At 53.9% G+C, this 56573-nt stretch carries 64 protein-coding genes and 3 pseudogenes; 55 read left to right on the top strand and 12 right to left on the bottom strand.

Annotation, left to right across the window (positions count from 1 at the left end; all coding sequences use genetic code 11):
• Positions 1–54: 54 nt before the first annotated feature.
• The gene (locus DI14_RS10515; protein ID WP_051622684.1) at positions 55–1167 is read left to right on the top strand and encodes a DUF3800 domain-containing protein; all 1113 of its coding nucleotides are present in this window, start codon (positions 55–57) and stop codon (positions 1165–1167) included.
• Positions 1168–1380: 213 nt separating this feature from the next.
• On the opposite strand, the gene DI14_RS10510 is transcribed toward DI14_RS10515, so the two are convergent.
• On the bottom strand, positions 1381–1878 hold the full coding sequence (locus DI14_RS10510; RefSeq protein WP_051622683.1) for a tunicamycin resistance protein: 498 nt from the start codon (positions 1876–1878) through the stop codon (positions 1381–1383).
• 136 nt (positions 1879–2014) lie between these two features.
• On the opposite strand from DI14_RS10510, the gene DI14_RS10505 reads away from it, so the two are divergent.
• The 22 genes from DI14_RS10505 (at position 2015) to DI14_RS10405 (ending at position 19056) form a co-directional block, all read left to right on the top strand.
• Positions 2015–3022, top strand: a complete 1008-nt coding sequence (locus DI14_RS10505; protein WP_034808311.1) for a tRNA-dihydrouridine synthase — start codon at positions 2015–2017, stop codon at positions 3020–3022.
• A 122-nt stretch (positions 3023–3144) separates the two neighbouring features.
• A complete protein-coding gene (locus DI14_RS10500) occupies positions 3145–3471 on the top strand; it encodes a PadR family transcriptional regulator (RefSeq protein WP_034808310.1) in 327 nt (108 codons plus the stop codon).
• On the top strand, positions 3468–3998 hold the full coding sequence (locus DI14_RS10495) for a DUF2812 domain-containing protein (RefSeq protein ID WP_051622682.1): 531 nt from the start codon (positions 3468–3470) through the stop codon (positions 3996–3998). Before DI14_RS10500 ends, DI14_RS10495 begins: the two co-directional genes overlap by 4 nt.
• Positions 3999–4022: 24 nt before the next feature.
• Complete coding sequence (locus tag DI14_RS10490) at positions 4023–4514, top strand: hypothetical protein (protein WP_034808307.1); 492 nt, start codon at positions 4023–4025, stop codon at positions 4512–4514.
• Between the two features lie 96 nt (positions 4515–4610).
• Positions 4611–5291: a response regulator transcription factor gene (locus DI14_RS10485; protein ID WP_034808304.1), complete on the top strand. Its 681-nt coding sequence runs from the start codon at positions 4611–4613 to the stop codon at positions 5289–5291.
• A 1-nt stretch (position 5292) separates the two neighbouring features.
• The gene (locus DI14_RS10480) at positions 5293–6297 is read left to right on the top strand and encodes a sensor histidine kinase KdpD (protein ID WP_034808302.1); all 1005 of its coding nucleotides are present in this window, start codon (positions 5293–5295) and stop codon (positions 6295–6297) included.
• A gap of 91 nt (positions 6298–6388) precedes the next feature.
• Complete coding sequence (locus DI14_RS10475; RefSeq protein WP_034778726.1) at positions 6389–7072, top strand: ABC transporter ATP-binding protein; 684 nt, start codon at positions 6389–6391, stop codon at positions 7070–7072.
• Positions 7069–9639: an ABC transporter permease gene (locus DI14_RS10470; protein ID WP_034808300.1), complete on the top strand. Its 2571-nt coding sequence runs from the start codon at positions 7069–7071 to the stop codon at positions 9637–9639. The genes DI14_RS10475 and DI14_RS10470 overlap by 4 nt, the downstream gene beginning before the upstream one ends.
• A gap of 74 nt (positions 9640–9713) precedes the next feature.
• Positions 9714–10223: a hypothetical protein gene (locus DI14_RS10465; protein WP_034808297.1), complete on the top strand. Its 510-nt coding sequence runs from the start codon at positions 9714–9716 to the stop codon at positions 10221–10223.
• 57 nt (positions 10224–10280) lie between these two features.
• Positions 10281–10826: an RNA polymerase sigma factor gene (locus DI14_RS10460; protein WP_034808295.1), complete on the top strand. Its 546-nt coding sequence runs from the start codon at positions 10281–10283 to the stop codon at positions 10824–10826.
• Positions 10823–10969, top strand: a complete 147-nt coding sequence (locus tag DI14_RS15475; protein ID WP_160165650.1) for a hypothetical protein — start codon at positions 10823–10825, stop codon at positions 10967–10969. Before DI14_RS10460 ends, DI14_RS15475 begins: the two co-directional genes overlap by 4 nt.
• A 20-nt stretch (positions 10970–10989) precedes the next feature.
• Positions 10990–11562 carry a hypothetical protein gene (locus DI14_RS10455; protein ID WP_152545901.1) on the top strand — a complete coding sequence of 191 codons (573 nt, stop codon included), beginning with the start codon at positions 10990–10992 and terminating at the stop codon, positions 11560–11562.
• A gap of 92 nt (positions 11563–11654) precedes the next feature.
• Positions 11655–12785: a Fic family protein gene (locus DI14_RS10450; RefSeq protein WP_034808290.1), complete on the top strand. Its 1131-nt coding sequence runs from the start codon at positions 11655–11657 to the stop codon at positions 12783–12785.
• A 46-nt stretch (positions 12786–12831) separates the two neighbouring features.
• Entirely contained in the window at positions 12832–13482 is a 651-nt protein-coding gene (locus DI14_RS10445) for an SIMPL domain-containing protein (protein WP_034808288.1), read from the top strand.
• Positions 13479–13901 (top strand): hypothetical protein, encoded by a 423-nt coding sequence (locus DI14_RS10440; protein WP_034808286.1) that lies wholly within the window; start codon positions 13479–13481, stop codon positions 13899–13901. Before DI14_RS10445 ends, DI14_RS10440 begins: the two co-directional genes overlap by 4 nt.
• Positions 13898–14797 (top strand): SWIM zinc finger domain-containing protein, encoded by a 900-nt coding sequence (locus DI14_RS10435; RefSeq protein WP_034808284.1) that lies wholly within the window; start codon positions 13898–13900, stop codon positions 14795–14797. Before DI14_RS10440 ends, DI14_RS10435 begins: the two co-directional genes overlap by 4 nt.
• 72 nt (positions 14798–14869) lie before the next feature.
• On the top strand, positions 14870–15340 hold the full coding sequence (locus tag DI14_RS10430; RefSeq protein WP_034808283.1) for a flavodoxin family protein: 471 nt from the start codon (positions 14870–14872) through the stop codon (positions 15338–15340).
• 108 nt (positions 15341–15448) lie between these two features.
• Complete coding sequence (locus DI14_RS10425) at positions 15449–15850, top strand: hypothetical protein (RefSeq protein ID WP_034808282.1); 402 nt, start codon at positions 15449–15451, stop codon at positions 15848–15850.
• 77 nt (positions 15851–15927) lie between these two features.
• Positions 15928–17040, top strand: a complete 1113-nt coding sequence (locus DI14_RS10420; protein WP_034808281.1) for a M14 family metallopeptidase — start codon at positions 15928–15930, stop codon at positions 17038–17040.
• A 78-nt stretch (positions 17041–17118) separates the two neighbouring features.
• On the top strand, positions 17119–17919 hold the full coding sequence (locus DI14_RS10415) for an alpha/beta fold hydrolase (protein ID WP_034808278.1): 801 nt from the start codon (positions 17119–17121) through the stop codon (positions 17917–17919).
• 249 nt (positions 17920–18168) lie between these two features.
• Positions 18169–18597 (top strand): CBS domain-containing protein, encoded by a 429-nt coding sequence (locus tag DI14_RS10410; protein WP_021066516.1) that lies wholly within the window; start codon positions 18169–18171, stop codon positions 18595–18597.
• A 63-nt stretch (positions 18598–18660) separates the two neighbouring features.
• Positions 18661–19056: a DUF2251 domain-containing protein gene (locus DI14_RS10405; RefSeq protein ID WP_034808276.1), complete on the top strand. Its 396-nt coding sequence runs from the start codon at positions 18661–18663 to the stop codon at positions 19054–19056.
• 435 nt (positions 19057–19491) lie between these two features.
• On the opposite strand, the pseudogene DI14_RS10400 reads toward DI14_RS10405, so the two are convergent.
• Positions 19492–20639, bottom strand: a pseudogene (locus DI14_RS10400) (MFS transporter).
• A gap of 12 nt (positions 20640–20651) precedes the next feature.
• Here DI14_RS10400 and DI14_RS10395 point away from each other — a divergent pair.
• From DI14_RS10395 to DI14_RS10385, 3 genes are all read left to right on the top strand, one after another.
• Entirely contained in the window at positions 20652–20978 is a 327-nt protein-coding gene (locus DI14_RS10395; RefSeq protein ID WP_021066521.1) for a helix-turn-helix domain-containing protein, read from the top strand.
• Positions 20979–21058: 80 nt separating this feature from the next.
• Entirely contained in the window at positions 21059–21562 is a 504-nt protein-coding gene (locus DI14_RS10390; protein WP_034808274.1) for a cupin domain-containing protein, read from the top strand.
• On the top strand, positions 21559–22449 hold the full coding sequence (locus DI14_RS10385; RefSeq protein WP_034808272.1) for an aldo/keto reductase: 891 nt from the start codon (positions 21559–21561) through the stop codon (positions 22447–22449). The genes DI14_RS10390 and DI14_RS10385 overlap by 4 nt, the downstream gene beginning before the upstream one ends.
• A gap of 50 nt (positions 22450–22499) precedes the next feature.
• Here the strand turns inward: DI14_RS10385 and DI14_RS10380 are convergent, their stop codons facing one another.
• Complete coding sequence (locus DI14_RS10380; RefSeq protein WP_034808270.1) at positions 22500–24194, bottom strand: M3 family oligoendopeptidase; 1695 nt, start codon at positions 24192–24194, stop codon at positions 22500–22502.
• A 206-nt stretch (positions 24195–24400) separates the two neighbouring features.
• On the opposite strand from DI14_RS10380, the gene DI14_RS10375 reads away from it, so the two are divergent.
• Together DI14_RS10375 and DI14_RS10370 are read left to right on the top strand one after the other, a co-directional pair.
• Positions 24401–24901, top strand: coding sequence for a PTS glucose transporter subunit IIA (locus DI14_RS10375; protein WP_024370518.1), 501 nt, complete (start codon positions 24401–24403; stop codon positions 24899–24901).
• An 85-nt stretch (positions 24902–24986) separates the two neighbouring features.
• Positions 24987–25586 (top strand): helix-turn-helix domain-containing protein, encoded by a 600-nt coding sequence (locus tag DI14_RS10370; RefSeq protein ID WP_034808267.1) that lies wholly within the window; start codon positions 24987–24989, stop codon positions 25584–25586.
• 36 nt (positions 25587–25622) lie between these two features.
• Here DI14_RS10370 and DI14_RS10365 read toward each other — a convergent pair whose 3' ends face one another.
• From DI14_RS10365 to DI14_RS10355, 3 genes are all read right to left on the bottom strand, one after another.
• Positions 25623–26048, bottom strand: coding sequence for a hypothetical protein (locus tag DI14_RS10365; RefSeq protein WP_034808265.1), 426 nt, complete (start codon positions 26046–26048; stop codon positions 25623–25625).
• A gap of 63 nt (positions 26049–26111) precedes the next feature.
• Entirely contained in the window at positions 26112–27305 is a 1194-nt protein-coding gene (locus tag DI14_RS10360) for an ABC transporter permease (protein ID WP_034808264.1), read from the bottom strand.
• Positions 27295–28185 (bottom strand): ABC transporter ATP-binding protein, encoded by an 891-nt coding sequence (locus tag DI14_RS10355; protein ID WP_034808260.1) that lies wholly within the window; start codon positions 28183–28185, stop codon positions 27295–27297. The genes DI14_RS10360 and DI14_RS10355 overlap by 11 nt, the downstream gene beginning before the upstream one ends.
• A gap of 117 nt (positions 28186–28302) precedes the next feature.
• Between DI14_RS10355 and DI14_RS10350 the strand changes: the two genes are divergently transcribed.
• Both DI14_RS10350 and DI14_RS10345 read left to right on the top strand, forming a co-directional pair.
• Positions 28303–29247 (top strand): VOC family protein, encoded by a 945-nt coding sequence (locus DI14_RS10350; protein WP_034808258.1) that lies wholly within the window; start codon positions 28303–28305, stop codon positions 29245–29247.
• Positions 29244–29843 carry an alpha/beta hydrolase gene (locus DI14_RS10345; protein WP_034808256.1) on the top strand — a complete coding sequence of 200 codons (600 nt, stop codon included), beginning with the start codon at positions 29244–29246 and terminating at the stop codon, positions 29841–29843. The genes DI14_RS10350 and DI14_RS10345 overlap by 4 nt, the downstream gene beginning before the upstream one ends.
• A gap of 2 nt (positions 29844–29845) precedes the next feature.
• Here the strand turns inward: DI14_RS10345 and DI14_RS10340 are convergent, their stop codons facing one another.
• A complete protein-coding gene (locus DI14_RS10340; protein ID WP_034808254.1) occupies positions 29846–30340 on the bottom strand; it encodes a hypothetical protein in 495 nt (164 codons plus the stop codon).
• Positions 30341–30595: 255 nt separating this feature from the next.
• On the opposite strand from DI14_RS10340, the gene DI14_RS10335 reads away from it, so the two are divergent.
• The 5 genes from DI14_RS10335 (at position 30596) to DI14_RS10315 (ending at position 34740) form a co-directional block, all read left to right on the top strand.
• The gene (locus DI14_RS10335; protein ID WP_034808252.1) at positions 30596–31651 is read left to right on the top strand and encodes an acyltransferase family protein; all 1056 of its coding nucleotides are present in this window, start codon (positions 30596–30598) and stop codon (positions 31649–31651) included.
• A gap of 74 nt (positions 31652–31725) precedes the next feature.
• The gene (locus DI14_RS10330; RefSeq protein WP_034808251.1) at positions 31726–32061 is read left to right on the top strand and encodes an Asp23/Gls24 family envelope stress response protein; all 336 of its coding nucleotides are present in this window, start codon (positions 31726–31728) and stop codon (positions 32059–32061) included.
• Positions 32062–32260: 199 nt separating this feature from the next.
• Entirely contained in the window at positions 32261–32926 is a 666-nt protein-coding gene (pgmB, locus tag DI14_RS10325) for a beta-phosphoglucomutase (protein ID WP_034808249.1), read from the top strand.
• A 216-nt stretch (positions 32927–33142) separates the two neighbouring features.
• The gene (locus tag DI14_RS10320) at positions 33143–33556 is read left to right on the top strand and encodes a hypothetical protein (protein WP_034808248.1); all 414 of its coding nucleotides are present in this window, start codon (positions 33143–33145) and stop codon (positions 33554–33556) included.
• Between the two features lie 125 nt (positions 33557–33681).
• Positions 33682–34740, top strand: a complete 1059-nt coding sequence (locus DI14_RS10315) for a glycosyltransferase family 4 protein (RefSeq protein ID WP_034808247.1) — start codon at positions 33682–33684, stop codon at positions 34738–34740.
• 373 nt (positions 34741–35113) lie between these two features.
• On the opposite strand, the gene DI14_RS10310 is transcribed toward DI14_RS10315, so the two are convergent.
• Both DI14_RS10310 and DI14_RS10305 read right to left on the bottom strand, forming a co-directional pair.
• Positions 35114–36118, bottom strand: coding sequence for an LCP family protein (locus DI14_RS10310; protein ID WP_034808246.1), 1005 nt, complete (start codon positions 36116–36118; stop codon positions 35114–35116).
• Between the two features lie 41 nt (positions 36119–36159).
• Positions 36160–36801 (bottom strand): YigZ family protein, encoded by a 642-nt coding sequence (locus DI14_RS10305; RefSeq protein ID WP_034808245.1) that lies wholly within the window; start codon positions 36799–36801, stop codon positions 36160–36162.
• Between the two features lie 173 nt (positions 36802–36974).
• Between DI14_RS10305 and DI14_RS10300 the strand changes: the two genes are divergently transcribed.
• From DI14_RS10300 to DI14_RS10265, 8 genes are all read left to right on the top strand, one after another.
• Entirely contained in the window at positions 36975–38099 is a 1125-nt protein-coding gene (locus tag DI14_RS10300; protein ID WP_200871117.1) for a sensor histidine kinase, read from the top strand.
• Positions 38100–38126: 27 nt separating this feature from the next.
• Positions 38127–38819: a response regulator transcription factor gene (locus tag DI14_RS10295; RefSeq protein WP_034808242.1), complete on the top strand. Its 693-nt coding sequence runs from the start codon at positions 38127–38129 to the stop codon at positions 38817–38819.
• A gap of 95 nt (positions 38820–38914) precedes the next feature.
• Complete coding sequence (locus DI14_RS10290) at positions 38915–39763, top strand: DegV family protein (protein WP_034808240.1); 849 nt, start codon at positions 38915–38917, stop codon at positions 39761–39763.
• A gap of 52 nt (positions 39764–39815) precedes the next feature.
• The gene (gene treR, locus DI14_RS10285) at positions 39816–40523 is read left to right on the top strand and encodes a trehalose operon repressor (RefSeq protein ID WP_034808238.1); all 708 of its coding nucleotides are present in this window, start codon (positions 39816–39818) and stop codon (positions 40521–40523) included.
• 201 nt (positions 40524–40724) lie between these two features.
• Positions 40725–42173, top strand: a complete 1449-nt coding sequence (gene treP, locus DI14_RS10280) for a PTS system trehalose-specific EIIBC component (RefSeq protein ID WP_034808236.1) — start codon at positions 40725–40727, stop codon at positions 42171–42173.
• 83 nt (positions 42174–42256) lie between these two features.
• A complete protein-coding gene (gene treC / locus DI14_RS10275) occupies positions 42257–43888 on the top strand; it encodes an alpha,alpha-phosphotrehalase (protein WP_034808234.1) in 1632 nt (543 codons plus the stop codon).
• A 173-nt stretch (positions 43889–44061) separates the two neighbouring features.
• On the top strand, positions 44062–44472 hold the full coding sequence (locus DI14_RS10270) for a GNAT family N-acetyltransferase (RefSeq protein ID WP_369792711.1): 411 nt from the start codon (positions 44062–44064) through the stop codon (positions 44470–44472).
• A 162-nt stretch (positions 44473–44634) separates the two neighbouring features.
• Positions 44635–45975, top strand: coding sequence for a hemolysin family protein (locus DI14_RS10265; RefSeq protein ID WP_369792710.1), 1341 nt, complete (start codon positions 44635–44637; stop codon positions 45973–45975).
• A 102-nt stretch (positions 45976–46077) separates the two neighbouring features.
• Here the strand turns inward: DI14_RS10265 and DI14_RS10260 are convergent, their stop codons facing one another.
• Positions 46078–46257: a hypothetical protein gene (locus DI14_RS10260; RefSeq protein WP_034808227.1), complete on the bottom strand. Its 180-nt coding sequence runs from the start codon at positions 46255–46257 to the stop codon at positions 46078–46080.
• Between the two features lie 376 nt (positions 46258–46633).
• On the opposite strand from DI14_RS10260, the gene DI14_RS10255 reads away from it, so the two are divergent.
• From DI14_RS10255 to csrA, 10 genes are all read left to right on the top strand, one after another.
• Entirely contained in the window at positions 46634–47785 is a 1152-nt protein-coding gene (locus DI14_RS10255) for a DEAD/DEAH box helicase family protein (protein WP_034808224.1), read from the top strand.
• Positions 47782–48450 (top strand): ComF family protein, encoded by a 669-nt coding sequence (locus tag DI14_RS15080; protein WP_051622681.1) that lies wholly within the window; start codon positions 47782–47784, stop codon positions 48448–48450. Before DI14_RS10255 ends, DI14_RS15080 begins: the two co-directional genes overlap by 4 nt.
• A 19-nt stretch (positions 48451–48469) precedes the next feature.
• A complete protein-coding gene (locus tag DI14_RS10245; protein ID WP_034808221.1) occupies positions 48470–48853 on the top strand; it encodes a flagellar protein in 384 nt (127 codons plus the stop codon).
• Positions 48854–48873: 20 nt separating this feature from the next.
• Entirely contained in the window at positions 48874–49125 is a 252-nt protein-coding gene (locus DI14_RS10240; RefSeq protein ID WP_034808218.1) for a flagellar biosynthesis anti-sigma factor FlgM, read from the top strand.
• Positions 49126–49232: 107 nt separating this feature from the next.
• Complete coding sequence (gene flgN / locus DI14_RS10235) at positions 49233–49589, top strand: flagellar export chaperone FlgN (RefSeq protein ID WP_034808215.1); 357 nt, start codon at positions 49233–49235, stop codon at positions 49587–49589.
• 12 nt (positions 49590–49601) lie between these two features.
• On the top strand, positions 49602–51092 hold the full coding sequence (flgK, locus tag DI14_RS10230; RefSeq protein WP_034808213.1) for a flagellar hook-associated protein FlgK: 1491 nt from the start codon (positions 49602–49604) through the stop codon (positions 51090–51092).
• A 6-nt stretch (positions 51093–51098) separates the two neighbouring features.
• Positions 51099–52028 (top strand): flagellar hook-associated protein FlgL, encoded by a 930-nt coding sequence (gene flgL, locus DI14_RS10225; protein ID WP_034808211.1) that lies wholly within the window; start codon positions 51099–51101, stop codon positions 52026–52028.
• Positions 52029–52055: 27 nt separating this feature from the next.
• On the top strand, positions 52056–52610 hold the full coding sequence (locus tag DI14_RS10220; protein ID WP_235193447.1) for a DUF6470 family protein: 555 nt from the start codon (positions 52056–52058) through the stop codon (positions 52608–52610).
• Positions 52611–52625: 15 nt separating this feature from the next.
• Entirely contained in the window at positions 52626–53063 is a 438-nt protein-coding gene (fliW, locus tag DI14_RS10215; RefSeq protein WP_024370484.1) for a flagellar assembly protein FliW, read from the top strand.
• Positions 53063–53290, top strand: a complete 228-nt coding sequence (gene csrA / locus DI14_RS10210) for a carbon storage regulator CsrA (protein WP_024370483.1) — start codon at positions 53063–53065, stop codon at positions 53288–53290. Before fliW ends, csrA begins: the two co-directional genes overlap by 1 nt.
• Positions 53291–53458: 168 nt before the next feature.
• Here the strand turns inward: csrA and DI14_RS15705 are convergent, their stop codons facing one another.
• Complete coding sequence (locus DI14_RS15705) at positions 53459–53698, bottom strand: hypothetical protein (RefSeq protein WP_369792709.1); 240 nt, start codon at positions 53696–53698, stop codon at positions 53459–53461.
• A 173-nt stretch (positions 53699–53871) separates the two neighbouring features.
• On the opposite strand from DI14_RS15705, the gene DI14_RS15555 reads away from it, so the two are divergent.
• Entirely contained in the window at positions 53872–54447 is a 576-nt protein-coding gene (locus tag DI14_RS15555) for a GGDEF domain-containing protein (protein ID WP_200871116.1), read from the top strand.
• Positions 54448–54468: 21 nt separating this feature from the next.
• Here DI14_RS15555 and DI14_RS10200 read toward each other — a convergent pair.
• Positions 54469–55383, bottom strand: a pseudogene (locus DI14_RS10200) (YitT family protein).
• 121 nt (positions 55384–55504) lie between these two features.
• Here DI14_RS10200 and DI14_RS10195 point away from each other — a divergent pair.
• Positions 55505–56455, top strand: a pseudogene (locus tag DI14_RS10195) (multidrug resistance efflux transporter family protein).
• Positions 56456–56573 lie beyond the last annotated feature (118 nt).

Raw genomic sequence — 56573 nt, 5'->3', positions numbered from 1 at the left:
ACAAACTGTTGGCGGACTCTTTTTTGAATCAAATAATTGAGGTGGGGTATAGATATGTTTGAAACGAAAGAATTACGTGATATTACAATACACTTGCATGGTTTGACGGGAATGAATGAGAAACATTATTTTTATTATGATGAATCGAATAATATCAGGCGGTTTAGAATACGTGAGGGAAGACTTAATGCACCAATCGAATCAAACTTTGTTCTCGGGGGAGTTGTACACGAAGAGAATTCTATCAATTTTGACTATTGTAAGCTGAAAAATAATTTAATGCTTCAAGAAAATGTTGTAGATATTAAGCTAAAAAATATTTCAAAAGGTAACTTTATTCAATGTCTTGAGAGTAAACGATTGACTACATTTTTTGAATGGTTGTTGGAATCAGATTTATATATTCATTATTTTGCTCTGAATCCATTCTATTTCTCGATTGTTGATATTGTTGATTCTGCGGTTGCAAACTCAGAAATCGCAATGAAGTTAGATAGGGGATTTGTAGATGTTATGAAGAGTAACCTGTATACAGCTACAAAGAATGACCCTGAAAAGTTCATAAATTTGATTAGTACATTCGGATATCCCAATTTAATGAAAGACAGGATTGTTCCCTTTATAGAAGAGCTAATTGAATTAATCAGAGTGTATGAGAAAAAAAGTAATCTTGAAGTTGGACTAGTCTCGCTTAGGCATATACTAAAGGAATCGATATCGAAAGGAGAAATGGTTTTTCTAGAAGGTAATAAAGATCATATACTTATTGAAGACTTCATGCATTTCTACTTACAACCAATATATATGTTCATCAACTCCAAACATGATTTTGATGAGGAAAGTACAGTTTTTTCTTTGGTTGAGAAACTGCAACCAAGTTATGGTGGTGAATTAATTACAAATTTTAGTCAATCTGATTCAAAAGATAATAAAATGATTCAAATCTCAGATATTATAACCGGTTTAATGGCAAAATTTCTTGATTATATTACAGGTAGTAATATAAGTGAGATCCAAACAGCTTTTCAAAATTTATCAGAAAAACAACAAGATAACTTCGATAAACTGCGACAGCTAATCAATAAGTCAAATAATTACAACAAAGCATTCTTAAATTATTCGTTAAGTATTGAAGACAGATATAAGTTGTTTTTTCTTGGATTATAAATAATAGAAAAATTACTAGTGGAGAATTGAAAGAAAGATGCCTATATAGAAACTAAGAAGAAAGTAAAAATTCAATCCATTTCATGTGCCTTCGATTGAATAATCGGAGGCTTTTTTACTAGTGACCGAAAGGGGAGGCGGAGATGAAGGGAATCATTGTCCTAAAACATTTATCACTCGATGGGAAGATGCCCTTTAATTCATCCAGGTACTTTATAAAATAGCGTCGACGACCGCATCGTAGGACAACTTATCCATGTGAATCGTTTTGCCATTGATATCGTCGACGAACGCATCGAGAGAACGGTCGATTTGTTGTTTTCTCCACGAATTGAACCACATAGATTGTTTGTTCGGACGGTGTTCGAGCGTACGTTTCGAGGCACTTAAGATAAAGTGATGAACCGGAAAGCCATCTCGTTCTAAGCTCCCGGTGATGTCATCGGCGTATGTAGGCTCAACGAGTGTCATCGGAACAAGAATGACGACGTCGTAAGAAGTGGCAATCTTCACCACCATCTCAACATTGAACGCCCGCCATTCCGGATATTGCTGGAAGTCGGGCAGTCGCATGACTTTAGGCAGATTGTCACGAATGAAGAAGCCGGCTTGTTCTGGGTCGTACAGAAAAGCATTCGCTAGGCGTTGTTGCAATTGTTTGGCGGCTATCGTCTTGCTTGAACCGAATGCGCCGTTGATCCAAATAATCATATGAATTCTCCTCAAACATAATAGCGTTTTATCTATTGTACCCTATCATTTAGGTGAAACAGTTGATACATTCCCTGGTCCATAATAGAATGGATAAAGTGATTTTGTTGGATTGATTACGAAAGGGAATGATTTTATGAAAGAAAACTTCTGGCGCGACCTTCCGCGTCCATTCTTTATACTTGCCCCGATGGAAGACGTCACGGACGTCGTCTTCCGCCACGTCGTCGCCCATGCGGGACGCCCTGATGTGTTTTTCACCGAGTTCGCCAACTCGGACAGCTATTGCCATCCGGAAGGGAAAGGCAGCTTGCGTGGACGCTTGACGTTCACCGAGGACGAACAGCCGATGGTCGCCCACATTTGGGGTGACAACCCGGATTACTTCCGTGAGATGAGCATCGGCATGGCCGAGATGGGCTATAAAGGCCTCGACATCAATATGGGTTGCCCGGTCCCGAACGTGGCCAAGCGTGGGAAAGGGAGCGGCCTCATCCTCCGTCCTGACGTCGCAGCCGAACTCATTCAAGCGGCGAAAGCCGGCGGCATCCCGGTCAGCGTCAAGACGCGTCTCGGTTTCGCGAAGCTCGACGAGTGGCGTGACTGGTTGACGCATCTTTTGAAGCAAGACATCGCCAACTTGTCGATTCACTTGCGCACACGCAACGAGATGAGTAAAGTCGACGCGCACTGGGAGATGATCCCGGATATCGTCAAACTGCGTGACGAGATTGCACCGGACACGCTCATCACGATTAACGGTGACATCCTTGACCGTCAAATGGGATTAGAACTCGTCGAGAAATATGGCGTCGACGGCGTCATGATCGGCCGCGGGATTTTCAAGAACCCGTTCGCGTTCGAGAAAGAGCCGCGTGAGCACTCGATGGAAGAGTACCTCGACTTGCTTCGTCTCCAACTCGATTTGCAAGACAAGTTCCAAGAAGAGGTGCCGCGTTCAATCTCGAACTTGCACCGCTTCTTCAAGATCTACGTGAAAGGGTTCCGCGGGGCGAGCGACCTCCGTGTGAAGCTCATGGACACGAAATCGACAGACGAAGTGCGGGCGCAACTTGATGCGTTCGTCGAGAACTATCATAAAGAAGAAGCTGCGCTTGCCGAGGCGGCGTCGACAGTTGAATAAGTTTTTGAAGGGATTCAGTGTATACTGGGTCCCTTTTTTTCTTGTAGTCATCCACCAATTTTTAGGATATACTAATTATATCGGAAGCCGATATATCGTTAGACGAAGTAAAGGGGACAACTATGGCACAATCAGCTGGAAGCATCGCCTTGACGGAAGCGGTTTATTACATTTTACTGTCGCTACAAATTCCTAGACACGGATACGGCATCATGCAGTTTGTACAAGAATTGAGCCACGATCGCGTTCAATTGGCGGCGGGGACCTTGTATGGGGCACTCAGCAGCCTGGTAGAAAAGGGATGGATTGAGGCGGTCGAAGGAGCAAGCGGACGAAAGAAGGAGTATGTCATCACCATAGATGGACAATCAGTGCTCGAAGCCGAACTTGTTCGCCTTGAAGAGCTCGTCGCAAACGGGAAACAGTGGATTGGAGCAAACCGATCATGAAAACAAAAACAGTTTATCGTGTATATGTCGATTATGAAAAAGAAGAGAAATGGTTGAATAAAATGGCGGCACAAGGATGGTTTCTCGAACAATTTAAGTTAGGTCGTTATGAGTTTAGGCGGGGGAATCCGAATGAGTACACGTATCGGATTGAGTTACTTGAAGAATTGCCTAACAGCCCGAAGTCAGATGCTTACTTTGAGTTATTAGAGGAGATGGGAATTACGATTGTGGCGACCTCGTATCGTTGGATTTACTTAAAAAAACGAACCGAGGAAGGTCCGTTCCAGCTCTATTCGGATATTGATTCGAAAATTCGTCATGAAAAACGTATCTATCAACTATATAGTTTTGTGCTGTATCTCAACTTATTTGTGACATTTCTTAATATAGCGAACGATGCCGTCCCGTTCATATGGATTTTGAATTTCACTGTAAGTGTACTGTTTATTGTATTCGTGGTGAAACAATATCGAAAACTAGTAAAGTTGAAAGAAAAACGACAGCTGGTCGAGCGTGATGTATAAATTAAAACATGAGGAGGTTTTTTCATGAGTGAATTCCAATTTATAACGAGCGACCGGCTGCTGAAAGAAGTCGAAAATCCGTACATCAAGTTCTTATCCATCAACGAGGCCATCAAAAAAGGTGTCATCTTGCCTGACATGCTCACAGACGATGAGGACCTCGACCGTGACGAAAAGATTTTGATGAATGTCGAGTCGGAAGAGCAGCTCGACGAGATTGAGATCAAGCGCGACTTGTACTATAACGTGGAGAATGTTGAGGCGTACTCGGAAAAACCACACGTCGTGGAATTGCGTTGGCGTTATACGGATGCGAGAGCCGAACAGCTCGTTGAGTATATCGTCGACCATCTCGAGACCGCGGATGAGGTTGAAATCTGGAAAGTGTGGGTCGATGAACAGACCGAACCAAGCGTCAAGTCAATCACGCGCGATGAGTTGACGATGGATGCGCTACGTTTTTTAGGTGCAGATGGGTTCGAACGACCGGAATGCCTTCGCGTGACAAAAGCATAACCTGACCGAACGAGATGTCTCGTTCGGTTTTTAGTTTTGTCTCCTCATTTGAAAAAGACTGCTATATTATGAGGAGAAGAGTCAGGAGGGAATACCATGCATATTCTAATCGTCGAAGACGACCGGACGATCGCTTCCGGTCTCCAATATTCACTCGAGCAAGAACAATTCACGACGACGCTATGCCAGAACGTGGCTGATGCGACCAAGTTGATTGAACAACAGTTACATACGATTGACCTGTGTCTGTTCGACTTGTCGTTGCCGGACGGGAGCGGCTATGACTTGTGTCGGCTCGTAAAACAAAAACAGGATACACCTGTCATCTTTTTGACAGCGTTCGATGATGAAGTGAACGTCGTCATGGGACTCGATATGGGGGCGGACGACTACATCACCAAACCGTTCCGGGTCCGTGAACTCATCTCACGGATTCACTCGGTGTTGCGCCGCTACCATAAACAAGCCAGCTCACCCGTTTTGACAATCGGGGCGGTTGAAATCAATACCCAAGACGCCAAAGTCAAAAAAGATGGAAGCGAGATCCTGTTGACGGCGCTTGAATATCGCCTATTGCTCATCTTCGGCAGACATACAGGACAAGTGTTGTCCCGAGCGCAACTACTCGACCAAATTTGGGACATGGGCGGGGACTTTGTGAACGACAATACGTTAACCGTCTACATCAAACGATTACGCGAGAAACTCGAAGATGACCCGCAGCGGCCGACGTTGATTAAGACGGTTCGCGGGATTGGCTATAAGGTGGAGGGATAATATGCTACGAAATCGAGAAATCCGTCTCTATTTGCTCAGTCTGCTTCTTATAATCGGGTTGGCCTCCATCGTCGCAGCGTTGTTCCTATCGATGGAGGCCGTCGTTCTCGTCCTCCTTTTGTCGATCGCGTTCTTGATCGTGACATATCGGTTCACGACGTGGCGCTATCGGGAAATCAATCAGCTGTCGAGTTACCTGCAAGAGATCAGCAACGGCAATTATAAACTCGATGTCCGCGACAACCGTGAAGGCGAGCTCAGTCTATTGAAGAGCCAAATCTATAAAGTGACGAAGATGCTGTCCGAGCAAGGGACGCATCTCGAAGAGGATAAGCAGAAGTTGACGGATGCCATCTCCGACATCTCCCATCAGCTGAAGACGCCGCTCACATCGATGACCGTCATGGCGGACTTGCTCAGTGACCCAAGGCTGTCAGATGACAAGCGTCAAGAGTTCACGCATAACGTGCAGGTGCAGCTCGAGCGGATGGAGTGGCTCGTCTCGTCACTGCTCAAGCTGTCTAAAATCGATGCCGGGACGATTCAGTTCAAACGGGAACCGGTGTCCGTCCCCGTGCTCGTTCAAGCCGTGACGGAACCGATGCTTGTGCCAATCGATATTAAAATGCAAAGGCTCCAAATCGCGGGTGAGGGCGACGTCACGTTCGAAGGCGATTTAAAGTGGACGACCGAGGCGCTCATCAACATCTTGAAGAATTGCGTCGAGCATACACCGGAACAAGGCGAGCTGTTCATCGAGTTCAGCGAGAACACACTGTACACAGAAATCATCATCCGCGACACGGGGAGCGGCATCGCCAAACAAGACATCCCGTACATTTTCCAACGTTTTTATAAGGGTATGAATGCGAGTGACGACAGCGTCGGCATCGGGCTCGCCATGGCCCACAGCATCATCACAAGCCAACAAGGTGAATTGACCGTACGTAGTGAACGCGGAGCTGGGACTGCGTTTCAAATTCGATTCTACAAAGCAATCGTCTAATCGCTTAAGTGACGAAACAGTCACTTTCGAGTCACGGACGTGTCACACTCACTCGGTACACTCGAAGTAGATCAAGTACTGGAGGGTGCATATGAATATTTTAGAAGTGAAACATTTATCAAAAGTTTACGGGAAAGACGAAATGGAAGTCCGAGCGCTCGATGACGTCTCATTCACCGTGAAAAAAGGTGAGTTCGTCTGTATCGTCGGTCCGTCTGGCTCAGGAAAGTCGACATTGTTGCATTTGCTTGGCGGCGTCGACGTGCCGACGAGTGGACAGGTGTTGATCGACAATACGGATATTTACAAGTTAGACGAGACACAGCTCGCCATCTTCCGTCGTCGTCAAATCGGTTTGATTTATCAGTTTTACAACTTAATCCCGATTTTGACGGTCGAGGAGAACATCACACTGCCGATGTTGTTGGACGAGCAAAAAGTCGACGCCGCCCATTTGGAGCGCATCATCGGCATCCTTGGTCTGTCGAACCGATTGACTCATCTGCCAAACCAATTGTCTGGTGGGCAGCAACAACGCGTTTCCATCGGTCGGGCGCTCATCAGCAACCCGGCCATCATCTTGGCCGATGAGCCGACAGGGAACTTGGACAGTCAAAACAGTGAAGAAATCATGAGCCTCCTCAAACTGTTCAACAAGAAGTTCAATCAGACGCTGATCATCATCACGCATGACGAACGAATCGCCTTGCAGGCCGACCGGATCATCTCGATCGAGGATGGGAAGATTGCGAAGAACGAGGTCGTCCGCTCATGAACATCATCAATAAAATGACGATTCGACACTTGCGTGAAAACAAGCGGCGTTCGCTCGTCACCATCATCGGGGTTATCATCTCGGTGGCGATGATCACGGCTGTGACGACACTCGGTTCATCGTTCTTAGACTTGATGATCCGTCAAGACATCGCGGACAATGGAGAATGGCACGTCCAATACATCAACACGAATGAGGAGCAGGTCGAGGCAATTCGAAATGATGCATCGACGAAGGATGTCATCCTTTCAAGTGACGGCTATGCAGAATTAAAGAATTCACAGAATGCCTATAAACCGTACTTATACGTCCGGAACTATAACACGTCAGGGCTCAAGAACTTTCCCGTCGACTTGACGGAGGGACGCTTGCCAAACAAAGAAGGCGAAGTCGTTATTTCTGAGGCCATCCGTCAAAATGCGCAAGTCACGTACAATATCGGGGATGAATTGACGATTGAGATCGGTGAGCGCATGGACGAATCATCAGGTCGCGTATTAACCCAAAACGATGGCTTGATCCGTGACGGGGAGACGATGCTTGAACAGTTGAAAATCGAGGATACGGTGACGTTGACCGTCGTCGGCACGATGACGCGCCCAGCCTGGGAGCCGACTTGGTCGCCGGGCTATACGGTCGTCGGATACATTGACGACAAAGCGTTGAACGGTGCGATCGTCGATACGTTCGTCGCCTTGAACGACGTGAACGGCTCGATCTATGAGGATACGAAACAAGTGATGAACGAACAGAAGATTGAAGGGGTCGCTTATAACTCATCGTTGCTCCGCTATTATGGGGTGACGGATGATGACGGCTTGCGCAAGACACTGTATGGGTTCGGTGGCATCATCATGGCGGTTATCGTCATCGGCTCGATTTCGCTCATTTATAACGCTTTTGCCATCAGCGTATCTGAGCGCTCGCGTTATCTCGGGATGCTCGCGAGTGTCGGGGCGACGAAACGGCAAAAACGAAACTCGGTCTTTTTTGAAGGACTGATCATCGGAGGGATTAGCATCCCGATCGGTATCATCGCCGGGGTGACCGGAATCGGGGTCACGTTCTTGTTCATCAACGCTTTTGCGGAGAAGGCGCTCAACGTGACGGAGAAGTTTGAAGTCGTCGTCACACCGCTCACACTCTTGTTGACGGTCCTCATTTCGAGCGTAACAATCTTCATTTCCTGCTACCTGCCGGCGCGCCGCGCTTCGAAGATTTCTGCGATTGACGCGATTCGTCAGACCCAGGACGTGCGACTGACGTCGAAGAACGTGAAGACGTCGAAACTCGTGCGACGGATCTTCGGATTGGAAGCGGAGATTGGGCTGAAAAACACAAAACGCAACCGGAAACGGTATTTGGCGACGGTGTTCTCGCTCGTCATCAGTATCGTGCTGTTTTTAGTCGTCAGTTACTTCACGGATCGACTCGAACAGTCACTCGAGATGTCACAAGGCACGTATGAGTTCGATATTCTCGTGAACGGGTCGAATCTCAGTAAAGATGACTTACGTCGCTATGAGACGTTGGACCATGTGACGAGCGGGACGTACTTCGAGAACACGACCGTCCAGACGATGGTCGACGAAGCACGGTTACCGAGCGCGGTCACCGAGAATGAAGACTTGGTGTCCACGTTCGTCGATGGGAAATTTGTGTACTACGTTTCTCTTTATCAATTAGATGATGAGAGTTTCGATGCGTACTTGAAGCAGATCGGGGCATCCGCCAGCAATTTTGAAGACGGAGAGATACCGGGTGCCGTCTTGATTGATGAAGTATCGTATCAAGACGTCGACAAGAAGAAATTTGTGAACTCGAAGACGATTGAGACCGAAATCGGCGATACGCTTGAACTCCGGGACGAGAACGCAACGGACGAGACGGCACCGCTCAAAACAATCAAAATCGGCGCCATGACCGACGTCCCCCCGACCGGTGTGATGACGAGCTCACTTGGATGGCTTGATGTGATCGTTCGGGAAGGGACGTTTGAAGAAGATGCGATCGGTCAGTTGATGCAGCAATCGAGCCCATCCATCGCCTTGAACACGAGTAATCCGGAAGCGACGCAACAAGTGATTGAGGCGGAACAAAATATGGACCAATACATCTTCAACGTGTCGGAGCAGCGTGAACAACAAGAGCAGGTGTTGTTGCTGTTATCGATTTTCGTCTATGGGTTTATCGTCTTGATCTCGCTCATCTCGGTGGCGAACATCTTCAACACGATCTCGACGAGTGTCTCGCTCCGTCGTCGCGAATTCGCGATGCTGCGGTCGGTCGGGATGACACCGAAAGGGTTCAACAAGATGGCGTATTATGAGAGCATCTTCTACGGCATGAAGGCGCTGGCGTATGGCGTGCCGGTCAGTGTGCTCATCATGTACCTCATTTATCGTGCGCAAATCAACACGTTCGAAGCCCCGTTCACGTTGCCGTGGAGCGATATTGTGTTCGTCACGGTCGTGATTTTCCTGATCGTCGGTTCTTCGATGCTGTATGCCATCTCGAAAGTGAAGTCGGATAATATCATCGACCGTTTGAAGCAAGAGAATAACTAATCGGAATACATCGGGATTCAGTGTCTACTGAGTCCCTTTTTTTGTAAAATGAGAGAGAAGAAAGAGGTGGGAGCATGGATATCCGAGAAGTATTGAGTGGTGGGGATTTGCGCTCAGTTGGTCACGTTGATGCGGTCGTCGCTTACGTCGGGAACGACCCGGACCGATTCAGCGAATTGATGACCGGCTTGACCGATGACCGTCCCGTCGTCCGGATGCGGAGCGCAGACGCGATGGAAAAAGTGACACGCCATCACCCGGAGCTGCTGCGAGCGCATCAGTCGTCCTTATTCCAGCAACTACAGATTGCCATCCAACAAGAAGTGAGGTGGCACTTGGCCCAACTCATGCCACGGATGACGTGGACGGAGGAAGAGGCGGCTGACATCGCTCATGTGCTCACCGATTGGATTGCCACGGAGACGAGCGCCATCGTCATCGTTAACGCTCTGCAGGCGATATTCGACTTGAGCGCCGTGCATCCGCGATTCCGTGACGAACTGAGAGCCTTGCTCGAGACCCAACTCGAGGAGGGAAGTCCGGCCTTGAAGAGCCGCGCCAAAAAACTTTTACAGAAGTTGTGACCGATGGACTTCATTTCCGGTCTATAAAGATGTAAGTACATCGAGAGGGGGATTCAATTGGACGATCAAGCGATTATCGATTTGTATTGGAGTCGTTCCGAGAGGGCGATTGAGGCGACGGCACAAAAGTACGGCGGCTACTGTCATACGATTGCCTATAACATTTTGCATAGTCGAGAGGACGCGGACGAGTGCGTCAATGACACGTACATGAAGGCGTGGCAAGCGATTCCGCCGACGCGTCCAATGCGCCTCGCCGCCTATTTGGCAAAGCTGGTCCGGAACGTTTCGCTCCATAATTATGAGAAAGCGAACGCCAAGAAACGAGGAGCCGGGCAAGTCCCGCTCATCGTCAGTGAGCTCGAGCACTGTCTTGCCTCCTCAGTCGCGACTGATTCAGAGGTTGTCGAGTTGTTGAACGAGTTTTTGGCCCAGTTGCCGCAAGAGACCCGACAAATCTTCATGGGACGTTATTTTCACTTTCAGTCGATTAAAGATATCGCGAAGATGCGCCAAGTGAGCGAGAGCAAGGTGAAAATGGTGCTGCTTCGGACCCGTAATGACTTGAAGCAAGTGCTCGAAGCGGAAGGGGTGGCGCTATGAACGGAGATCGGCTCACACGTTTGATGGGGGACGTCGATGACCGTTTCGTCGAGGAATCGATGGAAGTCGAGGATAAGAAAAAAGACATTGGCGTTGGATTGGCGGTCTCATCACAGCCGCCGCGGTCACACTCTTCGCCGTGACATGGGACGGCTTCAAAAAATTGATTCCGCTGTCGGACAGCTCGAGCAACATGTCGGTCGCATATATCGATGAAGAGGATATCGATGTCGGGATGTCGTCGGCCAACCTTGCCGAGATGAGTGAAGACGAGCTGTTCTCGAAATGGGAACCTGCGGTGGTACGGGGCGTCGTGCAACAGATTGACCACATCGAGCTCGACTTCAACGGACAAGCGGAATATCAGTCGATTGTGACGATTGGCGTGACCGATACTTACCAAGGTGTAGTTGAGCCGGGAAGCGACATCAACGTGCTCACCGTCAGAGGTGCCGGTTCCGAAGTGCTCCAGTCGGAAGCGTCCGTCGTCTCCGAGCTTCGTCTTGGTATGGAAGGGATTTTCATCGCGGTTCCATATGACGACACGTTTGTTTGGAAGCAGAATGGGGCGACGCTCCAACTGAGCGACATCAGCGACTATGGTTTTCCGGACGGTGAGCGTTACATGTTCTTGAACACGGACGAAGGGCTCGTCTTCAGTCGAGACGCCTATCCGTCGCTACGTGGCGCTGAAACACTTGATGACATAGAGGTGTTCATGATGACTAAGTTTTAGTAGATCATGTTTTATGACTATTTGATTTTTAAAAGATGATGGATTATTATTAAGTCAATATTATAATAAATATGACTTAAAGGATGAGTGTCATGGTGATACAAGGATTAACCAAATTACCTGTCAAAATAGAAATCACACAAGCCATCAAACTACTGGAACGGTTGGCGCATGTGAATACGCTACTTGGAAAACTCGATGTTGAATTGACGCATTCGAAAGCAAGCAAACAATTGATGCAACTCTTATCGCTTCAAGAGTCTGTGGAATCAACGAAAATCGAAGGGTCACAAGTGACATTCACTGACATGATGGAGTCTTCGCTAAAGAAAAGTGACGATTCCGATATCATTGAAATTCAGAACTATATGAGAGCCTTGCAATTTGGTTATGAATCTGTCGAAAATGGTTATCCGGTGACGACGCGATTGATCAAGCAGTTACATGAGATTTTGATGAAAGGAAGTCGAGGCGAAGTCAGTTCAGCCGGTGAGTTCCGTAAAATTCAAAATTTCATCGGGCCGACGAATCGATTAGAAGATGCTTCTTACATTCCGGTAGAGGCTCATTTGATTAACGAATACATGGAGAACTTAGAAAAATTTATCAATACGGATTCTTACGGACGATTGCTACCGCAGAACCATTTAAAGTCAGACGGCTATGTCATTAACGAACAAGCGGCTCCACTTCTTAAAACAGGAATTATGCATGCTCAGTTTGAATCCATTCATCCGTTTTTGGACGGGAATGGACGTTTAGGACGGATTCTAATTGTGCTTTATCTCCTGCAGCAAAAAGCGATCACGCATCCCATCTTCTTTGTGAGTGAAGAACTTGAGAAAGAAAAGGCCCGCTACTACGATTTGCTCAACGGTGTCCGTGGAGACCGGTCGGATTGGGGAAAATGGTTACTGTTTTTCGTTGATGCTTCAGAACGAATGGCGACAAAGTTATTGGATCAATTGAATAAAGCCAATCGCTTGCTGACAGAAGGTGAGCAACTAATTGAAAACGAAGCGGAACGGAAACTATGGATTACGAGCTTTGAACAACCGATTTTGACGGTGGCGAAAGGTGTCGAAATGACGGGCTATTCACCTAACACGGTTCGGAAAGCACTCCATCAACTTGTTGACAAAGAACTCTTGTACGCCTCGAACACAGAGCGGAGAAATCGTAAATATCGAAATTATGCGTTATTACGCATTTTCGTGAACTAAAAGCAGTATGCCGTTTTGAATCGCGAGCAATGAAGGGGGAAATCATATGGACCGCACAATCACTGTCAAAGGTACGGGAAAAGTATCGGCCATGCCCGATTTGATTGTCGTGAAAATGGAGTTGACGTCAAAAGCTGTCCGTTATGAGGAGACGATGAACGGGGCGGCGCTCGCCGTCACACGGCTCCATAAAGCGATTGAGCAGGCCGGTTTCGCAAAGACGGATTTAAAGACGACCGACTTCTCGATTGACACGGACTACGAGAGCTACCGGGACAAGCAAGGCAACTATAAATCGCGGTTCCGGGGTTATGTCTGTCAGCAGAAGACGAAACTCGAGTTTCCGCTCGATACGAAACAGTTGTCCGCGGTCATCGAACACGTCAGCAACTCGCTAGCCGAACCGAAGCTGTCCATCTCGTTCACAATCAAGGATGCGGATACGATTCAAGATGAACTGCTCGCGAGTGCGGCGGCGAACGCGCGCCATCGGGCCGAACTGTTGGCGAAAGGAGCCGGGGCGTCGCTCGGCGAATTGCTTCAAATCGATTACACGTGGGGCGAGCTCCATCTTTATTCACCGACGCGTCTCACGCTCCATGACGAGGTGCTCTTCTCAGAGGCGGCGATGCCGGAACTCGAACCGGACGAGATCGACTTGAACGACTCAGCGACGTTCGTCTGGGCGATTCGATGAGGCGCGTCATCGGATTGGTGCTATTGTTGCTGTCCATCTCCTTGTCGGCCCAAGCGTTGTCGTGGGCGTATGCGTTCGTCGTGTTGGACGGACGAGTGTATGAAGTGATGGATGTTGCCGTATTGGAGGGCGATTTGGGTGAAGTCGTCGGTGAGGTGAAGACGTTGGCGGACGATATGGACGGCAGCTATTACGGGGACGCCTCGAACATGTATCCGATTGGGACGACCTATCGAAAAGTGAACGGGGAAGCGATTGAGAACGTGCTCGCGGTCGAGGACGAGTCGGGGTGGAAACGGGCCGAGTATAGGCATGACGCCCCGTTCAGCATGCGTGACCATTTGGATAAGGTGGCGTATGCCGCCCTAGGAATTGGGGCCGCATTGTTCATTTTCAGTAGAGTGAGGAAACGACAATGAATTTATATGATTTTGTAGACCATATACCAAATCGCGTATTGGATCGTGGCTATGAATATTGGCTCGATGGTCGGGTCGTCGTGGAGTCAGAACGAGAATCGACATATTATCTTACAGCGGAAGGGTCGGAAACATACGAACTCCTCATCACGTTATCAGGTATTGATATTGTCGATTCGTCTTGCGATTGTCCATATACGAAAGGGCACTGTAAACACGAGGTCGCCGCATACTTTTTGTTGCGGGAAAAGGTGGCAGCGCCTTCAAACCGTAATGTGAGACAACAACTCCAAAAGTTAACGAAACAACAACTTGTCGATCTCATCGTGGGGCTGGCGAATGATCCAGAACTGTATCCGCGAATCGCGCGTTCGTTTGATACAAGTCATAAGTCGTTCACTCAAGTTATCAAAGAAATGCGACGTCGATTCAGTGAAAAATTTCCTATCTTCGAACTTGATTATACTTCGTTGTCGAGCTTCCAGTCGTTCGTTGATGCACGAGTTAGTGATGTACTCATTGTTCAAGATCATGAGATGAGGTTAAAACAAGGCATCGCGTTGATTCTCGGAATGTCAGACTATGACTTTGAAGAGTTGAGCGAGATGAGTCTGGAGACGGCAAATGAACTCGATCCGGCTATCTGTTCTGCTATCAACATGCTATCGAATGATGTGGTGTATCTCGAACTATTAAATGTCTTGAAGTCGGTAGATACATGGAACTGGGCAGATTTACATCTAGAAATTCTGAAATCACTCACGTTTGAGATGAAGGACGGATTAGATGTGTTGCGCACATATATCGAGACGTACCGCGAGACCGAAGCGGATGATTATGAAGTCGAGGAGTTAGAGGTGCTTTTAAGGATTATTGAGAAAAGAAGAGATTCATGATGAACGCTTCACCATTAAGGGAATAGTTCTGTGTAGATAACAGAGGTCGTTCGTTTATGGGAGGGAAATCGCATGAAAATCCTCATCATCTATGACTCGATGTACGGTCACACGGAAAAAGTCGCCCATGCCATCAAAGACGGATTCGGGGAACTGCATCAAGTCAGGGCCGAACAAGTCGGTCACATCGGGTACGGGGACTTGGCGAACTTGGACTTACTCGTCGTCGGTTCGCCGACGCACGGCGGAAGGGAGACCGAGGACGTCAAGACGTTCTTAGACGGCATGTCTGACCATGCGTTACGCGGGATGCGAGCCGCTGCGTTCGATACGAGCATGGCCGAGGAAGACCAGGGCTTTTTCGTCGGGAAGATTGTGAAGTGGTTCGGGTACGCCTCGACACGAATCGAACGGTCCCTGCTTGAAAAAGGCGCGGAACCGGTGTTGAAAGAATCGTTCCTCGTCCTTGGGAAAGAAGGTCCGCTGAAAGACGGAGAACTTGAACGGGCTCGTAACTGGGCCAATCATTTGTTTGAGAATTGAGTAAACGCATTCCAAACGGAGTGCGTTTTTTCTGTGGAGGAAGAGTCGAATGGTTTCGAAAACGGGTAAATAGAAGTATGGCTTTTTCTCTAAATAGGAGGGAGAACGATGAAAAAATGGGAACGTGATGTCCTCGTCGGTTGGATTGTCGTTTTGCTCATTGTAGTCGCCCACTATTTGATCACCATCTCGCTCGGGAATAGCTACTTCGCCGAAGCGACGTTGAACCGAATGCTTTGGTTCTCGAGCTTCCCTGCCTTCTTGATCGCATTTGGTGCGGCGTATTTCTTGAAGACCGGAACGCTCACGCTCGCCGTTCGTCGAGGCGTCATTTGGACGGCCGAACTGCTCGTCGCCTTCGCCGTCGTCGCCTGGTTCTTCCGCTCGTTCAATGCGTTGTTTGAGAGCCCGGGTGCGTATTGGTTGTTCGGTGCCGTCTTGCTCGCCCCGCTCGTCTACTTGTTCGAGTTCCGACGACAGCACCATAATCGAAAGGCTCGGACATATTAAGCGCCCCCGAAAGGAGGCGTTTTTAGCATGCGACGGAATGGGAATGGGATAACAGAAGAGACGAGGAGGGATGCAACATGAGTCATTATTTTTCAAGTTCCTATGAAGAGTCGCGCGAGAAGTTTCTCGGCTTGCTCGACACGGTGAAACACTATTACCCGAGCGCACGGTCGATGTCGCACACGATTGAAGAAGGCACGATCGACGTCATCATCGGGGAACCGCCGGGCTCGCGCGAGGCGGTGCTCCTCATGACGATCGGGGAGCACGGCATCGAAGGGTATGCGGGCGCGGCCGTGACGCATCAGTTCGTCGAGACACAGCTTCAACACGTCCGGCACGAATCGACCGGGATCTGTCTCATCCACGCCGTCAATCCGTGGGGGATGAAGCGTTTTCGCCGCGTCAACGAGCATAACGTCGATTTAAATCGGAACTACGTCATCGACCGGGAGTCGTTGCCGCGAAACGTCAACAAAGAGTATGAGGTGATGCGTCACCTGTTCGTCCCGGACGGTGTGATTGACGACTATCATGAAGCCCGCGAGCACATCTACTCGTTCCTCGGCTCCGGTATCAAGCTCGACGGGTTCGAGGCGATGAAGGAAGCGAAAGGGATGGGGCAGTATCAGTTCCCGAAAGGCGTCTATTACGGCGGCGATGCCGATGAGCCGTCGGCCACCTTTATAAAAGAAGTGCAGCACGACCTGCTCGAGCGCTACGACCGGGTCGCCCATATGGACTGGCACACCGCGCTCGGCCCGACGAACGAAGTGACGATGGTCGTCAGTGAACGGGATGGCCGTGACGTCGACACGTTGAAACAGACATACGGGCTAACGAACGTCCAAACGTATGATCCGCAGGACGTGCTCGGGGATTCGACGAACCATTTCTACTATGTCCGCGATACCCACTATCCGGACAAACGGCTCGTCTCGGCGTTGTTCGAGTTTGGTACGTTCGGGACGTCGACGAAAGCGACGATTCGCGAATTTTTGACAATCATTCTGGAGAATCGCCTCTATTTCGAAGGGACGAAAGACCCGACGGCGCGTAACGAGATTCGTAAAGAATTTATGGCCATGTTTTATCCGGAAGATGCGGCGTGGCGCGAAGCTGTGCTCGCGGAAGGGGCGAAAGCGGTCGAGCACGTCTTACGGGCCGAGGAGCTGTGGCGCGCGCGTTGACAGGTTTTCACTTCCACAGAACGGGAAAAGTCGCTTGTGGGCAACAACGGCTCAACACGAATCATCGGAGGTCATACAATGGGGAACTATATTACGGCACATGACGGGACAAACATTTATGTCGACGACGTCGGCACTGGGGAAGCGGTCGTCTTCTTGCACGGCTGGCCGGCGAACAACAACATGTTCGAGTATCAGAAGAATGCGCTACTCGAGGCAGGTTATCGCTACGTCGGGATTGATTATCGCGGCTATGGGAAATCGGATGCCCCGGCGACGGGCTACGATTACGCGACGATGGCGTCTGACGTGCACATGGTCGTCAACGGGCTCGGGGTCAAGGACTTCACGCTCGTCGGCTTCTCGATGGGTGGCGCGATCGCCATCCGCTATGCGGTCGACTACCCGGACGACGGCTTGAAGAAATTAGTGCTCGCCGGAGCCGCCGCGCCGGTGTTCACACAACGTCCGGACTATCCGTACGGGATGACAAAAGAAGAAGTCGACGCGTTGATTCAAGACACGTTACAAGACCGCCCGAAGATGCTCGAAGGGTTCGGGGAGATTTTCTTTGCAAAAGAATACTCGAAACCGATGCAAAACTGGTTCCATCATCTCTCGCTCGTCGCATCGAGCCAAGGGACAATCGCTTCGGCGAAAGCGTTGCGTGATGAAGACCTACGAGACGATTTGCAACACGTCGCGGTCGAGACGCTCATCATTCACGGTGTCCATGACAAAATTTGCCCGTTCGAGTTTGCCGAGGAGATGGAAAAAGGGATCCCGAACGCACGCATCGAACGGTTCGAAGAGAGTGGGCACGGGACAGTGCTTGATGAGATGGTGAAGTTCAACGAGACGTTGTTGCGGTTCATTTGATGGGACAAGGCGCCTGATTTTGGGCGCTTTTTTTACGTAACGAGACGGATAGCACAGTTTTATTTCGGGTATACATAATGTGGGAGACACGTCGTCGGATTTGCTCATCCGGCAAGCGTTTTCAATCAGAATGGACAAATCGATGAAAGGATGGTGAAACAATTGTGGGGAGCGACCATTTATTGCGGTCGTCCGCACGATTCATGGTACAATGATGGGGTGGATTAACAGATTGAGGAGAGATTTGAGATGAACATCGCTTTCTTTTTATATCCGAAAGAAGACGTCAAATATTTAGACCCGGAGTCGACGGTACGCCAAGCGCTTGAGAAGATGAAACATCACCGTTTCACCTCGGTGCCGCTCGTGTCCGAGAACGGCTTTTATGCCGGAACGATGACAGAAGGGGATTTACTCTGGGCACTCGCCGAACAGCTTCGCGGGGAAGAAGACTACGAAAAAGTGCTCCGGACACGTCTGAAAGATATCAAGCAACGCGTACGCTATAAACCGGTGGCGATCACGGCGCAAATCGAGGAGCTCGTTGATGCAATCACCGATCAAAACTTCGTGCCGGTCGTCGATGATGGCAAGTATTTCATCGGTATTATCCGGCGCCGTGACATCATCGAGTATTACTCGACGAAGTTGCAACAGCTCGAGAATAAAGTGAACTAAACGGGAAAGCCAAGTCGTCTCATGACTTGGCTTTCCTATTGTTCGCGATAAGGGGGATTCAAGATGAATGAGGAAGAAACGTTTGTGATTGAGTCGGCCTCACCAAACGAACGCTACGTCTGTGTCTTTGAGGACGACGGGGAGACGGGGTACGTTTATTTTTGCCCATTGAACGATGCGTTAGAGATGGAAGGGGTTGCGGATGCGCTCTGGATTTACGATCAAATTTCACCACCGATTGAAGCATGTGAAGAAGTCGGGTTCGCCTGGAACGACCGGTCATCGAGAGTCGCGTTCATCGTGGACGGAGAATGTTGGGGAATGCTCGACCTGGCTACGAAACGGAAGATGACTGCACCGCGAGAGGATAACGCTATCGTCTCGCTTTCGATTGAACTATGGGAAGCGGGTATCCCGGTGTCAGAGGGAGAGCCCCTCCAAATGAAGGTCGAGCGCTGACATTCATGAAAAGCTTATTGATATAAGCAGTCACCATCGCTTTGTCCATCTTCCTTCTATATGGCTACAATACGTTTGTTCCGAAGAACCTCCTGACATTCATGATTGGCCTTCCAATCTATGTTGGTATCGTTTTATGGGTCGTACATCTGTTTGAAAAAAAGCAGAACATGTCTTCACGCTGACATGAATGCAAGTTTGTCCGGAGAATGTTTACAAAGATTGGAGACAGGCGGCGAAGTACACGATAAAACGAGCGATACCGAAAGAGACGACTTTCCTATATGAGAAAGTCGTCTCTTTTTGGCGTGTTTCTTTTACGAAAGTGGCACGAAATGTGGAAGCATTCATTTTTTGAGCTCATCGATGACTGCGTCGGTCAATCGTTCTTCATCAAATCAAACAACAAATGGATGATTGATTATGATGTCCCGTTTATTTTGCCTTCAAACGACGTGAGACAGCGGTCAAGATAGCAGCGAGGATGACCATGAGACCACCAATCCATGGCGTATGGACGAGACCAATCAAGTCCGCGACGATACCGCCGATGGTCGCACCGAGTGCGATGCCGATGTTGAAGGCGGCGATGTTGAGCGCCGACGCGACATCGACCGCGGCCGGTACATATTTTTCAGCGAGTTGTACAATATATAGCTGAAGTCCAGGTACGTTCATGAAGGCGAGCAGTCCCATCAACATGATGGCGATGAGGCCCGCGACTTTGAACGGAATCATGAACGACATGACGACATGACGGCCGCGTGGACGATGAACATATAGAACAACGCCTTGGACGGGTTTTCATTGGCGAATTTACCGCCCGCCCAGTTGCCGATGGCGACGGCGATTCCGTAGACGAGCAGGACGATACTGATCAAGCTCGGGCTGATGTTCGTCACGTCCTGCAAAATCGGCGTCAAATACGTGAAGGCGACGAACGTGCCGCCGTAACCGAGCGCGGTGATCAAGAAGCCGAGTAGGATACGGCCGTTCGTGAGCAATTTCAACATATCCGAGAACTTCGCCGGCGGTGACTGCTTCAAGTCGTTCGGGATCAAGAAGAAACTGGCGATGATTGAGACGACCCCGAGTGCGGCGACGGCGAAGAACGTGGCGCGCCATCCGAACGCCTGCCCGATGAACGTGCCGAGCGGGACGCCGGTGACGGTCGCGACCGTCAAGCCGGTGAACATGAGGGCGATGGCACTCGCCTTCTTATGTGGCGGGACGAGTTGGACGGCGATGGTCGCCCCAATCGAGAAGAAGACCCCGTGAGAAAAGGCGGTGATGAACCGGGCGGCGATCAGCAGTTCAAAACTCGTCGACAGGGCGGAAACCAAGTTTCCGATAATAAAGACGACCATGAGTGTCATGAGTAGCGTCTTGCGATTCATCCGGTTCGTGAGCGCGGTTAAAATGGGTGCGCCGACGGCGACGCCGATCGCGTAACCGGAGATGATGAGACCGGCGAGCGTGATGCCGATATTCAAGTCACTGGCGATGGAGGCGAGCAGTCCGACCGGAACGAACTCGGTCGTCCCGATGCCGAAGGCGCTGATGGCGAGGGCGAGCAAGGCCAGCCTCCCGTTTTCATGCCATACAACATCCCGGTCGAGGCGACGCTCGACGTCATCGGCGGCAAATGGAAAGTCGTCATCATGTGTCATCTCATCAAAGGCGAACGCCGGACGAGCGAGTTGAAAAAGCTCATGCCGAACATCACGCAAAAAATGCTCACGCAACAGTTGCGCGAGCTCGAGGCGGATGGGGTCATCATCCGCACCGTCTATGAACAAGTACCACCGAAAGTCGTTTACTCGCTTTCGGACTACGGATGGTCGCTCCAACCGATTTTGGATGCGATGTGTGCGTGGGGAGAGGGACATATCGAACAGACAGGCGAAGACGTCATCTCCTAATCAATCGGTCGCACAATAGGGTGCGGCCGTTTTTTGTTGGCTCAACTCGGGTACAGTCACAGAGACAAGGAGGGGACAACATGGAAGTGAAAGCGTATCGATTTGAAGATGACGGTTCAATCCCGAACAACCCGTATTTTCCGGTGTTGTTATATAAAGAAGCGTTCGCCGAGACCGATGCCATCCAATCGACGTTCGAGAACAACGGTTGGGGCAACAGCTGGGTGAACGGGGTGTTCGACTATCACCATTATCACAGCAACACGCATGAAGTGCTCGGCGTGAAGTCAGGGCGGGCGACGGTGCAGCTCGGCGGGGCGACGGGGGATCTTGTCTCGCTCCAGGCGGGAGATATCTTGATTTTGCCGGCAGGGACCGGTCACCGCCGATTGGAGGCGAGTGAAGACTTCGCCATCGTCGGGGCGTATCCGGACGGACGCGACTACGACACGTTGACGGGGAACCCGGAAGAACGGCCGGACAGCGTGAATCGAATCGAAACGATTGCCAAACCGGAGACCGACCCCGTGTTCGGGACGGCCGGTCCGTTGCATACCGAATGGAACAAGGAGGAGACGACATGAACCGCATTCCACATTCATTGATTTTAGCGACCTTGAAGCAACAGGTCGTCACGTTACCGGACGGGCGCGAGGTACGTACGCTCGGACAAGGCACGTGGCGGATGGGTGACGACGACTCAAAACGAAAAGCTGAGATCGAGGCGCTCCAGACGGGGCTCGATTGCGGGTTGCACGTCATCGACACGGCCGAGATGTACGGGGAAGGGAAGGCCGAGTCGCTCGTCGGCGAAGCGATTCGAGACCGGCGCGACGACGTCTTCCTCGTCTCGAAAGTGTATCCACATAACGCCGGTGGCGACAAACTCGTGCAGGCGTGTGACGCCACGCTCGAGCGGCTCGGGACGGACTACCTCGACCTGTACTTGCTCCACTGGCGCGGCGACATCCCGCTTGAGGAGACGGTCGACGGGCTCGAGCGGTTGAAGGCGGACGGGAAGATTCGGGCGTGGGGCGTCTCGAACTTTGACGTCGACGATATGAAGGAACTGCTCGCCTTGCCGAACGGGAAACACTGTGCCGTCAACCAAGTGCTGTACCATCTCGGCAGCCGCGGCATCGAGCACGACTTGCTGCCGTTCCACGAAGAACAAGGCATCCCGGTCATGGCGTATTCACCGCTCGCCGAAGGAAGCGATGTGAAGGAGAAAATCTTTAACGACGAGACAGTGAACCGGATCGCCGAGGCGTATAGTGCGACACCAGCTCAAATTCTGCTCGCCTGGACGACGCGGAGCGGCAACGTCATCGCCATCCCGAAAGCAGGGCAGGCGGCGCACGTCGAAGAGAACGGCGCGGCGATGCTCCTCAACTTGAGCGAGGACGATTTAGATGCACTCGACGAAGCGTTCCCACCACCGAGCGGGAAAGAACCGCTCGATGTGATTTGACGAAAAAGCAGGTGAGACCACAATCGCGTGGTCTCACCTGCTTTATGTGTTTAGTTCGCGAGCGGATGCTTCAACAAATAGTCTTCAATCTGCTCGAGCGTTTCTTTCAACACGCCGTCCTCAAACGGTGACTTGAGCCCGGCCAATTCGACGAGCTCGAGGAACGAGCGGCTGCCGCCGGCTTGGCAGAGCGTGAGGTAATCGTTCCACGCCGCCTCGCGGTCCTCATGCATGCGTACCCAGAACTGGAACGCACACACTTGTGCGAGCGTGTAGTCGATATAGTAGAACGGGCTTTGGAAGATGTGGCCTTGTTGGTGCCACCATGCCCCTGACTCGAGATACGCGTTCTCCTCATAGTCACGGTGCGGGAGGTACACCTTCTCGAGGTCACGCCATGCCTGGCGACGCTCCGCCGCCGTCATGTCCGGATTCCGGTAGATGACGTGTTGGAACTCGTCGACGAGGACACCGTATGGGAGGAACGTGACGCTACCGGCGAGGTGATTGAACTTATACTTGTCGACTTGGTCGCCGAAGAACAGCTCCATCCATGGCCAACAGAAGAACTCCATCGACATCGAATGGATCTCACACGCCTCGTACGTCGGGAATGCGTATTCCGGTGTCTTCAAATGACGGCTCTCGAACACTTGGAAGGCGTGGCCGACCTCGTGCGTCAAGACGTCGATGTCCCCGGCCGTGCCGTTGAAGTTCGAGAAGATGAACGGGAGTCCTTCTGACGGGAGGTACGTACAGTAGCCGCCGCCTGACTTGCCCGGTTTTGCCGTCAAATCGAGGGCGCCGCGCTCTTGCATGTACTGGAAGAACGCATCTGTCTCATTCGACAGCTCCTTATACATCGTGTTGCCGCCTTCGATGATGAACGCTTCGTCGCCTTGCGGCGTGGCGTTGCCGTCCGGGAAGACGAACGACTCGTCGTAGTACGTGAGCGTGTCGACACCGATCCGTTTCGCTTGTTTCTCTTTTAAACTCGAGGCGAGCGGGACGATGACGTCACGGACTTGTTTCCGGAAGTTTGCGACGTTCGACTCGTCGTAGCCGACGCGTTGCATCCGGGCATAGCCGAGCTCGACGAACGACGGGAAGCCGAGGGTGTGGGCGATGTCGGTACGGACCCGGACGAGTTCGCCGTAGATGCGGTCGAGCTCTTCTCCGTTATTGCTTAAATATGTATAGCGTGCCTCTGATGCCGCTTTTCGTACCGAACGATCAGGGGACTGGAGGTATGGACCGAACTGGGACAAGTTGAGCGTCTTGCCGTCGAACTCGATCTGGGCGGCCGACATGACTTTCTGATAGCTCGTCGAGAGTCGGTTCTCTTCCTGCAGTTTCGGGATGAGCGACTCATCGAACGTTTTGAGCGCGCGTTCGGCGAGCTCGAACAGTTGGCTGCCCCATTCTTCTTCAAGTTGGCTACGCAGCTCGTGCTCAGTCAAGACGCGGTAATACGCCTGCACTTCTTTCTCGTACACCGGCAACGCATCGTCAAAGAACGTCTGCTCGGCCTCGTAAAATGCGTCGCGCGTGTCGACTGAGTGGCGAATCGCGACGAGTTGACTTTGCGTCTCAAAATCGTTCCGCTCCTTGTTGATTTGGCGAATGAGTTCGTTCGCTTCTTCGAGTGTGCTCGCTTGTTGCAATTCGACTGAATAGTCCGACAATCGGCTGTTTAGAGCGTCCAAGTCGGGCCGTGCATATGACAATTTTGTGAAAGTCGTCATTGTAAGCGCCTCCATGATGTGAAATTTTTATAAAGTGTAAAAAGGGCTTGCAAAAGCGATTGCACACTCGTATTCTTACGATGTGTAAACGAATTCGCACTACCTTAAGACTACTATACCGTTTCTAAGGTAGGGATTGAAGTGCGAGCTTTTCGGGTATAAAAGCTAAGACTTTGATTAACAGAACATGTTGGAGGGATTAAGCTATGGGATTCTTTAAAAAACTTTTTGGTGGTAAAGAAGAACAACTTAACGCGGTTTCACCGCTTACAGGAAAGGTCATCGACATCACGAACGTTCCTGACCAAGTGTTCTCACAAAAAATGATGGGCGACGGCATCGCAGTCGAGCCGACAGACGGCAAAGTCGTCTCACCAGTCAACGGGACAATCGCGACAGTGTTCCCAACGAAACACGCGATCGGTATCAACGCGGATAACGGTGCGGAGTACTTGATCCACATCGGCCTCGACACGGTCAACCTTAAAGGGGAAGGCTTCGAGACGCACGTGACAGAAGGCCAAGCGGTCAAAGCGGGCGACACGCTCGTCACGTTCGACCTTGATTTCATCAAAGCGAACGCGCCATCGACGATCACACCGGTGATCATCACGAACCACGACAGCTTCGCAGTGAACAAGCTCGTCGCAGAAGGCGACAACGTCACGGCCGGCTCGTCTGAAGTCGTCGAATTGACGAAGAAATAAGATGATTTTCTTGCTCGGAGGCAGTCGCTTCCGAGTATTTTTTTGTCGTTTCGGGAACTATAATGAGAGAGAGGGGGAGAGACACATGGATGGAAAGAACGCACCGTACCGGGGTTACGGGGATCGGATTCGGATTTTACGTGAGCGGGCCGGCATCTCGATTGAGGCGCTCGCCGACAAGCTCGGGGTCGCGCCGTACTTTATTCGCCGGACCGAACTGAGCGAAGTATACCCGACGATGCCTTACATAGAGGCGCTCGCCGAGGCGCTCCAGATTGACGCGAACTACTTGGCCCGCCACATTTGGACGGGAGAGTCGCTGAAAGTGCTCATGAAAGGGAAAGTCCCTGAAATCGAACAGATGCGACTCGCCTATGACGAGGCGATGCACGGCAAGTCGACCGAGGACATGCAGCTCGAGCTCGAGGCGAGGATGCGCATCTTTGATTTGATGCACGAGGAGGAGTTGCGTCGCATCTTCGCCGAAGACGAAGAACCGACGAACCATCACGCGCTCGAGGCACTCGTCGACGCCGTGCTCGACCTCGGCCGGGCCCAGGACACGTCAAACCGAATCGTCCCGTTCGCCCGTTACGTCGACCGGCTCGTCCCGGAGCAGTTCACCGAGAACTCGTTCCAGTACACGGAGTTCGGGGTCGTCACCAAATCGTATCGATTGCAATGAAAAAGCAGCCGTCCAAATTGGACGGCTGCATTTCGTTTAGCGCGACATGCGCGCTTCATAACGGACTTTCGGTTTTGTCCCGGCGAGTAAGAAGCCGAGCACGATGTTCAGAATCGTGAGCACCCATCCGACGTAACCGAACGTGTAGGCGAGGCTCGCGACCATCGTCTGCCAGTCGAGTAAGGAAGCGGCGTCACCTCGTACGGTGAAGCGGATGATCGTGAACCCGACGAGCGTCGTCGCCGTGATCAAAATCCCGATCCAGGCCCCACCGAACCGCGACGTCTGGGAACGCCGGCTGACCGGGTACCAGAACGCAAGCGTTCCGAGGAACGTACTTCCCGCATATGCGAGCAAGATTTGCCACAACGCATCGGCTTCCAAGAAGACGGTGTAACAGATAAACGTCGTGAGCGTCGTCATGAATGTAAAAATCAAAGCTGCGAGTAATCGTGATCGCATAGTTCGTTTCCTCCTCATTTTGCACATTCTTTAGAGTATACGAAAACGAAAATGCTGTAAACGTTATTGGCGATTCTGTAATATTTGTCTCCATTGTTTCAATGCGTTGTTTCCATAGAACAAGACGCCACCGCGATAGAATTTTGAGCCAATCCAAAGGATGACGCCAATCGAGCCGAGCGTGATCCCAATCGACAGGGCGACTTCCCATACCGGCACGTCGACGAGCATGACCCGGAGGAACATGAGCATCGGTGTGAAGAACGGGACGAACGACAGAATCGCGACGATCGGTGCGTCCGGATTATTCAAGCCGAACATGGCGGCGAGGAAACCAGCGACGAGGAGCATGATGACTGGCATCGTCATCTGTTGTGCCTCTTCGACACGGCTGACGAGCGAACCGAGAACGGCGAAGAGGGCCGCATACAGCAGATAGCCGAGCGCGAAGAACGTCAACAAGTAGAGGACGGCACGGGCATTGCCGGCGTTCTCAATGACGGACTGGGCCATCTCATTGCTCCGGGCGCTGAAGTAACCGAAGCCGAGGAAGATGCCGATTTGGAGCAACGCGAGCGTCCCGATGGCCGAGATTTTCGCGAGCATGTGCGTCACCGGGTGCGTCGTCGAGATGATGAGCTCCATGACGCGCGACGATTTCTCCGTCGTGACCTCGGTCGAAATCATCGACCCATACGTGATAATCGAGACGTAAAGGAGCATGAGCATCACGTATACGAAGGCGAACGACGAGAACAGCTCGTCGGAGTTCTCCCCGCCGCGGCCGAGATACGATTCTTCGACCGGGATCGGCTCGTTGAGGGCGGCGATAACGGCCGGGTCGACATTCGCCGAATCGATCAACTCGGCGTTCCGCACTTCACGGAGCGCCGTCTGAAGGAGTGTCGTGAACTCCGTCTCCGGACGTTCCGACAAGACGCGGGCCGAATAGCCGTCGATGAAGGCGACGACTTCGTAGTCGCCATTATCGAGTCCTTCTCGTGCCTCGTCCTCGGTGACGTTTGACGCCTCGACGTCTTCGTAGCCGAGCGACTGCATGACGGTGACAAGTTCTACGTTCTCCGTGACGAGGAGCGCCTCCCCGCTGTCCGTGTCCGCGAAGTTTGATAGGATGCGATCGATGTTCGTGAAACCGAAGATGAAGAGGATCGTCAACAGCGTCGAGATGAGAAACGCCTTGGAACGAAGTTTCGAACGTAACGTGAACGAGTAGAGCGGTCCGAAGTTATGAAACATGTTGGCCGACCTCCTTGATGAAGATGTCGTTCAGAGAAACAGGCTGGCGCATGAACGTCTTGACGGAAGCCCCCGCTTGGACGAGGGCGCCGAGCACGGCGTCACTGTCATCGAACGAGGCGAGGCGGACAAGGTGACCCGTTTTATGCGGTTCGACCGCGCGGACGACCGGGAGCGCCGTGACGACGTCGATTCGGTCCGTCTCAAGGAAGAGGTCTGGCTCTTCGTATCGGGACTTGATGGACGTCACGTCGCCGCTGACGACGGCGCGCCCACCCTTCAAGATGCCGATATGTTGGCACAGCTCCTCGACGTGCTCCATCCGGTGGCTCGAGAAGACGATTGTCGTCCCGGCGTCACGAAGGGCGAGCACTTCCCGCTTCAGAATTTCGACGTTCACGGGATCGAGCCCACTGAACGGCTCGTCTAAGATGAGGAGCTCCGGGTTGTGAATCAGCGCGGCGACGAGCTGGACTTTCTGCTGGTTTCCTTTTGACAGCTGCTCGACGCGCATCGTTTCATATTGAGGAATCTCGAGTCGTTCGAGCCACGACTTGACGGCTCGTTTCGCCTCGGCCGAGCGAATGCCTTTTAGACTTGCGAGAAAGACGAGCTGGTCGCGCACGGGCGACTTCGGATAGAGCCCGCGTTCTTCCGGCAAGTAGCCGACGAGGCGATGGTCGACGACACGCCCGTCCCACGAGATGTTGCCGTCGCTCGGTTTCAAGATGTCGAGGATCATTCGGAACGTCGTCGTCTTGCCGGCGCCGTTTGCTCCGAGTAACCCATACATCTCGCCTTTCGGTACGGTGAAGCTCAAGTCGTCGACGGCCGTGAAGTCGCCGAACTGCTTCGAGACGTGATCGATGTGTAATGTCATGTTTATACCCCCTTCAAAAAAGTGTCTACGCTTAGCGTACGCCTTCGTGAGCAAAAAGTTTCACATTTCTTCAAAAATGATTTATCTTGAAATCAAGATAAAAAAGGAGGACATGACATGACACTGCAATCAGTGGGCATCCATCACATCTCGGCGATGGTGAAAGAGCCGCAACGGACCATCGACTTTTACGGTGACGTCCTCGGACTCCGTTTCGTCAAACAGACGATCAACTTCGACGACCCGGGCACGTATCATCTCTATTTCGGGGACGAGGAAGGCGCGCCGGGGACGGCCATCACGTTCTTCCCAATCCCAGGCTTGAATCAAGGCAGCGTCGGCAGTGGGCAGGTCGGCGTCACGGCGTACCTCGTGCCGGAAGGGAGCCTCTCGTTTTGGGAAGATCGCTTGAACGCGCATGGCATCCAGACGGTCGCGACCGAACGGTTCGGGGAGCCATCGCTCTTGTTCGAGGACCCGGACGGCCTCGTCGTCGAGCTCGTCGCCCGAAAGAGTTCGAAACACACGAAATGGGTCGTCCCCGGCATCACGCAAGCAGAGGCGATCACCGGGTTTGCCGGGGCGACGCTCTTGTCGAAACATCCAGAAGCGACCGTCACACTCTTGACCGACCTGTTTGGTTTTAAAAAGGTAGGGGAAGATTCGGAATGGGTCCGACTCGTCGGTACGGCCGACTACGGCAATGTCATCGACGTGAAAAAGACCGTCCTCCCGAACGGGGTGCCGGGAACGGGGACGGTCCATCACATCGCCTGGCGCGTCACGGACGGAAGCGACTATGACAAATGGCAAGACGTCATCTTCGAGCGCGGGCTCCGCCCGACCGAGGTGAAGGAGCGGCACTATTTCCGCTCGGTCTACTTTCACGATGACGGGCGCATCTTGCACGAGCTCGCGACCGACGCGCCGGGCTTCCTCGTCGACGAGACGATGGAGTCGCTCGGTACATCGTTGAAACTGCCGGACTGGTTCGAGTCGAAGCGCGACGCCATCACGAAGACGTTACCCCCAATCACGATTCCAAAAGGAGAGATACTATGATTCATCAATTCATTAAAGGTACGACCGAGACGACGTTCGTCCTCTTACACGGTACAGGCGGGACGGAGCAGGATTTGATTCCGCTCGCGAAAGAATTGAACGCGGACGCCAACATTTTGACGCTCCGGGGCGACGTCCTCGAGAACGGGATGTCACGCTTCTTCCGCCGCCACGCGGAAGGTGTGCTCGACTTGGAAGATTTGAAGAAGCAGACGGAACGCTTCCTCGCCTTCCTCGACGAGGCGGCCACGGAGTATGGGATTGACCGCGACAAGATGATCCCGCTCGGCTATTCGAACGGGGCGAACTTGATCGGCTCGGCGCTCTATCGTCAGAACGCGTTCCACGCGTCGCTGTTGTTCCATCCGATGGTGCCGGACCGTTCGCTCACGCTCCCGAGCCTTTCCGGCGCGAACGTATTCATCTCGGCCGGGGAACGGGATCCGATTTGCCCGAAAACAGAAACAGAAGAGTTCACATCGACGCTCCGGACAGCCGGGGCGGACGTTGAACTCTTCTATCACGGAGGCGGGCATGAACTGCGGATGGAGGAAGTCGAGGCGGCCCGGACATGGGTCGCGTCATTCATCGGCTGACCTTACGCCATCTTCTTCGGCTTCGATGTCGATGGCCGAGAGTAGACGACGAGGACACCGCGGTCAATCAAATAGGCGGCGAACAGACGTTTCGCCTCTTCAGAACGGACAGTTCGGTCGATGTGGATATACAATCGGCCGAGCTTTTTTTGTGACGTGCGGGTGAGGAGCCAAATCGAGTCGAGCGTATATTCCCAGCTCTTCAGCGTATCGGGCCCGATGTAGAGGTAACGGTTCGCGGTGCGTTCGAGCAAGTAGTTGAGCCACCAGACGTCCCGGGCGAGCTTCATGACGACACCGGTCAAGAACGTGATGCCGATGAAAAAGAGTGTAGACAGAAACGGATGCATGGCGGTGAACCGGTCGCGCAACGGTTCGAAGGCGACGAGGAACAGTCCGACGGAAAAGGCGCCGATGAACCACCAGAATCCGAAGTTAGAGAATGATCGTTTCGGGTCGTGGACCATGTGATGGCGGTTACGGATGACGGAAGACATTCTCTACACCTCCTTTTTAGAATATTCAGACTATTTAGTAAAACTACTATACTATACATTACCCAAACTCGTCTATTTGAATACGCGGCAAACGTGCTTACACGTGAGCATTTTTTGAAGAAATCGCTTGCAACGGATGAAATGTGGGAATGATGACAGTGACGTCATCGTTTTTTTGTGAAATCGTAATTTCCGTACGCAGAAAAATCGACTATGATGGGTGAGGAAAAATTAGATAGAACTTGAGGAATGTTTATGCGAAACCATTGGTACGACAATATTAAAGGCGTGCTCGTCTTGCTCGTCGTCTTCGGTCACTTGCTGACCGATGTACGCGGCGCCTATGACGACCTGTTGCCGAATTGGATTTATTTGTTCTTATACACGTTTCATATGCCGTTGTTCATCATGCTGAGCGGTTACTTCTTCCGGGAGAACCGTTATTTGCGCGTCATCCAGCTGTTCGTCGTCTACGTCATCTGGCAAGTCATTCTCGGGTCGTGGTTCGCCTTCACCGAGGGTATCCCGCTTTTGTCGATTGACAATCCGGGTCTGAACGTCTTGAAGCCGTATTGGGCGCTCTGGTACTTGATGGCGATCATCATCTGGTACGTCATCACCCCGTACGTCACCCAGTTGAAAGGCTACGTCCTCTATGCGCTCTTGTTCGCGCTCCTCTTCGGCTTCCAAGCTGAGTCGACCGGCTTTTTCGCCTTGCGTAAGGTCATCATGTTTTATCCGTTCTTCTTAATCGGCAACTGGATGAGCGAGCGCAATACGTTGAACTTCTTCGAACTGCCGAAGCGGGCCGAGCAGCGCAACCGTTACCGACTCGGCGGAGCAGCCGTCTTCACGACGCTCACGCTCGGGTTGCTCGCCTCGATGAGCTTCCAGCGCACGGACGCGTTCTATCATGTCGGCAACTTGTTCAAGTTCCGCTTCGCCTACGAGACGGCTGTGCCGGAGGCGATTTGGAGCGGGCCGTTCGCGTTCCTCATCGTCTACACGGTGTCGCTCCTCATGGCGATCAGCTTCGCGCTCATCGTGCCGGGACGTGAGCTGCCGCTCTTCACCCGGGCCGGGAAGTATAGCCTGTACGTCTATTTGGTGCACGTCTTCTTGGTCGTCGCCTGGAAGGCGTTCATCCCGGCCGCGTTCATGCCGACGTCGTGGCAACAGCTCCTCGTCTTGTTCGGGGTGTCACTCCTCATCGTCGCGGTCATCATCAGCCCGCCGGTCGTGCGCTTGTTGCGCCCGCTCGTCGAGATTGACGTCCGCCGCGCGCAGGACGAACGGGCGACAAAGGCGTAAACCCTTTTCTAAACGAGCGTTTTCCGCTACACTTTAAAGTAGGGTAACGAAACTAGAGCTAAGGAAGTGACACCATGCCATACGGAAATGGAATGAACAGTACTGAAGGAGACGTCAACGTCTCACGCCACGTCGTGGAAATGATTGCCGCGGTCGCGGTGAAAGAGACGAAGCACGTCTCGTTCACACAGGAAGACACGAAGTTGTCGGAGCGTGCGCTCATGAAGCACGTGAAAGTCGACGAGACCGAGGAAGGCGTCGTCATCCAGCTTGCGGTCTTCGTCGCGTACGGCCAGTCGATCATCAAGACGGTCACGGCCGTCCAAGAACGCATCACGCAAGACATGGACACGATGCTCGCGATGACACCGCTCGCGGTCAACGTGAAAGTCGTCGGCATCCAATTATAAGGATCAAGAGAGGGGCGATGTGCTCCTCTTTTTATTTTTTTCTGCGAAAGCGGTTGCATAGATGAACCGATATCCGATATAATAGAAATCGAACAAGTGCAACCGTTTGCATCGATGACCAACGAGCAGCGGGTACTTGTCAAGTTCCCTAAATGTAGTCTGACGACAGAAACATTTGAAGGAAAGGCGGAAAGCATGTATGTCAACGATTGAAGCAGTCATTTTCGATTTGGACGGTGTCATCACCGACACCGCGGAGTACCATTACCTCGCTTGGAAACAACTCGGAGAAGAGCTCGGCATTCCCTTTGACCGTGAGTTCAATGAGACGCTAAAAGGCGTGAGTCGCACCGACTCGCTCGAACGCATCCTCGCGCTCGGCGGACGGCAGGCTGACTTCACACCGGCTGAAAAAGCGGAACTCGCGAACAAGAAAAACGAGCATTACGTTGAACTCATTCAGCACATCTCTTCTGACGATTTGCTCCCAGGCATCGTTTCATTCCTCGATGAAATCAAAGAGGCGGGACTCAAAATCGGAATGGCATCTGCTTCAAAGAACGCATTCGCGGTCGTTGACGCACTTGGTGTCCGTCATTACTTCGACCACATTGTCGATGCAGCAACTGTCGCCGATTCGAAACCACATCCCGAAGTGTTTTTGAAGGCTGCCTCTGCCCTTGGCGTGAAACCCGAACATGCCATCGGCGTTGAAGACGCAGCCGCAGGCGTGACTGCGATTAAAGCGGCAAACATGTTTGCTGTCGCCGTCGGGGACGAGTCGATGCTCGGTCATGCAGACCTCATCGTCTCTTCAACCGACGAACTCTCGCTCGGACGCATCCTCGAACGCGTCGGAGCGTAAAGACTACAATCATCTTCCGTGAGACGGCGACTGCCCCGAACAGTCGCCGTCTTTATTTAGGTATAAAGTCCCGAATAGACAGAAATGCCCAAAAACAGATGACAAGGACGTTACAAATCCGTTACACTTTTATATGGAAACAAGGAATTATTAGAAATTCTTGATTTAAAATAGGTAATCAAGGGTTTTAAATGGAATGTAGAAGGGGATTTGTGCATGGAAACCACGAACATCAACGAGCACATCTATCGGGAACTGATGGAGATCGAGGAGTCGTATCGACAATTGCAGCGCCGTGCTGAGTATTTGATCGCAGAACTGAGCCGGGACAAACGTGAAGACGAGATGATGCTCGATGCGACGAAACGGCTGCGTCCGCGCCGCGTCAACCAACGTTATCCGCTTGAGGTGTACGTCCATCAAGTGACGGACCTCTTAAAAGAACGGAAGACGATGAGCGTACGGGACATCCAAATGGAGCTCGAGCTCCGTTACCGGCACCATATCAGCAACATCTATCAGCTGATGGTGAAAATCGAGTCGGTCAATCCAGAGATTAAGAAGATTGGCCGCGGCCTGTATACATATGAAACAGCTGAGAACGTCACGACGGAACCAGCGCACGCATGACGGTAGCCCGACGAAGTACTCGTCGGGCTTTCTTGCTTGTAACATTTCTGATACGATTTCGGTGATGGGATTTATGCTATAATTCGCCAGAGTCTATTTTTTAACGAGAGAGGAACGGTTGGCCCATGTTATGGATTGCCATGTTGGTCAGTTTTGTGATGGCCATGTTGATCACGCCGCTCGTACGCCGCTTCGCGTACTTGATTGGCGCGGTCGACCACCCGAACGCAAGAAAAGTACATGTGCGGACGATGCCACGCATCGGTGGTCTTGCCATCTTCATCGCGTTTTTAATCGGTTACGCCCTGTTGCTCCCGGCGAGCCGATACAATGACGCCATCTTGATTGGTGCCGTCGTCATCGTCTTGACCGGCCTCATCGACGACCGGTTCCAGCTGTCGGCCCGCGTCAAGTTGATGGGGCAGATGATCGCGACCGTCGTCGTCCTCAACTCGGGCATGCGGATCGAGATGATCAACTTGCCGTTCGACCAACAGCTCTACCTCGGCTCATGGGGCATCCCCGTGACCGTGCTCTGGCTGATTGGGATCACGAACGCCATCAACTTGATTGACGGCCTCGACGGCCTCGCAGCCGGTGTCTCGAGCATCGCGCTCGGGACGATTGCCTTGCTCGCCATCATTCAAGGCAACGTCTATTTGACGATGATGGCGCTGCTCCTGCTCGCGAGCACGCTCGGCTTTCTCGTGCATAACTTTTATCCGGCGAAGATTTTCATGGGCGACACCGGGGCGCTGTTCCTCGGTTACATGCTCGCCGTGTTCTCGCTCATCGGCTTCAAGAACGTGACGCTGTTCTCGCTCGTCGTGCCGGTCCTCTTGCTCGGCTTGCCGATCTCGGACACGATTTTCGCCATCGTTCGCCGGCTCGTCCAAGGACGGCCGCCGATGTCGCCGGACAAGTCGCACATGCACCACCAACTGATTGATATGGGGTTCACGACGCGCCAAGCAGTGCTCCTCATGTACGGGATGACGCTCTTCTTCGGCATCGCCTCGATTTTGTTCGCGAAGACGACGATGCTCGGCGCGGTCATCACGTTCATCATCGTCTTGATTGTCATCGAGCTCATCGTCGAGTCGACCGAATTGATTCATCCGAACTATAAACCGCTCATTCAAACGTCCCGGCGCTTGCTCGGCCGAACGAAGGCGGCGGATTAAACAGGAAACGACCGTGGGAAGCCCCGCGGCAGCTTGTTGACTAACATCAATAAAATCGCTCGTCCTTCAGGCGCCCACGCTTGCCGCAGGCAATCCCGGAGCCGCATCGCGACTTGCGTCGCTGCTGGGTCTCCGTCGGATTGCGTTCCTGTTGGAGTCGGTGCGCCTTCGGACGAGCAACACAAACGGTCACCATCAGGCGGCCGTTTGTGTTTTTCTGAGGTCTTGATGGCCGAAGTAAAAGACCTCGTTTTCAATCTCGTGCTGGGCAGAGCGTCTCAAGCTTATCGAACATAAAAATGAGACGAACCCATTCGCGAAAAGCGAATGGGTTCGTTAACAGCCTGACCGTGGGAAGCCGCACGGTCGTTTTTTAATAGGTCGTCGTTTCTGATAGGTTATCGTCTGACTCTTCTTGCGTGTCAGTTTCTGCTGTGACCGGCAGTCCAAGTTCGGTCTTGAGGAGCGCTTGCTTGTCTTCGAGGTCCGCCTCGTCAATCTCGTAATAGTAGACGCCGCCGATCGTCAAGTCGCCACCTTTGAGCGTCTCTTGGTTGAACGAGCGGAGCGACTTCGTGTACGGCTGGAGCTGTGATGCCTCGGCGAGCGTCATGTTCGTCCGGATGTTGTTGCCGACGGCGTTCATGATGCGGTTCAGCTTCGCGAACGAGTTGATCGTCGTCGCCTCGTTGATGATTGCCTCGAGCACCTGTTGCTGGCGTTTCGCCCGGCCGACGTCACCCTCGGGGTCGTCTTTGCGCATCCGGGCGTAGGCGAGCGCCTCCTGGCCGTTCAGCGTTTGGACGCCCGGTTCGAGTTCGACGTTCCCGGTCGCCCGTCCCGAGATGGGGATCAACACGTCGACTTCGACGCCACCGACTGCGTCGACGAGGTCCTCGATGCCGTCGAAATTGATTGTCGCGTAATAGTCAATCGGGATGTCGAATAAGTTCTCGACCGTCGCGATTGTCGTGTCGATACCTCCGTACGAGTAGGCGTGGTTGATTTTGTCCTTGAACTCGCCGTCCGTCGTGACGATGTCGACGTAGGCGTCACGCGGGATGCTGACGAGCGTCACTTGGCGAGATTCCTTGTTGAACGTCGCCACCATGAGCGAATCGGTGCGGCCTTCCTCGAGCAAGGCACCGCCATCGACGCCGGCGAGGAGGACGGAGAAGTGGTCTTTCGTCAAGTCGATGCTGTCGTCCCGGCGCTCGGACTTGTCGCCACGGTCGAGCGCGTCGTTCGTGTTTTCGGCCGTCTCGTTCGCCTTGAACACGAAATAACCGAACGCGGCGCCGCTGAGGACGAGGACGATGCCGAGGGCGATGAGGATCACTTTCCACGGGGTACGTGTCTTACGAGGGGGTTGTTCCATGTCATCTCCTCATTTCAGTCGTTTCTTTTAGTATACGTGACTTATCGCACAAAATCACGTTCGATGACACGTACGTCCTGGGTCTTAAGACCCCCTTGCCCGTTCGTCAAATCGACGAGCCAGGCGAGCGCCGTCTCGGTCTCTTCGACCGGGACCGAGACGTGGAACGTGACGTCCTCGGCGTAGACGATATCGTCGAGCAGATAGTCCGATTGCCGCAGTTCATTCTCGACTTTCCCAATCCAGCCGTAGTCGACCGATAGCGTCAACCGTTGCATCGGGACGCGCTCGACAATGCCGATCGCATCGAGCCCCTCGCTCACCGTGCCACCGTAGGCGCGGATGAGTCCGCCGCCACCGAGCTTGATGCCGCCGAAGTAGCGGGTGACGACGACGACCGTGTCTTTCAGTTGTCGCTTGCGGAGCACCTCGAGCATCGGCATGCCGGCCGTGCCGCTCGGTTCGCCGTCATCGTTCGCCTTCTGGTGTTCGTTCCGTTCCCCGATGATGTAGGCCGAACAGTTATGGTTCGCGTTCCAGTGTGCCTTTTTGATCGTTTGGATGAACGTTTGCGCCTCTTCCTCGGTCGCGACCCGTTTGAAGTGGGCGATGAATTTTGACTTTTGGATGACGACCTCGTATTCTCCATCTTGTTTTATAGTATAATTTGGTTCAACAGACATTTCTGAAAATTCTCCTTTCTATTTTTGAATATTTTTTTTAGAATTCAAGTAGGCGTTCATGCCGCACTTGGCGAATTTGGCTAAAGGAGACCACTACGTTTCGCTGTAACATTCGCTTTTTCAGACGATAATAGAAACGAGGACTAACTACCGACGTATTAGGGGATGGCATCGTGAATCATATTACCGATCGTACAGCTTTAGAACATATCATAACAAATATGATTGATACGGTGACGGAAAGTAAAGAGGAGATCGTCCGGATCACCGAGAGTTCGGCCACCGAGTACTCCTTGATTCAAAACGAGTTGAAAGAGCTGACGGAGAAGATCGAGTTTTACATCGCCGAATCGGACCGGCTCGATTTGCTCGTGAAAGCGGCGAAGAACAAGCTCGTCCAAGTGAGCAAGAAGTTTCATATACATAGCGAACAAGAAATCCGGGACGCCTACGAGCGGGCGAACCAGATGCAGCTCGAGCGCTTCCTCGTCCAAAAGGAAGAGATGAACGCGCAGCAGCGTCGAAACGACCTCGAGCGCAGATTGCTCGTCCTCGAGGACACGATCGAGCGGGCCGAGAAACTCGTCAGTCGCGTCTCCGTCGTCTTGAACTTCTTACGTGACGACTTGCAACAAGAGTATTCCGACATGATGAAGAAGCAAGAGATGGCGATCAGCGTGTTCGAGGCGGCCGAGCGCGAGCGGCGCCACCTCGCCCGCGAGATGCACGACGGACCGGCGCAATCGCTTGCCCATATTTTGATTCGGGCCGACTTGATCGAGAAGACGTTCGACAAGCGCGGCAAAGACGAGGCGTTCGCCGAGCTGCATGAGTTGAAACGGCTCATCCGCGGTGCCTTGGTCGACGTGCGCCGGCTCATCTATGACCTTCGTCCGATGTCGCTCGACGACCTCGGCTTCTTGCCGACGCTCGAGCGCTACTTGCATCAGACCGAAGAGTACACGGCCATCAAGACGCGGCTCAACTATCGTGGGAATCGGGCCCGCCTGCCGGAGAAGCTCGAGATTAACGTGTTCCGTCTCGTTCAAGAGGCGGTCCAAAACGCCATCAAACATTCGAAGACGGCCGAGATTATCGTCAACGTCGAACAAGCACATGATGCGATTCATATCCACGTGCGCGACCACGGCGTCGGCTTCGTGCCGAGCACGATCGGGGAAGAGTCGTTCGGCATCGTAGGGATGCGCGAACGGATCGAGCTCGTGAACGGAAGCATCACCATCGATTCGGAAGTCGGCAAAGGGACGGTCGTCCGCATGTCGATTCCAATCGCGTAACCGAACCAACCAAGGGGGAATCATCCAATGGAACTGACACAGACACGCATCGCGATCGTCGATGACCATGAGCTGTTTCGTGAAGGCTTGAAACGGATTTTTGATTTAGAGGACGAGTTCTTCGTCGTCGCCGAAGGGCGCACCGGGCTCGACGCGATTCGTATCGCGAGCGAGCACAACCCGGAGATTATGATTCTAGACATCAACATGCCCGACTTGAACGGCATCGAGGCGACGAAGCAGCTGTCGCTCCTCTCACCGGACACACGCGTCCTCATCCTGTCGATTCACGACGATGAGTCGTACATCACGCACGCGCTTGAAGCCGGGGCTTCAGGTTTCTTGCTGAAAGAAGTCGCCTCGACCGAGCTCATCTCGGCCGTCCGTTCGGTCGCCAAGGACGGGGCGTACTTGCACCCGAAAGTGACGACGGGCGTCTTGAAAGAATATCGCCGCTTGCTTCAAATCAAAGACGAGCACGCCGGGCGCAACGTCGAGAGCCGCACGGACGATCCGGTGTACCAGCTGTTGTCGCGCCGTGAAGTCGAAGTGCTCCACTTGCTCGCCGACGGCCGCTCGAACCGCGACATTAGCGACATGCTCTTCATCAGTGAGAAGACGGTCAAAAACCACGTGTCTTCCGTGCTCCGCAAGATGGACGTCAACGACCGGACGCAAGCCGTCGTCGACGCGATTCGCCGCGGATGGGTCGAGATTTGACCGAGACCGATGCTTTACCTCGTTTTTGTGTTACAATATGGAATGGGATCCTAACATAATTGGAAAAATGAAACGACGTAAAGTGAGGATATAGAATGGGAAACATAGCTATTTTGACCGACAGTACCGCCTATTTGCCGGCCGAATTTTGTGAGACGCGCGAGGTGCACGTCGCGCCGCTCAGCGTGATTTTTGACGGGGAATCGTACCGCGAAGCCGTCGACATCACGACCGAGGCGTTCTATGACCGCATCGAGGCGGGGAATTTGCCGACGACGTCACAACCGAGTATCGGGGAGACGGTCGAGTTGCTCGAGCAGCTCCCGAGTGATGTGACCGATGTCATCGCCATCACGCTCTCGAGCGGGATTAGCGGCACGTACCAATCGATGGTCGCGTTGAACGACATGGTCGACGTGAACGTCCACGCGTTCGATTCGGAAATCTCGTGTATGCCGCAAGCGTTCCTCGTTGAAGAGGCGGTTCACCTTCGTGACGCTGGTGCTTCGGCCCAAGAGATTCTTGCCCATCTTGAGAAGATGCGGGCGCTGATTCGTGCCTACTTTGTCGTCGATGACCTCGATCACTTGCAACGTGGGGGTCGTCTCAGTACGACACAGGCGCTCGTCGGCTCATTTCTTCAAATCAAGCCAGTGCTCCACTTCCAAGACAAGCTCATCGTCCCGTTCGAGAAAATTCGGACGTATAAGAAGGCGGTCCGCCGCATCGAAGAGATGATGGAAGAGTCAATCGACGGAGACGGGGAAGGCTACTGCATCGGCATTATCCATGCCAACTGCCCGGAACGGCAGGCCGAGGAAATCGCCTCGATGAAAGCGAAGTTCCCGAAAGCGCATATCACGGGGAGCCACTTCGGTCCGGTAATCGGGACGCATCTCGGACCTGGGGCAATCGGCATCACGTGGTATCGCCGCGACTGGTAAAACAAAAGACGGCCGAGCGGTCGTCTTTTTCGATTGAAAGGGGAGGAGACACGTGGCCAAGTATCGCCAAATCTACGAACAGCTCGCCGAGAAGATGCGGAGCGGCGCCTTGCCGGCCGAATCGAAGCTCCCGTCCGAGACCGAGCTGATGCATGCGTTCGAGGCGAGCCGCGGCACAGTCCGCAAGGCGCTCGATCTCTTGCAAGAGCACGGCTACGTCCGGAAGCATCACGGCAAAGGCGTCTTCGTTCTTCGCCGTGACCAAATCGAGTTCCAGTTCAACGGCATCGTCAGCTTCTCCGAGGTATACGCGTCCATGCTCGGCCGCTCGATTCAGACGACGGTCGCCTCGTTCGAGGAGATTGAGGCGCCGCCTTGGCTCGCCGAACGGATGAACCTCGAGCCGGGGACGGAGATGTATCGCATCGAGCGGATCCGGAACTTCGACGGGGAGAACGTCATCCTAGACGTCAACTATTTCGTCAAAGACCTCGTGCCTGGATTGACCGAGGCGGTCGCCGCGCATTCGATTTATCATTACATCGAGCACGACCTCGGCCTGCAAATCAGTTACGCCAAGCGGAAGATAGCCGCCGAGGACGTGACGGCGCTCGACCGGGTGCGGCTCGATCTACATGACTATGAATACGTCATCGTCATCACGAACGATACGTTCCTATATGAGGGACGCCAGTTCGAATATACGGAGTCCCGTCACCGGCTCGACAAGTTCCAGTTCAGTGACGTGGCCCGCCGCTAAGGTCCTTTCTTCGGAAGGGGTCTTTTTTCGTTTCGAATCGACACGAGAGGGAACAAAATGAATGAACGCCTGTCACACATTTGTCACGGTAACTTATATAGATAAGTTGTTGACAGAACTCGTCTATATAAGTTAAACTTTGTTTGTACTCATAAGTAACCGTTTTCAACAAACGCTTTCAAACAAAGGAGGCCTACAATTATGAAGGCAGATTATCGTCAAATCGCCGCGGATATCCTTGAAGCCATCGGGGGCAAGGATAACGTCGACAAAGCGGCACACTGTGTCACGCGGCTCCGTCTTTCGTTGAAAGACCAGTCGCTCGTCAATGAAGCGAAAGTGAAAGAAGCCGATCTCGTCAAAGGCGCATTCGAAAACTCGGGTGTGTATCAGGTCGTCATCGGGGCCGGGGACGTCGAACGTGTCTATGCCGAGTTCATCAAACTCGCTGGGCTTGAAGCGGCGACGGTCGCCGAGGTCAAATCGTCGGGCGGTAAGAAGATGAACCCGCTCCAGAAGCTCGTCAAAGTGTTCTCGGACGTGTTCATGCCAATCATCCCGGCCATCATCGTCGCCGGTCTATTGATGGGGATCAACAACTTGCTCGCCTCAGAAGGACTGTTCGTCGAAGGTGCGACGCTGATTGAGGAATATCCGAACCTACAAGGGTTATGGGATCTCGTCAACATGATGGCGAACACGGCGTTCGTCTTCCTCCCGGCACTCGTCGGTTGGTCGGCGACGAAACGGTTCGGTGGCAGCGAAGTGCTCGGGATTGTCATGGGTCTCTTGCTCGTCCACCCGGACCTCTTGAACGCATGGGGCTACGGACAAGCAGCGCTTGAAGGCGAAGTTCCGACGTTCAACATCCTCGGCTTGTTCGAAATCGAGAAAGTCGGCTACCAAGGTCAGATTCTTCCGATTTTGGCCGCGGCCTTCATTTTGAGCCACATTGAAATCTTCTTGAAGAAACATGTACCGAACGCAATTCAATTGCTCGTTGTGCCGATCACGACAATCGTCATCACCGGTTTCCTCGCCCTCTCGATCGTCGGACCGCTCACACGTGGCCTCGGTAACGTGATTGCGACGGGAATTGTCAACGTGTTCGAAGCGGTACCGGTCGTCGGGGCACTCCTGTTTGGTCTGCTCTACGCACCGCTCGTCGTCACAGGGATGCACCACTTGTTCCTAGCCATCGACTTGCAGCTCATCGCAGAAACGAACGGGACATTCCTCTGGCCGATGCTCGCTTTGTCGAACATCGCCCAAGGTGCAGCCGCACTCGCGATGTTCTTCGTCTACAAGCACAACGCGAAACAAAAGAGTATGGCTTCGACGTCATCGATCTCGGCCTTCTTCGGGATCACCGAGCCGGCCATGTTCGGGGTGAACTTGCCGAACAAGTTCCCATTCTACTCGGCGATGATCGGGTCGGCCGTCGCGGCGGTGTTCATCACATTGAACGACGTCCAGGCGTTCGCTGTCGGGGTCGGGGGTCTTCCTGGATTCCTGTCGATCTTCACCGATAAGATTCTCATCTTCATCATCGGGATGGTCATCGCCCTCGTCATTCCGTTCGTGTTGACGCTCGCGCTGTCGAAACGTTACATGAAAAAAGGCGAGATTGAGAAAAACAAAGTCGCATAAGAAGATCACGGACAAGGGGAGGGACGGAGGTTCTTCCCCTTTTCCTGTACAAATGAAAACTCTTACAAAAGGAGATTACATCTATGACACAACCAAACTGGCGCAAATCTGTCGTCTATCAAATTTATCCGAAAAGCTTCTATAGCCCGGAAGGCAATGCCACCGGCTCCATCAAAGGGGTGACGGCCAAGCTCGATTACTTGGCCGAGCTCGGCATCGAATACATCTGGATGACCCCGGTGTACAAGTCGCCGCAAAACGACAACGGCTATGACGTCAGCGACTACTATGCAATCGACCCATCTTACGGGACGATGGACGACCTCGACGAGCTCGTCCGCGAGGCCGAGGCGCGCGGGATTGGGCTCATGATGGACATCGTCGTCAACCACTCCTCGACCGAGCACGAATGGTTCCAGAAGTCGCTCGCCGGTGACGCTCGTTATCGCGACTACTACATTTGGCGCGACGAACCGACGAACTGGGAGTCGAAGTTCGGCGGCAACGCCTGGAAATATGACGAGGCGAGCGGCCAGTATTATCTCCACTTGTTCGATGTGACCCAGGCCGATTTGAATTGGGAAAATCCGCAGATGCGCGAGGACGTCTATGAGATGATGCGCTTCTGGCGCGAGAAAGGCATCAAAGGGTTCCGCCTCGACGTCATCAACTTGATCTCGAAACAACAGGACTTCCCGGAAGACGACTCGGATGGGCGCAAGTTCTATACGGACGGGCCGCGCATTCATGAGTTCTTAAAAGAGATGAACCGTGAAGTGTTCGAGGGGCACGACGTTATCACGGTCGGCGAGATGTCATCGACGACGCTCGACCACTGTGTTCGCTACTCGAACCCGGACGAGAAAGAACTGAGCATGACGTTCAGCTTCCACCACTTGAAGGTCGACTACCCGAACGGCGAGAAGTTCGTCGCCGCCCCGTTCGATTTTCTACAGTTGAAAGACATCATGTCGACGTGGCAGGAAGGGATGCACGGCAAGGGTTGGAACGCCATCTTCTGGTGCAACCACGACCAGCCGCGCGTCGTCAGCCGTTTCGGTAATGACACCGACCACCGCGTCGAGAGCGCGAAGATGCTCGCGACGGTGCTGCACGGCCTGCAAGGGACGCCATACATTTATCAAGGCGAGGAGATCGGCATGACGAACCCGGGCTTCGACTCGCTCGATGAGTATCGTGACATCGAGACGCTCAACATCTACAAGCTGAAACGTGAGCAGGGCGTGTCGCACGAGGACATGATGGCCGCCATCAAACAGAAGTCACGTGACAACTCGCGCACACCGATGCAGTGGGACGCGACGCCGCACGCCGGTTTCACGAGCGGAACGCCGTGGATCAACGTCGCGCCGAACTATACAGACGTGAACGTCGAGACGGCGCTCGACGACCCGAACTCGGTGTTCTACCACTACAAGAACTTGATTTCACTCCGAAAAGAGCTCGACGTGTTGACGGACGGGGACTATACGCTCCTGACGCCGGACGCGCTCGACGTCTGGGCGTACACGCGGAAGACGGACGAGGAGGAAGTGCTCGTCGTCGCGAACTTCTACGGACCTGAGACGACGTATGAGATTCCGGAAGGCTTCACGCGGGCCGACGTCGTCAGCCACAACTACGACGTGCCGAAGCTCGACGGGACGACGTTGTCGCTTCGGGCGTACGAGGCGATCATGTTCTACAAGAAGTGAATCGAAAGGGTGATGGGTCCGACTTGAATCGGGCCGGTCGCCTTTTTTCATTAGGGGCGGCGCGAGAGATGAGCAAGACTCGATTGCGTATAAGCGCTAAACTGATAGTAGCCCTAGCCGTCTATTTACGTCTGGGAGTTGAAAGAGAGTCTACGAAAAGAACGGAGGAGTCAATCATGGAATCGATCCGCTATACGACGGAGCCGCCTGCTGACTTTGGAGCATTGTTAACCATCTATGAAGAGTTAGGTTGGAATTCACTTGGGTTATCCGCTGAAGAGTTGGAGCGAATGTGTCGGCAAAGTTGGTATGCGCTGTATGCGTTTGATGATCAACGGCTGGTCGGGATGGGGCGCGTCATCTCAGACGGAGTGATTACCGGCATCATATGCGGCGTGTGCGTGTCACCAAGCCATCAAGGGAAAGGAATCGGCCAAGACATCATGGTTCAACTCATTCAACACTGTGAACGACATCGCGTCATCCCTCAACTCATGTGTGTCGAAGACTTGGGACCGTATTACGAGAAGCTCGGCTTTGAAAAGTTTTCAATCGGCATGACGAGACGACCGACTTTCCGGTAACGAAAGCTCGGCTATCTTTTTCATTGCCGAAAGTCGGCTTCTCGTGGTAGATTATTTCTTAATGGTGTCGTGTTCATACGACCCTATAAAATTTTATACACTATGGAGGTGTCACTCGATTTATTCGAGGAAAATGTGGACAGGATATACTCGACACAGGTAATGGCCGCTGGGGCTGGCGCCGGAGATGTGGATGGCCCGATTTGGTTGTTATTGTCACTCGTTGCGTTATTGATCGCGCTCACGGCGTTCTTCGTCGGTTCGGAGTTCGCGGTCGTCAAGGTCCGGATGTCTCGGCTCGATCAATTGGTCGTCGAAGGGAACAAGTCGGCCGTGCTCGCGAAGAAGGTCGCCTCAGACCTCGACTACTACTTATCGGCGTGTCAGCTCGGGATCACGGTGACGGCGCTCGGTCTCGGTTTCCTTGGGGAACCGTCGGTCGTCCGGTTACTGACGCCGCTCTTCAATGAGTTCAACATCCCGGCGTCGCTCGCGTCCGTCATCTCGTTCATCACGGCGTTCGCCATCGTCACGTTCCTACACGTCGTCATCGGCGAGCTCGCACCGAAGTCGCTCGCGATTCAATACGCGGAGCGGATGACGCTCATCTTTGCCCGACCGCTGTTTTGGTTCGGACGCATCATGTTCCCGTTCATCTGGTTGTTGAACGGATCGGCGCGTCTTCTCCTCGGTTTGTTCGGGGTGAAGCCGGCTGGGCACGAAGAAGCGCACTCGGAAGAAGAGTTGAAGATCATCATGACGCAAAGCTTTCAAAGCGGGGAGATCAATCAGACGGAGCTCGCGATGATGCAAAACATCTTCTCGTTCGACCAGCACGTCACGAAAGACGTCATGGTGCCGCGGACGAAAGTCGAGGCGATCGACATCGAGGCGACGCGCGCCGAAGTGCTCGCGACGTTCGCCGACAGCCAGTACACCCGTTATCCGATTATGGAAGGCGGGGACAAGGACCATTTAATCGGCTACATCAACGTCAAGGAAGTGCTCATGGGCTTGGCGATGCAGCCTTCTGTCGATTTGAAGGCGTACGTGAAAGAGTTGCCTGTCGTCCACGAGATGACACCGTTAGAAGATACATTGAAACAGATGCGCGAGGTGCGGACGCATATCGCCATCGTCCTCGACGAATATGGCGGCACGTCCGGCCTCATCACGCTCGAAGATTTGCTTGAAGAGATCGTCGGCGAGATTCGTGACGAGTTCGACGAGGACGAGGTCGACCCGATCCATACGATCGATGCGTCGACGTACGACATCGACACCCGCGTCCGCCTCGACGAGCTCGAAGGACACTTCGGCCTCACGTTCGAGAACGCCGAGGAGATCGATACGCTTGGCGGTTGGCTCCAAGTCAACCGGGACGAGAACATCGTCGGGACGACGTTCGAGTTCGACCGCTACATGCTCACCATCCTCGAGATGACAGAGCATCACGTCGAACGGGTCCGTCTCATCGTCCATCCTGACGTCAAAGAGGCATAATAAAAGGTTCATCCGCGTGTGTTGCGGGTGAACCTTTTTAGTCGTTCCATCAATGCGGGGCGACGATGTTTCTGAAGCGAGGAGGTTTAGTCTACCCGTCGGTCATTCCATCTCCATCCATTCTTTATGATTTCGTTGCAGTCGGTCAGCCAAACCTTCCTGATCGATGTCTTCCGCGTTGACGCGTCCGGAATAGAATGACTTGTTCCCGTCTTGAATCGAGATGAGAAGTGTCCGGAACGGCACGTCGGCCTCGTCGAGCACGCGCTTGACGTCACGCATCCGTTCACTCGCATGTTGCGCCGTTGCATCTTCAAGCTCGCGTGAACAGCTGATAAATCCAGCTCTGGATATGTCGTCGCAACATATTGTTCCGCCGTCGCGATTGCCCGCTGTTCATCCCGCGGGTCACCGAACAATGTGTGTGATAGGAGCGTACCGATCCCGTACAGGATGAGCCCGGCTCCGATCAGCGTCCCGAGAAAACGCCGCATGCATACTACTTCCTCACTAAAAAAGTCTGTTTCTTCCATCATCGTAATCGATTGCGTATTTGAACACATCCGCTTAAAGAACGAAAGGCGTCGACTTACGGACGATAACTCGTGTGTCATGCAACCAGTCGACCTGATAGCGTCAGAGAAAAAGGACTGATTTCATGGGACAACTCGTCATCCATCCAGACGGGCAACGCGCCATTCGTTTCGGCATGTGCCAACGCTGTCTGAGTACCGACGTCCGGGGTTTCACGTGTCTTCACGGGAGCTGCAGCTATTGCCGCAACTGTCTCCACCTCGGTCGGGTATGCCGCTGTGACTTCTTACAAGAACTCGACGTCACGACGCCGGTCGAGCCGACCGAGCTCGTCATGCCGTTCGCGTTGAGCGACGGCCAACGCCATGTGAGCGAACAGCTCCTGAAGTGGTGGGAGACGAAGACGTCCGGCCTCGTCCACGCCGTCTGTGGGTCCGGCAAGACGGAGATGGCGTTCCCGGTCATCGAACGCGTCGTAAACGTTGGGAAGCGTGTCCTCATCGTCTCGCCGCGTCGCGACGTCGCCATCGAATGGGCCGATCGACTCGAGCGCGCCTTCTCCGTCCCGATCACAAGGCGTTACGGCGGCGGGGAGAAAGACACGGTCGGGATGATCACCGTCGCGACGGCCCCGCTCCTCTTGAACTTGAGACACGTCTTCGACTACGTGCTCGTCGACGAGTCGGACGCATTCCCGTTCGCCTTTGACTTGTCGCTCTGGTGGACGATTCGACGCGCCGGGAAAGGCGTCTTCTTGTTCGTGACGGCGACCCCGACCGTCTGGCAGCGTCAGTTCTCGACCGTCCACTTGTCCCGGCGCTATCACGGGCATGACTTGCCCGTCCCGACGCTCGTCAGACAGACGGATGAGGCGATCATCGCGTTCTGCCAGAGGGAGACGCCGCGGCTCTTATTCGTGCCGACGAAGGCCGACCTCGTCCGTTACGGGGCACGCTTGACCGATGCCGGCTTGACGGTCCGCATGGTCTCGGCCAACACGGACGAGCGGACGGACACGCTCGAGTGGCTCGCCTCGACGAACGGCATCGTGCTCGCGACGTCGATTTGGGAGCGGGGCATGACGGTGCGCGGGGTCGATGTCGCCGTGATCGAGAGTGAACATGTGCTCTTCACCTCGCGCGGTCTCATCCAGATGGCCGGGCGGGCCGGACGAAAACCGGACGCGCCGACCGGGGACGTCGTCTTCTTCTACAACGAGCGGACGTGGCGTCAAGACCGGGCCATCGAAGCAATTGAACGGGCGAATCGCCGATGAACTGCCTCGTCTGTCGGAAACCGCTCAATGTCAAATGGACGCCGTCGACGTTGTTCAAACGTGACTGGGTCTGTTCGGACTGCGAGACGTCACTCACCCCGCTCGTGCCGGGCTGTCCGAGATGCGGGCATCCGACCGAGGACGAGAAGACGTGCCCGGACTGCATCCGCTGGCTCGCCCTCGGTCTCGACTTGACCGTGCGCTCGCTCTACGCCTATGACGAGGCCGGGGCGAACTGGCTCCACCGGTACAAGTTCGGCGGGGACGTGGCGCTCGTCGAACACGTGAAGCCGGTCCTCCGGGCGTGTCGTGAGAAAGGCGTGTGGTACGTACCGATTCCGCTCGGCGAGGCGCGATTAAAGGAGCGGCGCTTTAATCAAGCAGAGCTTCTCGCGCGTGCCATCGGACCGACGCGGCCGCTACTTCAAAAAACGGAGGTTTTGAGTCAACGCGAACTTGGGAAAGGAGAAAGGCGGCACCGTCAAAACCCGTTCGCTATACAAACCGAAGTCCGATGTGAGAAAATTGTTCTCGTCGACGACGTCTATACGACAGGGACGACGCTCCATCAGGCGGCGCTCACGTTGAAACATGCGGGCTACCGAGAAGTTTCTGCCGTTTGCTTGTTCCGGGCGCTAAACAAATCAAAAACGCGTCCGATATAAAAGGCAGAGGTGAAGGACAATGGAAGCCACAACGTGTCAAAAGTGCGGACGCCTGTTCATGAAACAAGGCCGCTCGCCTTACTGCCCGTCCTGCGGGGAAGTCGACTTTCAAAACTTCTTGAAAGTGCGCGACTTCATCCGTGAACCAGACAATAGAGAGACCACGATCGGGGCCCTCGTCGAAGCGACAGGCGTCTCCGAGCTTGATATCACGCGATATATCCATGAAGGACGCCTGATCATCAAGGACAACCCAGGTCTCGCCATCAGCTGTGTCCGGTGCGGGGAACCGACGAACGCCGGAAAAGTTTGTACGAGTTGCCAGACCGACATGCAGCAAGAACTGCACAGTTTACAACAGAGCATCACGAAACCAAGCGCTCGCGCTTATCGTTTGGACTAACATCAAGAGGGGGGATACGCATGCGCATCGATTCTGCCAAGTGGGTACATTTACCACACACGTACGAGAAGAAAACGCAAGCCGAGACGAAGCCCGAGCCAACACGCCAAACGGACCGACTATCGATATCGGCGGAAGCCCGCGCCCGGTTTGATGAACCGGTGAAACATCCGGAACGCCTTGAGAAGATCAACGCCTTGAAGGCCGAGATTGACGCAGGGACGTATTCACGGGACGCGCGCGACATCGCCAAACGCTTTCTACAAGGATGAATGGAAGCAAGGTCCGCTTGAGGCCTTCGCACGGATAACACGGCACGGAAGCTGACTAGAGGGGACCCCTTTTTAGTCGGCTCTTTTTTTGGAAAAAGGAGAGACTTATGCTCACATTACATACACGTTTACTTGAACTCGCCTACGAGAAAGAACAGCTCTTGATCAAAGGCGACATGCCCGCCTTCACGACGCTCGTCAAGGAAGAAGCGAAACTCGTCCGGCAAATCGCACAAAAAGAAGCGGAACGACTTCAAGGTTTGCTCGTTTTGGACGATGAAGAGAAAGAAGCACTGAGACCGGTCTTGTTCGAATTGAAACGGCAGAACGAACTGAACGCCGCCTTGCTCGAACAGTCGCTCAACTATATCAACTGGCACCTCGACATGCTCATGCCAGACGCAGACGATTTCACTTACGGCCAACAAGCGTTCGAGACACGCTCGTTCAGCCGCGACGTATAAGGGGGAAGATTGATGGGTTCAACATTTATGGGATTAGAGACGGCACGACGGAGCCTCTCGACACACCAATGGGCGCTCCAGGCGACCGGCAACAACGTCGCCAACGCCTCTAACCCGGGCTATTCACGCCAACGCCTGACGATCGGCATGACCGAACAACTGAGCGTCAACTTCGGCGGCACGAAGGCCGGACAGTTCGGGACCGGTGTCCGCGGCGAGACGCTCGCCCGGATTCGTGATTTGATGATTGACCAGCAGTATCGGGACGAGTCGGTGAAAAACGCCTTTTACGCGACGAAACAGGCCGCCTTCGGCCGGATGGAAGACATCATCAACGAGCCGTCGGAGAACGGGCTCGCCAAGTCGCTCGACTTGTTCTGGGCGTCGCTCCAGGACTTGTCGGTCAACCCGGACGACACGGGCGCGCGTAGCGTCGTACGGCAACGGGCGATGACGCTCACGGAGACGTTCAATTACATGTCGTCGTCACTCTCGAAAGTCCAGGACGACTTGAAGTCAGAAGCCGACGTCGTCGTGAAGAAGATTAACGACCTCATGACGAAGATCGCGAACGTCAACGGTCAAATCGGGGACTCGGAACCGCTCGGCGTCTTGCCGAACGAGCTCTATGACGAGCGCGACCGCTACATGGACGAGCTCGCCCAATACATCGACTTCAAACGCGTCCCGGTCGATTACTTGAACGGCGAGACGCGCGGGAACTCGCAACGCGTCGCCGAAGGCCGGCTCGATATCCGCGTCACGATCAACGGACAAGACGTGACGCTCGTCGACGGCATCTCAGGTAACGTCGGCAAGTTCGACAATTTGGCGATGACGGACGCGACGGGCGCCTCGACGGACTTGACGCACGCCGACATGCCGAACGGGAAGTGGAAAGCGCTCGTCGAGATGTACGGCTCGGCCGATGGTCCGGAAGGGGCCGACGGTGCCTTCACGACGATGCTGAAAGACTTGGACGAGATGGCGAAACAGTTCGCCACGGCGTTCAACACGCTACACAGCCAGCATAAGGACGCCAAAGGCGCGGACGGGACGAGCGACTTCTTCGTGAACGTCGACAGTGCCGCCACGATCAACGTGAGCGACGCCATCATGAAAAACCTCGACTTGATCGCCGCATCCAAGGACGGCAACATCGGGGACGGAAGCGGCGCGCTCGCGCTCGCGAACTTGAAGTCACAGGCGCTCGCCTTCAACGGCTCGGTCACGACCGACACGTCGATCGGCAAGTACTATCAGAACGTGATCGGCAACATGGCCGTCGCGGCCGACCAGAGCGGTCGCCTCGCGGCGAGCACGTTCGCCCTCATGGCGAGCTCGGACCAGCGCCGCATGTCGGTGAGCGCCGTGTCGCTCGATGAAGAGATGACGATGATGATCCAGTACCAGCACGCCTATAACGCGGCGGCCCGGAACATAACGGCCGTCGACGAGATGCTCGATAAAATCATCAACGGCATGGGAATCGTAGGGAGGTAATGACTGATGCGTGTCACACAGACGATGCTCACACAGACGAACTTGAAGCACTTGTCGTCGAGCTATAACACGCTCGCGAAAGTGCAAGAACAATTGATTAGCGGGAAACGGATTCAACGCGCCTCGGAGGACCCGGTCGTCGCGATGCAAGGCATCCGTTACCGGACCGAGGTACGCGAGGTCGACCAGTTCCGCCGTAACGTCAGCGAGGCGACGAGCTGGATGGATTTGACCGATTCGACGCTGAACGAAGTGACCGAGGCCGTCAAACGGATTCGCGAATTGACGACGCAGGCGGCGAACGACACGTACGAGTCGTCGCAGCGCGCCATCATCAAGAGTGAGATCGACCAGCTCGTCGAGCATATCGGCTCACTCGCGAACGCGAAATCGGGCGAGAAGTACATCTATAACGGCACGAAGACGGACCAGCCGCTCATCGACATGGCCGCGCTGAAGGCGTTCCTCGCCGACCCGGCCGCGGACGTCGATTCGATTTATACGGGCGGTGTGCCGACGGACAGCGGCAAGATTTCCTTCGAGGTGTCAAAAGGCATCACGATGCAAGTGAACATGCAGCCGGAGGCGGTGTTCGGCCGGGAGCTGTTCGAAGGGCTCCGTGACCTCAGCCGTCTGCTCGGGGACGAGACGTCAGGCGGGGCCGACTTGTCGGCACAGCTCGCGACGCTCGACACGCTCGGACAGAACTTGATCACGGAACGGGCCGAACTCGGCGCGCGCGCGAACCGACTCGAACTCGTCGACAACCGTCTGCAAGACCACGAAATCATCGCGAAGACGATCATGTCGGACAACGAGGACATCGACATCGAGCGCGTCATCATGGAGCTCAAGTCACACGAGACGGTGCACCGGGCCGCGCTCTCGGCCGGCGCCCGCATCATCCAGCCGACGCTCCTCGACTTCCTTCGGTAACGGCGGATGAATCTCGCGAGGCTTGAGATGCGGCAGACGCATGCTGCCATCCAGATGACGTCGAACCGGCCCGTGCTCGAGATGAGACAAGGCCGGGCCGACATGACGATGACACAAGGGAAGGCCGAGATGACGCAGCGGACGACACCAGGGACGCTCGAGGTCGACTCGTCGGTCGCCCGGAGCGAGAGCAACTTAAAAGGCGCGCTCGAACTCGGCCGCCATTTCGGCGGGCTCGGTGAACAAGGGGCGCGCGAGGCGACGAGTATGGCCGCCCGCGAAGGCGACCAGCTCATGCGGATCGAGAACGGCAACCCGATCCCTCAGATCGCCGCCAGCAAAGTGAACGACCCGTATCCGGTCGTCGACCTCGATTTCATGCCGAAGTCGATTGACCGCGTCAAATTGACGTATACGCCTGCGGATGTCAAAATCGAGTGGAACGTAACACCGGCACAGATTGATGTATCGCTCACCCCGACCGACATCTCGTTCACGCCATGGACGACGGACATCTCGCTCCGTCAACAGGCGTCGCTCGAGATGTGGCCGGTCGGTGGGATGTATGATGAGACGCGTTGAAAGTGAGGAAGATCCATGTTCATTGAGACAGATTATTTTGGCAAGATCGAAGTGAAAGAAGAAGAGACGATCTCGTTCGTCAGTGAGATCCCGGGCTTCCCGGAATCGAAGACGTTCGCGCTCATCCCGTACGGCGACGACCTGCCGTTTTGGTCGCTCCAGTCGCTCGAGGACAAGGCGTGCGCCTTCGTCGTGACGAACCCGTTTTGGCATAAGCCGGATTACGCGTTCGAGTTGACGGACGGGGCGAAAGACCAGCTCGGTATCGACGAGGCGGAACACGTGTCGGTGTATGCCATCGTCACGCTCCGCGAACCGTTCGAGACGTCGACGCTCAACTTGAAGGCCCCGATCGTCATCGAGACGAACGAGCGCCGCGGCAAACAAGTCATCCTAGACGATGCCTACCCGGCGCGCTTCCCGCTCGGCGGCCAGAAAAGCGAGGTGCGCTGATGCTCGTATTGAAACGAAAACAAGGCGAGGCGATTCATATCGGCGACGACGTGACGCTGACGGTGCTCGCGATCGAGGGCGACCAAGTGAAGCTCGGGATTGACGCGCCGCGCCATATCGACATCCATCGCCATGAAGTGTACGTCCAGATGCAGGCCGAGAACGAGTCGGCCCGTGACAGTGCGAATTTGATGAGACAGATGATGCAAAACAAGTCGGAAGCGTGAGCTTTCGGCTTTTTGGCGTCATGATTTTTTGACAAGGATGACAGACGTCACGCCAATACGATACGATGGATGGGAAATTTCGGGGTAAGGACGCGGTCGTTTGGGTCAAGTTGTCAATATCTTCTTCATCAATATCAGCATCATCTATCTCGTCTTGTCGCTCACGCTCTACTTGATGCGGCACGTGCTGCCGGTGCAAGCGGCGTCGCCGCTCGCTGTCCGGGTATGGTTCGGGCTCGCGATGGGGCTCGCGGCCGTCTTGTTGACCGTCAATTCGTTCTCGGTCGGGGAGGCGCGCATCGACCTCCGCATCATCCCGCTCGCCTTGGCGGCGGCGTATGCCGGACCGGTCGGGGTCGCCGTCACGATTGGGCTGACACTTCTTGGTCGCTTCGGGCTCGACGGCATGACCGATCAGTTCATCCGCTCGTTCGGCACACTCGGCCTGTTCTTCGTCTTATCGCTCGTCTTGAATCGATTGTCACTGCGGCGCGGTCACTTATACTCGGCCTATCTCGTGTTTGGGGCCGTGCTCGTCTTATTCCGCATCGCCGGTAATATTCCGATGCACGCGTTCACGAATGTGTTCCTGCCGTATTTCGTCATCACATTCTTCGGCGGCTGGATGTGCTACTGGGTCGCGAAGCAAATCGAGACGCATTTGCGCATGTTCCGCCTCCATACGCAACGGGCGACCATCGACGAGTTGGACGGGGCTGCCGAACCGATATATGACGCTCGAGCGGTTGAACGATGTCGAGGCGTCGGGTCTTTCGTGGGCACTCCTCGTCATCGACGTCGACCGATTCAAACAGTTGAACGATACATATGGCCACCGGGCCGGGGATGCGGTGTTGCGTCGAATCGGGACGACGCTACGTGACCATTGCCCGGAAGCTGGCTTCGTCGGGCGTTACGGCGGAGAAGAGTTCGTCATGGTGACCGAGGACGCGCATGACGCCGAACAACTCGCCGAACGCCTCGTCCGTGCGGTCCGTGAGACAACGTATACGTTTGAAGGCCAGACCATTCCGATGACGATTTCGGTCGGGGTGTCGGTCGCGAACGCCGAACCGGGGACGGTCGTGTTCGAGCGGGCCGACGCGGCGCTCTATCAGGTGAAGGCGGACGGGCGCGACCAAGTGAAAATCGGGTAAACAAAAAATCGGCCGCGATTTTTAGTGGATATTCTTCTTCTTGAACTGGCCGCCCTGGACGTCATGGATGTTGCCGATGGCGAGGAACGCCTTGTCGTCATAGTCGTCGAGGATGTCTTTCAGCTTCGTCTCCTCGAGTCGGCTGATGACCGTGAAGACGACTTTCTTCCCGTCGCCCGTATACGCCCCTTCCCCGTGCAAGTACGTCACGCCGCGGCCGAGCCGGTCCATGATCGCCTGGCCGACGTCTTCAGGCGATGTCGTGATGATCCACGCCGCCTTCGATTGGTCGAGCCCCTCGAGGACGACGTCAATCGTCTTGAAGGCGATGAAATACGTGAGGAGCGAGTACATCGCCCGGCCCCAGCTGAAGACGAAACCGGCCGTCCCGAGGATGAAGATGTTGAAGAACATGACGATCTCGCCGACCGAGAACGGGAGCCGGTTCGTGAAGGAGACGGCCAAAATCTCCGTCCCGTCGAGCGAACCACCGGCGCGGATGACGAGGCCGATGCCGACGCCGAGCAAGAAGCCGCCGAAGACGGTCGACAAGAGCAGGCCGTCCGTAAACGGTTCGATGTTATGTAGTAGAATCGTGAAACCCGACATGAGGAGGATGGCTGTCAACGTGACGACGGCGAACGTCTTCCCGATCTGACGATAGCCGAAGTAGATGAACGGCAAGTTGAAGAGGACGAGCTAGATGGCGAGTTTCGTGCCGGACAAGTACGACACGATGATCGACACCCCGACGATGCCGCCGTCGATGATTTGGTTCGGGACGAGGAACGCCTCGAGCCCGATGGCGAAGATGAGGGCGCCGAACAAGAGGAGGAGTCCTTTGGCGACGAGTTCCGTCCGTTTGATCGGGTTATGTTCGCGCTTCAAGCGCGTCACTTCCTCCGGTGACGGGGAAGGCATCGGTGGACGTTGCATATGACATCCGCCCCTTTCCTTTTTTAAACAGTATAACAAATCTCACAGCGTTTTAAGCAGTCGAGGCAGGGAATCTGACACAACGTATGGAACTAGTGGGGATTCAGAAAGGAGGGATGCGATGCGTCCGCTCATCCTCGGCGTGTTCGCCGCGCTCTTTTTCGCGAGCACGTTCGTCTTAAACGAAGCCATGCATATCGGGGGCGGCCACTGGGCGTACAGTGCCTCGCTCCGCTTCTTATTCATGATTCCACTCCTCGTCCTCGTCGTCGCCATGCGCGGTGGATTGGGACGGGTGCGAAAGGCACTCGCAAGTGACCCAGTGCCGTGGCTCGTCTGGTGGACGGTCGGATTCGGCTTGTTTTACGTCCCAATCTGTATCGCCGCCGTCGAGGCACCGCCTTGGCTCATCGCGGGAACGTGGCAAGTGACGATCCTCGCTGGGGCACTGTTGTCGCCGCTCTTCAAACGAGCGGATGGGACACGCGAACAGATTCCGTGGACGGCGCTCCGCTTCTCCGGGATCATCCTGTTCGGCGTCGTCCTCATGTAAGTCGAGTTTTTACAGTCGTTCGAGCCGCGCTTCCTTTTGATCGGCGTCTTGCCGGTGCTCGTCGCCGCGTTCGCCTATCCGCTCGGCAACCGGAAGATGATGGCTCACACCGACCTTGATGTGTTCGAGCGCATCCTCGGCATGTGCGTCGGCTCGCTCCCGGTATGGCTGCTGTTGTTCGGCTACGGGCTGACGACCGGTGTGCCGTCGGGGGCGCAAGTGTCGCAGACGCTTCTCGTCGCGTTACTTTCCGGCGTCATCGCGACGGTGCTTTTCTTCAAGGCGACCGACCTCGTCAAACACGACATGGGCCGGCTCGCGACGGTCGAGGCGACACAGGCGCTCGAGGTGCTGTTCGCGCTCGTCGGTGAGATTTTGATTTTACAGGCGGGACTGCCGTCAGGGCTGTCGCTCCTTGGAATTGGGATTGTCATGCTCGGCGTCACGTTGCATAGCCGGGCTTCACTCAAAGTGATGGAAAGGTCAGTCGCGATCGACCGTTTCGGGAAGGAGGGATGAAGATGGCATATGGAATAATCGGCAAGTTGACCGCGATTCAAGGGGAGCGGGAGACGTTGCTGGTGATACTGCTTGTGGCCGCCACGGCGATGGAACAGGAAGCGGGGTGCGAGGCGTA

The organism is Exiguobacterium sp. AB2, from assembly GCF_000696055.1.
Classification (GTDB): domain Bacteria; phylum Bacillota; class Bacilli; order Exiguobacteriales; family Exiguobacteriaceae; genus Exiguobacterium; species Exiguobacterium alkaliphilum.
The sequence above is the reverse complement of the archived record's forward strand: the minus strand, read 5'-3'. Positions and strand labels throughout refer to the sequence as shown.

Excerpts from the sequence above, each read along its gene's own strand:
- DI14_RS10515 (WP_051622684.1), top strand. The coding sequence starts at position 55 with ATGTTTGAAACGAAAGAATTACGTGATATTACAATACACTTGCATGGT.
- DI14_RS10510 (WP_051622683.1), bottom strand. The coding sequence starts at position 1,878 with ATGATTATTTGGATCAACGGCGCATTCGGTTCAAGCAAGACGATAGCC.
- DI14_RS10505 (WP_034808311.1), top strand. The coding sequence starts at position 2,015 with ATGAAAGAAAACTTCTGGCGCGACCTTCCGCGTCCATTCTTTATACTT.
- DI14_RS10500 (WP_034808310.1), top strand. The coding sequence starts at position 3,145 with ATGGCACAATCAGCTGGAAGCATCGCCTTGACGGAAGCGGTTTATTAC.
- DI14_RS10495 (WP_051622682.1), top strand. The coding sequence starts at position 3,468 with ATGAAAACAAAAACAGTTTATCGTGTATATGTCGATTATGAAAAAGAA.
- DI14_RS10490 (WP_034808307.1), top strand. The coding sequence starts at position 4,023 with ATGAGTGAATTCCAATTTATAACGAGCGACCGGCTGCTGAAAGAAGTC.
- DI14_RS10485 (WP_034808304.1), top strand. The coding sequence starts at position 4,611 with ATGCATATTCTAATCGTCGAAGACGACCGGACGATCGCTTCCGGTCTC.
- DI14_RS10480 (WP_034808302.1), top strand. The coding sequence starts at position 5,293 with ATGCTACGAAATCGAGAAATCCGTCTCTATTTGCTCAGTCTGCTTCTT.
- DI14_RS10475 (WP_034778726.1), top strand. The coding sequence starts at position 6,389 with ATGAATATTTTAGAAGTGAAACATTTATCAAAAGTTTACGGGAAAGAC.
- DI14_RS10470 (WP_034808300.1), top strand. The coding sequence starts at position 7,069 with ATGAACATCATCAATAAAATGACGATTCGACACTTGCGTGAAAACAAG.
- DI14_RS10465 (WP_034808297.1), top strand. The coding sequence starts at position 9,714 with ATGGATATCCGAGAAGTATTGAGTGGTGGGGATTTGCGCTCAGTTGGT.
- DI14_RS15475 (WP_160165650.1), top strand. The coding sequence starts at position 10,823 with ATGAACGGAGATCGGCTCACACGTTTGATGGGGGACGTCGATGACCGT.
- DI14_RS10450 (WP_034808290.1), top strand. The coding sequence starts at position 11,655 with ATGGTGATACAAGGATTAACCAAATTACCTGTCAAAATAGAAATCACA.
- DI14_RS10445 (WP_034808288.1), top strand. The coding sequence starts at position 12,832 with ATGGACCGCACAATCACTGTCAAAGGTACGGGAAAAGTATCGGCCATG.
- DI14_RS10440 (WP_034808286.1), top strand. The coding sequence starts at position 13,479 with ATGAGGCGCGTCATCGGATTGGTGCTATTGTTGCTGTCCATCTCCTTG.
- DI14_RS10435 (WP_034808284.1), top strand. The coding sequence starts at position 13,898 with ATGAATTTATATGATTTTGTAGACCATATACCAAATCGCGTATTGGAT.
- DI14_RS10430 (WP_034808283.1), top strand. The coding sequence starts at position 14,870 with ATGAAAATCCTCATCATCTATGACTCGATGTACGGTCACACGGAAAAA.
- DI14_RS10425 (WP_034808282.1), top strand. The coding sequence starts at position 15,449 with ATGAAAAAATGGGAACGTGATGTCCTCGTCGGTTGGATTGTCGTTTTG.
- DI14_RS10420 (WP_034808281.1), top strand. The coding sequence starts at position 15,928 with ATGAGTCATTATTTTTCAAGTTCCTATGAAGAGTCGCGCGAGAAGTTT.
- DI14_RS10415 (WP_034808278.1), top strand. The coding sequence starts at position 17,119 with ATGGGGAACTATATTACGGCACATGACGGGACAAACATTTATGTCGAC.
- DI14_RS10410 (WP_021066516.1), top strand. The coding sequence starts at position 18,169 with ATGAACATCGCTTTCTTTTTATATCCGAAAGAAGACGTCAAATATTTA.
- DI14_RS10405 (WP_034808276.1), top strand. The coding sequence starts at position 18,661 with ATGAATGAGGAAGAAACGTTTGTGATTGAGTCGGCCTCACCAAACGAA.
- DI14_RS10395 (WP_021066521.1), top strand. The coding sequence starts at position 20,652 with ATGCCATACAACATCCCGGTCGAGGCGACGCTCGACGTCATCGGCGGC.
- DI14_RS10390 (WP_034808274.1), top strand. The coding sequence starts at position 21,059 with ATGGAAGTGAAAGCGTATCGATTTGAAGATGACGGTTCAATCCCGAAC.
- DI14_RS10385 (WP_034808272.1), top strand. The coding sequence starts at position 21,559 with ATGAACCGCATTCCACATTCATTGATTTTAGCGACCTTGAAGCAACAG.
- DI14_RS10380 (WP_034808270.1), bottom strand. The coding sequence starts at position 24,194 with ATGACGACTTTCACAAAATTGTCATATGCACGGCCCGACTTGGACGCT.
- DI14_RS10375 (WP_024370518.1), top strand. The coding sequence starts at position 24,401 with ATGGGATTCTTTAAAAAACTTTTTGGTGGTAAAGAAGAACAACTTAAC.
- DI14_RS10370 (WP_034808267.1), top strand. The coding sequence starts at position 24,987 with ATGGATGGAAAGAACGCACCGTACCGGGGTTACGGGGATCGGATTCGG.
- DI14_RS10365 (WP_034808265.1), bottom strand. The coding sequence starts at position 26,048 with ATGCGATCACGATTACTCGCAGCTTTGATTTTTACATTCATGACGACG.
- DI14_RS10360 (WP_034808264.1), bottom strand. The coding sequence starts at position 27,305 with ATGTTTCATAACTTCGGACCGCTCTACTCGTTCACGTTACGTTCGAAA.
- DI14_RS10355 (WP_034808260.1), bottom strand. The coding sequence starts at position 28,185 with ATGACATTACACATCGATCACGTCTCGAAGCAGTTCGGCGACTTCACG.
- DI14_RS10350 (WP_034808258.1), top strand. The coding sequence starts at position 28,303 with ATGACACTGCAATCAGTGGGCATCCATCACATCTCGGCGATGGTGAAA.
- DI14_RS10345 (WP_034808256.1), top strand. The coding sequence starts at position 29,244 with ATGATTCATCAATTCATTAAAGGTACGACCGAGACGACGTTCGTCCTC.
- DI14_RS10340 (WP_034808254.1), bottom strand. The coding sequence starts at position 30,340 with ATGTCTTCCGTCATCCGTAACCGCCATCACATGGTCCACGACCCGAAA.
- DI14_RS10335 (WP_034808252.1), top strand. The coding sequence starts at position 30,596 with ATGCGAAACCATTGGTACGACAATATTAAAGGCGTGCTCGTCTTGCTC.
- DI14_RS10330 (WP_034808251.1), top strand. The coding sequence starts at position 31,726 with ATGCCATACGGAAATGGAATGAACAGTACTGAAGGAGACGTCAACGTC.
- pgmB (WP_034808249.1), top strand. The coding sequence starts at position 32,261 with ATGTCAACGATTGAAGCAGTCATTTTCGATTTGGACGGTGTCATCACC.
- DI14_RS10320 (WP_034808248.1), top strand. The coding sequence starts at position 33,143 with ATGGAAACCACGAACATCAACGAGCACATCTATCGGGAACTGATGGAG.
- DI14_RS10315 (WP_034808247.1), top strand. The coding sequence starts at position 33,682 with ATGTTATGGATTGCCATGTTGGTCAGTTTTGTGATGGCCATGTTGATC.
- DI14_RS10310 (WP_034808246.1), bottom strand. The coding sequence starts at position 36,118 with ATGGAACAACCCCCTCGTAAGACACGTACCCCGTGGAAAGTGATCCTC.
- DI14_RS10305 (WP_034808245.1), bottom strand. The coding sequence starts at position 36,801 with ATGTCTGTTGAACCAAATTATACTATAAAACAAGATGGAGAATACGAG.
- DI14_RS10295 (WP_034808242.1), top strand. The coding sequence starts at position 38,127 with ATGGAACTGACACAGACACGCATCGCGATCGTCGATGACCATGAGCTG.
- DI14_RS10290 (WP_034808240.1), top strand. The coding sequence starts at position 38,915 with ATGGGAAACATAGCTATTTTGACCGACAGTACCGCCTATTTGCCGGCC.
- treP (WP_034808236.1), top strand. The coding sequence starts at position 40,725 with ATGAAGGCAGATTATCGTCAAATCGCCGCGGATATCCTTGAAGCCATC.
- treC (WP_034808234.1), top strand. The coding sequence starts at position 42,257 with ATGACACAACCAAACTGGCGCAAATCTGTCGTCTATCAAATTTATCCG.
- DI14_RS10265 (WP_369792710.1), top strand. The coding sequence starts at position 44,635 with ATGGCCGCTGGGGCTGGCGCCGGAGATGTGGATGGCCCGATTTGGTTG.
- DI14_RS10260 (WP_034808227.1), bottom strand. The coding sequence starts at position 46,257 with ATGCGTGACGTCAAGCGCGTGCTCGACGAGGCCGACGTGCCGTTCCGG.
- DI14_RS10255 (WP_034808224.1), top strand. The coding sequence starts at position 46,634 with ATGGGACAACTCGTCATCCATCCAGACGGGCAACGCGCCATTCGTTTC.
- DI14_RS15080 (WP_051622681.1), top strand. The coding sequence starts at position 47,782 with ATGAACTGCCTCGTCTGTCGGAAACCGCTCAATGTCAAATGGACGCCG.
- DI14_RS10245 (WP_034808221.1), top strand. The coding sequence starts at position 48,470 with ATGGAAGCCACAACGTGTCAAAAGTGCGGACGCCTGTTCATGAAACAA.
- DI14_RS10240 (WP_034808218.1), top strand. The coding sequence starts at position 48,874 with ATGCGCATCGATTCTGCCAAGTGGGTACATTTACCACACACGTACGAG.
- flgN (WP_034808215.1), top strand. The coding sequence starts at position 49,233 with ATGCTCACATTACATACACGTTTACTTGAACTCGCCTACGAGAAAGAA.
- flgK (WP_034808213.1), top strand. The coding sequence starts at position 49,602 with ATGGGTTCAACATTTATGGGATTAGAGACGGCACGACGGAGCCTCTCG.
- flgL (WP_034808211.1), top strand. The coding sequence starts at position 51,099 with ATGCGTGTCACACAGACGATGCTCACACAGACGAACTTGAAGCACTTG.
- DI14_RS10220 (WP_235193447.1), top strand. The coding sequence starts at position 52,056 with ATGCGGCAGACGCATGCTGCCATCCAGATGACGTCGAACCGGCCCGTG.
- fliW (WP_024370484.1), top strand. The coding sequence starts at position 52,626 with ATGTTCATTGAGACAGATTATTTTGGCAAGATCGAAGTGAAAGAAGAA.
- csrA (WP_024370483.1), top strand. The coding sequence starts at position 53,063 with ATGCTCGTATTGAAACGAAAACAAGGCGAGGCGATTCATATCGGCGAC.
- DI14_RS15705 (WP_369792709.1), bottom strand. The coding sequence starts at position 53,698 with ATGCCGTCGAGCCCGAAGCGACCAAGAAGTGTCAGCCCAATCGTGACG.
- DI14_RS15555 (WP_200871116.1), top strand. The coding sequence starts at position 53,872 with ATGTGTTCCTGCCGTATTTCGTCATCACATTCTTCGGCGGCTGGATGT.